This is a genomic window from Aliivibrio salmonicida LFI1238, assembly GCF_000196495.1.
Taxonomy (GTDB): Bacteria; Pseudomonadota; Gammaproteobacteria; order Enterobacterales; family Vibrionaceae; genus Aliivibrio; species Aliivibrio salmonicida.
This window is the reverse complement of sequence record NC_011313.1, coordinates 1,094,822-1,152,492: the sequence shown is the minus strand read 5'-3', so window position 1 is coordinate 1,152,492 and position 57,671 is coordinate 1,094,822. Positions and strand designations below refer to the sequence as shown.

The following is a 57,671-nucleotide window of genomic DNA, read 5'->3' as shown; positions in this document are numbered from 1 at the left end:
ACAGCGTGAATATAACGACAATATGGATACAGTTCTTTAATCTGGATTAAAATAATGGCATATCCATCAAGTGAAAAGTATATTGTTTGGTATTGACTCAACGATGAGTCACTGAATATATAAAAAGGATGAAGGTATGAGAATAAAGGCAGGGTTGTACTTATTATTGGCGATGATCTCTTTTACCAGTTGGGCATCAGAGCGTGGTGAATTAGCTTGGGATCTGGTAGAGCAGGGGGCGTTATTGATCGATGTTCGAACCCCTAGCGAATTTAATCAAGGACATTTAGAGGGGGCAGCAAACCTTCCTTTAGATACCATCAATACAGCCTTTTCTGATATCGACAAACAAACGCCAATTGTTGTTTATTGCCGTAGCGGAAATCGTTCAGGTCAAGCGATGAGTTATTTAAAAAAAGCAGGGTTTACTCAGGTGTATAACGGAGGAAGTTTGGACGAAATGGAAGTGTCGCAACCCACTCAATAATAAACGTTTACTCATTAAAGTGGTGGGTATACAGAGCACTTCTGCCATTAGCCGACGCAAAGGGTTAAAAATAATGATGAATAAGCGTATTTTGCTGTCCATTGCTGCAACATATGAGTAATCTTCGTTTCACTTTTAAGACGCGTTTAGACGTCATTATTATTTTAAAGGATTTGTTATGATTTTAGATTTATCGATGTGGATTTGGCTGCCACTTGCGTTGGCGATTGCATTGGCTTTTATTCAACAAACAAAAGTCAGTTTAGGGTTACTCGGATTAACCTTAGTTGGCGCACTTATAGAACAACGATTAACCGTATCTGGATTAGTCGGTATGCTTGTTGGTTTGTTTGTTGCCTACAGGGCCCCAAGCTTAGAGCATAAATGGCAGATTGGTGCGTATGCTTTTATCTTTGTTTGGTGTGTGGCTCTTTTTCTGCACTTAATCCCGGGGTTTACGAACGCAAAAGTTTTAGACGCGGTTGTTTCTGGGCCACTAAGCATTCCATTTACGATGTATTTGAACCTTGATAAGCCGTTTATCTTCTTTGGTTTGTTATTAGCTTATCCTGCAATATTGGGAAGCAAAGCAACGTTCAATAAAAAAGCGATTCTACTTACCGCTATCCCATTATTTAGTTTGTTACCAATGGCATGGGGATTAGGTGCATTAAAGCCTGAATTCAGCCTGCCAAGTTGGTGGTGGTTATTTGCGTTAAACAATTTATTACTCACCTGCGTTGCAGAAGAAGCCTTCTTCCGTGGTTTTGTACAACAATCATTAAGTAAGCGATTTGGTTGGATAGTTGGCATCGCCATCGCCAGTGTTTTGTTTGGTTTAGCTCACATTGGCGGCGGTTTACTCTTGGTTGCTTTTGCTACGCTAGCGGGTGTTGGTTACGGCTTAGCTTTCCATTACAGCTCACGCTTGTGGGTTGCCGTGTTATTCCACTTCTTGTTCAATTTCTTCCATCTGGTGTTTTTTACGTATCCGATGATGAAGTAGGTTTATTTATAATAAATGTGGTAAAGGTCTGTTTTATAAATAGCAATATAGGTAAAGTTATTAGGACATGAAATGTAAGGGAAAGTCAGTAAATATTACGATGTTTTACTTACTGACTTTTGTTTTAAATTGAGTTATTGCAGTGTTTTTTTAATCATTTAGTTTGAAGGCTTGTTTGTAATAGATCTTAGCCTTTTAATCATGAGGTCAGATAGAATAGGGATGAAGTATGTCTGTTGAATTTTATGTAGATAAATTCCGTAACCTTAATATGAACAGTAAAAATGGACATAGAAGTCCACATAAAGTTTGCATGTTGCTAGCTGTAATGGATTTGATTAGAGCTGGCTATATCCATGAAAATAGAATTGAATTGACTGTAATATTAAAAGAGCGTTTTAGTTATTTTTTTAATGAACGTAAACAAAGCCAAGATAAAGACACACCAGAAAATCCTTTCTTTCACCTTAAAAGTGAAGGCTTTTGGCATTTATCTTACAAGGCTGATATTGATGGTTCTTTGGTTAAACGATATTCAAGTAAAGCAATAGATTATGCTTATCTAGATGATGAATTATTTGATTATTTCAAGAGCCCAATTATTGCTAATGATTGCAAAGATGCATTAATCGAAAACTTGTCTGATTTATCTGATCTTTATGTTCAATGGCTTCTGGATGTAGGAAAGTCTGAGAAAACAGCTAAAAATTATTCTCAAGCAATTAAAGGGTCGATTTCTAATTGGATGATACAAGAAAGCCTTATTACAGAACCGTTAACTGAAGTTAAATCTTTTCGTGAGTTTTGCCGCCTTTCTCAAAGTGCCCGTTCATTAGAAAAATTCAAAGAATTTAATGAAAGGGGTAACAGTATGTATAGCGCAGCATTAAATTCATACCAACGTTTTCTTTCCGATTTATCGCATGTAGATATACAAGCGGATATACAAGGTATTGTTGTAGACAATAAACTTAATCAAACTGAAAAATCAATTATGATTAATGCTCGCATGGGGCAGGGAACATTCAGAAAACAATTAATTGAAATGTGGAAGGGTTGTTCGATCACTGGTTACAAGAATACGCAAATGTTAGTGGCTTCTCATATCAAACCATGGCGAGAGGCTAATAATGAAGAGCGCTTAGATAAATATAATGGTTTGTTGTTGCTTGCTAACTTAGATAAAGCTTTTGATCTTGGTTTTATTTCATTTAGAGAGTCGGGTGAATTATTGATTTCTAGTCAACTCGAAGCTCCGGAAGTTTTAGGGCTAAAAGAAGGAATGGCTTTCAGTGTGCATCATCACCATCACAAATATTTAGCTCATCATCGTGCGATATTGTTTAAAGGTTTATAAATCATTTATTTAACGAGTATGATATTTAACCATTTTTCATTTATTCTGTTTGCTCTAAGATCTTCGGTTATCCACGTTTTTTTTATTGAAATAGGGAGATTAACTAATAGATCATTAAGTATTGTTTCATTTAAATTAGTGAAATGACGACCATTGTGTTTCACTTCGTTATGACCATATTTAAATGAACAGTAAAAAATACCATCATCTTTTAGGTATTGAGCAAGGTGAAATAATGTCTCTTTTAATTGTTTCATAGGAACATGCAATAAAGATGCACATGCCCAGATGCCGTCTTGGCTTTTTGGGGTTATTGAAAAGTTTAGAAATGTTGAATGCTGAATGGGATGATTGCTTAAATCCATTGCTAGGTGTACTAACTGCTCACTAGCATCAAAGGAAGTGACAGAGTAACCATGATCTAAAAAATATTTAGTATCACGACCAGAGCCACATCCTGCATCTATAATATGGGCTTTTTCAGGTAAGAGAGAGAGGAAGTTATCATAAATAGAAGACATATTTATGCTTACTGTATTGTCAAAAAAATCTTGTGCATTTCTATTGTAATAAGTGTAAGTCATATCATTTATTCTATTCGGCCTATCATTCCCTAAATAGTACCAATAATTACTTTCATGGTAAGTGCTTATCTCTCATTTTCCCTTTCAAGTTATTTAGCATCATTGTTTTTATTGCTGAATTAGGCCTTTAATCACAAAACTAATTGTAGTTAATTATGTTATTAAGTTAATAGTAAAATGCAAAGTGTGATATGCATTGTAAATATTCAGCGTTACCACCATTCATTTTACGAATAAAATGCTACATAATGGACCCGTTAATAAATCAGTTTATCCACTGGTTTGCAATAAATAAGCTCAAATAATAAATAGGTACACAAAGTACCAATGAGCGCTAGGTGACACGGCTAAATAGATAAAGGGATTCATATGTTTGAAACTCAAAGCATTTTTATGGTGTTTATGGAATGTTTAATTATTGGATTAGCCATTGTGTTAATTCCTATGGCAATAAATACGTTCCGTACATTGAGAGAAAAAGAATAGTGTTCTTGTTTTATCGGGTCATTTATTGTTAATTTATTTTATTAACCGTAAATGGCTTCGTTCCTTTCAAAATGGATTCAAAATTGAGTGTGTTCATCAGCGAGGTCTTATACACTTAGCGCCTATACGATGTTGCTCTATTTAGGAAACCCATGTCTCATTACTCTCTTATTGATATTCCTTTTAACCTCAGACATGTCTGTTGGTTTTGTGGGGAGCCTTCATTCGATTTACTTTCTTTTCCAAAAGCGACGCATCAGATCCGTCAAATTACCCATCAAGGGATAGAGCTTCCTGCATGTAAAGAATGCTTATCACTGCCGGCGGCGGGTGTGTCTGAATCTATTTGGTCGTTTAGAGATAAGATAAAACATGATCTTATGAACAAATACGCGAAGCATTTAGGTATTGGCTTACAGTGGACAGAGGCAGAATTGGCGGAATCAGAATTTGATGGGGCAATTCTAGAAGGCTTTGGTAAAAGTGCATGGCCTATGTATGAAATTGCCAAAGCGCGAGTAGAGTACACTGGCTGGGATCTTACCATTGATAATGAAGCATTAGATGGCTATGACGAAAGCAGTGGTTATGAGTTTGATGGTATCCGCTATTTAAGCATTCAAACCTGTATTGAGCATCACGTAAAAGCATTGTCTTTGGATTTGGTGTTATTAGAGACGCTTGTTGAAATAGTGGGGTCTGATCGTTTTGGTTACGCATTAAAAATAGCGAAATTTAACCGAGAGATCTCAAGTCGAGATCGTAACACCATCATTAATGAAATTTTAACTCAAGAGCAAGATAAGCTTGATATTCAAGAGTTAGAGCAACTAAAACAAACCACACACACATTACCTCTAGTGCCTGTTTCTGTTGATGGATCAATTGCACAACCCGAGGCGATTGAATGGGCGATTAAAAATAACTGTGTCAGTTTGGCTCTATTGGTTGAGCAAGAAGATGAATTTTTTGATGAGTTTGAACATTTAGGTGGGCCAATGGCCTTTGCCTTGTTTGATGGTTTACAGCTTTATTTGAATGCGAGAGCGAATACTCAGTGGATTCAAGACAATGATCCAAATGCCGAGCTTTGGAATGAATACGTAAATCGTTAAAACAACATGGCCTCTGTTTTTAGCAGAGGCCATCTGTATTACTTAACCGATGAAACGTAAACTATGCCCAAAATATGGAGGCAAATGCCGTTAACACAACAATACAAACAAGGTTGAGATAAATACCCACACGCATCATTTCAGATTGTTTTATATGACCAGAGCCAAATACGATGGCATTGGGAGGAGTGGCAACGGGCAGCATAAAGGCACAAGACGCTGATATTGCAATCATCGCAGAAAGCACGACAGGTGAAATACCAAGGACTTCAGCGACGCCTGAAAACACGGGAATTAAGAGCGCAGCACTGGCCGTATTACTGGCAAATTCAGTTAAGAACACCACAAACGCGGCAACCGTTAAAATAGTAAAAAAGATACCCGCTTGAGATAAAATGTCACTTAAGCTATGAGCTAAGAAAGCACTGGTTCCTGTTGCTTTTAGGATGTTACTTAAACAAATACCACCTCCAAATAACAACAATACGCCCCAATCGGTTGTTTTCTCAATGTCTTTCCATTCTACAACGCGAGCAAAACCGACCAAGATTATCGCTAATAAAGCGACTAACGTATCGAACTTTGCAAAACCACCGAGCATGGCGTTGATTGGCTTACTAAATACCCAAAGGATAACGGTTAATGAGAAAATCATTAATGTCACTACTTTGCCTTTATCCCAAGCGATTGGCGCATGGTTTAGTTGGAACACTGTAAGCGTGCGGGGAACTACACCTTGTCTTTTACATTCCAAGGTAAAAGTGAATCGATATCTGGCGATCCAACACATAAACGATCTAGACAATACCTAATATAATCGTAAGGGATTAATCCGTTTGCCTTTGCTGTTTCTACAATGCTGTAAAGCATTGCACTTGAATCTGCACCAGCCGTTGAACCCGAAAATAACCAGTTTTTCCGGCCGATAACAAACGGTTTAACCGCTCGCTCTGCTCGATTGTTATCAATAGATAACAATCCATCATCAATATAACGAACTAATTTATCCCATTGATTTAATGTATAGCTAATCGCCTCACCTAATTTTGTTTTAGGTGATACTCGACTAACTGCGCTATCAAGCCAATCACGGAGCTCTTTAAGTAAATCGCGGGCTTCTGTCTGCCTAGCAACATACTTGGCTTCAGGGGAAGCCTCTTTTAATAACGATTCGATCCGGTATAGCTTTTGGATTTTACTCAATACCCAATCTGCACTCCCTGTTTTCCCTTTTACTTGAACACGTTGAGCCTCAATAAATCGTCGACGTGCGTGTGCCCAACAGCCAACTAAAATCGCTTCAGTTTGTTCATAACCTTGGTAACCATCGGTATGTAAATACCCGTTATAACCTTTTAAAAAGTTAACTGGATGGTAGCCATGCCTGCTAGATTGATAATCATAAAGTACAATTCCAGGCAAAACACCAGAGCCTGGAGAATCATAGCCAGAGCAGTAGACCCACATATAACATTTTGCTTTTTCAACATCCAACACATTTACCGTTGTTTCATCACAATGCAGAGTGGGTTGTTCAAGCAAAATACGATGTAACTCGTTATTAAGAGGGGTAAATAGTACCGAGCATTTTATTAACCAATCCGCCATCGTTCGCCGTCCAATAATGATACCCCATTGCTGAAATAACGTTTCTTGACGATAAAGTGGAAGACTGTATTGAAATTTAGCCGTAATAATTTGAGCAAGTAAACTTGCGGTCGCAATCCCTTTAGGGATTGGTGACGCTGGCATTGGGGCTTGTTTAATGTCTACTGAAGTATTGTTTTTTTCACAATTTCGGCAAGCATATTTAGGACGAACATGTTGAATAACTTCCACTTTAGCTGGTACAAATTCCAACTTTTCACTGATGTCTTTACCCATCGCATGCATCTCTAGACCGCAACACTTACAAGTTTTATCTTTTATGTCGTGGATAATAACAGTACGCGGTAAGTCTTCAGGTAAGCGTTGGCGTTTTGGCTTTTGACGAGTGTAGGTAATCGTTTGTGTGTCATCATTTTCAATGATGATTTCTTCTTCTGTTTCATTGAATAAATCAAATTGAGTCGAGTCAGATTCACTGCTTTTACCAAAGCGCTGATGTTGAGCCAGCCGAAATTGCTCTAGAAGACGGTTATATTTATTTTCAAGCTGAAGCACAAGTGCTTTCAGCTCGTCAATGGTATCAGGAAGTGGTTTTATTTTATCAGTCATGTAGATGACTATATAACGATAATACAGGTAATCAATCGGTTGCCTCCTATTCTTGACTGAGAATCAACTATTTAAAGGGTTGTTTGATAATGTACCGGTTGATGTCCTAAGATATCAAAACCTTGTAATAGCAGTGTCAGTTGCTGCTCTGATAATGCTAACGTATCGTTATTTATATTTCGTGGCCATTTGAAGCGGTCTTCATCTAATCGCTTGTACCATAAAGCGAATCCTGTTTTATCCCAATACAATATTTTGAGTTTATCACGAGGCTTATTGCAAAATATAAATAGAGCATCACTAAACGGTGATAGTTACATTTCTTGCTCAACAATCACGACAAGGCCATTAATGGCCTTGCGAAAATCGACAAAATCACGATGAAGATAAATGGTGGAAACATCAGTAAATACATTCATGATTGATACCCTTTTAATAAGAGTCCAAGGTAAGGAATTTGAATGTTGCTGAGTTAGCATTGGCCCGTCTAAAAAAGCCAATTTCACCATCGCTGTTTTTTTAAAAGGTATCGAAAATATAATTATCGGGGATTTTATAACTGTTTTAGCCCTATTTCATGAGTTTTAGATACACTTATCCTACAAACCTTATTATGCTGCCCTCAATTCTGACTGAACTATCGCATGGGTGACTAAATCATTGACCGAATTTCCGACTCGGAAATTCGTAAACACCAGACGACTTTCACATAAAATACATTCGTACGGATCTACTTTTACATATCCTTTTAACATTGCGGCATACCCTGGCATTTTCGGCTCAGCTTCTATTGTCATACCTAAAGCTGCATAAACTCTAGGCAGAGCTTCTCCACGACGACGCATTGATAAAAAACCGTAGTATCGGATCATCTTGAAATGTTTATCAGGATAGTGCTCTACTATCCGTCTTATCATCTCTTCTGGTGATAATGTTAGGCTGTCTGTTGTTCCTGTTCGATGGTCTAAATAATTAAACGTTATCATTCCGCCTTTGGCGTAATGACTTAAACGTGACGCTGAAATCGGGGGCCGTTTTAAATACCGACCAAGATAGTTCATCGTCGGTTTTACATTATTTGTCTTTTTAGCAAAATGAAGCTTCCAACGACGATTATATTGACTGCTTAAAAAGCGTGACCAATCCGTTTTATTACGGATATAGGGGCATTCTTCGCTTGATAAATCAAGCTCATAATAAGCCTTACCCAATAAACTGACGATAGCCGCTCTCCAACAAGGCTCTGTCGTTTTCATTTGGAAGTAAATGGGTTTCCATAAACCGGTACGTTCACAAATTCCCCCACGAGTGACCGATAAATGTAAGTGCGTATTCCAATTCAGTTTTCGACCGTAAGTATGAAGAGCACAAAAGATACCGACATCTATTCCTTTATCTTTTGCCCATCCCAGCAGAATGTTTGCAGCACATTTGAATAATTTATTTAACAGCCAACGGTTATGACGAAAGATAGGCCATAGCGTGTTTGGAAGGGTAAAGGTGATGTGTTGATATTCGCATTCAGGGAAGACATGTTGTTGCTTTTGTATCCATCGCTCTGTGGCTTTCATGCCACAGCTACTGCACGCTCGAGATTTACAGGTTTGGTGAATATATTTGATATGGGTACAGTCAGGGTTGCAACAATGATATTCGCGAGAGCCAAAAGCCGCTGTCCCACAGGACAGCATCTTTGTGACATTTTCAATCACGACCGCTCTTAGGTTAGCTTTGTTATTATGAAGAAATTTAAGCCAGTTATTTTGACTATTAAATAATTGTTTCAGGGGTTTATATGCGTGCATGGCGATAGGATAAACGATTTATTGGCAACAATGGAAGAGGTTGAGTCCTTTTGATTTGCGCCGTAGGCGCCTATTGTTCAGTTGCTTAATCGTTCAACGCGATCGTTTTCATTAACGCCTGCGGGAGAGGATATTTTAGATCAGGCACATAAACTTCTGAATACGCTAGGGGATGTGAAATCAATTGCTGATTCATATCATACCGATCTCAAAGGTCGCATCCGTATAACGGCTCCGTTACATATTGGTCAACAATACCTCCATCCTGTTATTAGTCAGTTTATGAAAGTGTATCCAGACGTTGAAATTGACCTTTTAATGGATGATAAGCGGACGGATATTATATCTGATCACTTTGATGTTGCTTTTCGATTAGGGCGTTTAGATGATTCAAATTTAATTGCGAAGAAACTTGCTGATATTCGTCCTGTTATCCTTGCTTCGGAGGACTTTATTAAGCAGTACGGAGAGCCGAAAAAACCTGAAGAGTTGGAGTGCTTACCTTCTGTCATTTACAGTAATGGTTCTTTGACTGTCGATACGATGAAACTGAGTGATAGCCCAGACTCCACTCAGTTTAAAAGTTATAAAATGAAAGGAAATTATAAAGTTAGTGATGTACGAACGCTGTTAGCAGCGGTGAAAGATGGTTTAGGCTATGCGATGGTATATTCTTCAAATCTTGAACGTTCAATAATTGAAATGAAGTTAAAGCCATTACTTACTCATTATTTACTTTGCGATCAAGGTGCAGCGTTGTATGCATTGTATCCACATAGAAAACAAACGGCGTTAGTGAGGGAGTTTATTACTGCTGTTGAAAAGCATATTGGCGATTCTCCGTGCTGGGAGAAGCACGTTCCTGAGTTTGATACGATGTACCAAAAGAAAAAATAGCTGATCTCAGCTGTGAAATAAGAAATAAAGCCCATGCCCATGAATTAAGTCAACAATTTGAAGCGGTCGCACTGGGTTATGCAAAAGTGGATGTGGTTTATTTAGGACAAAAGTTAATGGTAAAAACATTATAATAATCAGTTTAATAGCGTGGGTTTGACGAGTAAGATAAAAGCGTTATTTTGTAGTAGACTCTTTTTCTTTATGGTTATATGAATATAAAACGCAACATTTTTATGTGAATTTAATCTAATAACGTTGTTGCACAATAGTGTGATGTAGGTCTAATATAAAGGCGTACAAGGTGATGGGGTGCCACCTACTTAACCGCCAATTTGGCTGATGACTCCTACAGTAAAGAGAACAGGTGTATCTGTTTGAACGGTCTTAATAAACCGAACTCAACAATGACCTGATCAATTATAATTGGCGAGACAATGCCATGTTGCGTAGATAATTGTGCCTTGCATAATGTTTTCCGATGTAATTGATTAGCAAGTAGTTAAGTTCGAGTTGATCGCTCTTGGTCTGTAGGTTATCAATGCCCTCCTACACCTGTTTTCCTAATCATTGGGAAAATATTATGCAATACGCATCAGAAATTCAAACCATGTGCCCTATTCAAAGAGGCGATCTCCACCCATCAGCTCCTATCCCTGTTGAAGGTCGAATGATAAATCCAAAAGAAGTCATCGCGATTTCAGGATTAAGTCATGGTGTTGGTGCGTGTGCTCCTCAACAAGGTGCAGCAAAACTTACCCTTAACGTAAAAGACGGCATCGTCGAAGAAGTACTGATTGAGACGATCGGTTGTTCTGGTATGACGCATTCTGCTGCGATGGCTGCCGAAATTCTTACCGGAAAAACCATTTTAGAGGCAATGAATACCGATTTAGTGTGTGATGCAATTAACGTTGCGATGCGTGAAATCTTCCTTCAATTTGCTTACGGTCGTACTCAATCTGCATTCTCAGAAGGCGGCTTAGAGATCGGTGCTGCTTTAGAAGATTTAGGTAAAAACAAACGAAGCCAAGTAGGCACAAGCTATTCAACGAGCGCAAAAGGTGTTCGTTACATGGAGCTTGCTGAAGGGTATGTGACACGTTTAGGCCTTGATGAAAATAGCGAAGTGATTGGTTATGAATATTTGAATCTTGGAAAAATGATGGCTGATATTGGTAAGGGTGTATCTGCAGATGATGCATTAAAAGCGGCATCAGGTACTTATGGACGCTTCGCTGAAGCGGTAAAAACTGTCGACCCACGTCAAGAATAATTGAGGCCATCATTATGAATACGAATATCCAAACCCTACTTGAAGAAATGAATTTCTCTACATTAGATGATGCGTATAACTATTGTCTTGAAATGAATATTGATCCTAAAAAATTAGTCATTGATACCCAACCAATTGCTTTTGATAATGCATGCGATGCTTACACGTTGGGCTCGGCATTGGCGTTATATCGTAAGGCCGGCAGTGCAGCGACGGCAGCGAATATTATTGGTGAAGGTCTACAAGCATTTTGTAAAAAAGGCAGCGTGGCAGCGCAACGTCAAGTTGGCCTTGGTCACGGTGCTCTAGCGGCTCGTTTATTATCTGATGAGACTCAATGTTTTGCTTTTTTGGCAGGTCATGAATCTTTTGCTGCTGCTGAAGGCGCGATAAAAATCGCACTTAATGCAAACAAATCACGTAATACACCATTAAGGGTTGTGTTGAATGGTTTAGGTAAAGATGCAGCGTACCTTATCTCTCGTATCAATGGTTTTACTTACGTAAGAACGCAATTTAATTATCAAACCGGTGAGTTAGTTGAAATAAGCAGAAAACGTTTTTCACAAACACAACGCGGTGACATCCTTTGCTATGGTGCTGATGATGTGCGAGAAGGCACGGCAATTATGCATGCGGCAGGAGTTGATGTCAGTATTACGGGTAACTCAACCAATCCTACTCGTTTTCAACATCCTGTTGCTGGTATCTACAAACAAGAACGTTTAGCACAAGGTAAACCGTATTTCTCAGTGGCATCTGGTGGCGGTACGGGTCGTACATTACATCCAGATAACGTAGCCGCGGGTCCTGCCTCTTATGGTATGACAGATACGATGGGCAGAATGCATGCGGATGCACAATTTGCAGGGAGTTCATCTGTTCCTGCACACGTTGCAATGATGGGCTTTATTGGTATGGGGAACAACCCAATGGTTGGTGCATCAGTTGCGCTTGCGGTTGAAGTTGACCAACGTTTAAATCGATAAATAAAAAAGGTTGGAGATAGCTTCTATTTCTAACCTAATGATTCTTTGTGAAGGTATCGAGGGGGGTATTCTTCGCAGAGGATTATTAAATTTTTTAATGGTTTGTAATCCTACCTGATTATCTATAAATAACGACTATTCAGACACTTCCAATAAATAATCTTCTACTTGCTCTGATAACCAATCAATAATGACGCCACGAGGCATGGTTGCTTTTGTCATTTCAGCAAAAGATTGCCAATTCATCGCACGGTTATGTTTAAGCACTTTCAATGTCCCATCTCGTAAATGTTCATTGATTAAAAGCGAAGGAACTGAAGACCAACCTGTTTTATCTAATACTGCATCTCGTAAGTGTTCATAAAAAGTAAGTGCAATATACTTACTTGATTTTGGTTCAACGACCATTAGTCCATCTTCATCAATATAATTTACTATGATTTCGGTATTGCTTTCAAGATCGGTTAAGTTCACTTTTCTGAGTTGACTTAAAGGATGATCTTTATGGGCGACAGACATCATTCGTATTTGGCCTAATTCATTTTGCTGTACATGCAATAATTCATTATTTATAGGCAGTAAACCATAAGCAACATCAACAATGTTTTGCTCAACCATTTCTTCTAATTCAGGAGAAGGGGCGACATAAATTGAAATACTGGTGCTTGGGAATTTACGACTCATTTTACCTAATATTTGACGCCAAACCACTTCAGGTAATGCATCATCACGAACGACACGAATTGTAGAGGCGACCCCGTTATTGTATTGAAAGCACTTGTTTTCAATATCATTGCTGATCAGTGACATTCGTTGAAAATCATGAACAAGGGATTCGCCTATTTCTGTTGGAGTAATGCGGTTTCCTGTGCGAGTTAATAAGACGGTATTAAGCTCATCTTCTAATGCATTTAACGCGGCACTGACTGTAGTTCTGCTTTTTTGAAGTTTGCGGGCTGCTTCTGCAATTGACCCCATTTCAACAGTATATAAAAACATTTCAATTTGACTGGTTTTCATGATCTAAACTCTATAATGGCAGTGGTGATAAATATTAAAAGCATTAAGCGACGAATAACCTGACGCTGACTGATTATCCTATCACCAATTTTGGTTATATTATGAGTTACGTATATAAAAAAGACGAAAAATAAGTCGATGGAGTAAAATATGTCATATTTAATTAGAAAAGAGAGGCAGCTGTTACTTGTCTCAACATTTTCAGCACTACTGTTTGCCATTATAGGCATCGCATTAGGTACGTTGATTCATTCGTTAGTGATTATTTTTGATGGGGTGTATTCATTAGTAAGTTTAGGTCTAACATTAATCTCGTTAGCGGCCGTACTTTATATCAGACAAGAAGATATATCGAAAAATATTAAGCGCGTTAAGGTAATTGAGTCTTCAGTTATTTTACTTAAAGGGATCGCAATTACCTTAATGTGTGTACTGTCATTTATTGCTGCAATTCAAGCAATTATGCAAGGCGGTAGAGAAGTAAATACAGGCATAGCCCTCGCGTTTGGTGCCTTTAGTATGGTGGGTTGTTACACCAGCTATTGGGTAATGAAAACACAAGGTCGTGAAGTTAAGTCTGCTTTAGTTGATGCAGAAGCAAAACAATGGTTAATGGATACCGTAATCAGTGCCGCTGTATTTGTGGGCTTTATGGCTGCGAAAATATTATTGCTGACGTCATACGCTGAATACGCAAAATTAGCGGATCCAACAATGGTGGTTATTGCATCCGTTTATTTCATTATTGTACCAGTAAAAATGATATTGAATTCAACGAAGCAATTACACAAATTAAGTCGAAACTGCACGATAGCAAAGTGCTTACACGTCTAAGTTCGTTCGTCTTTAGGCGTGTCCATCACCACTAATGTTCCAATCGCGTTGACCTGAGAGATTTCTCCAAGCACATTTGAATGAAAGTGCTTATAAGACTGTAAACTCTCAGTCTCAACGCGAAGTAAATATTCATTGGAACCCGTAATATTGTGGCATTCAACCACTTCTTTAGAATCCATGATTTGGGCTTCAAATTCTTTTTGTGATTTCTTACTGTGATTCGATAGCCCAATCGTTACATAAGCAATAAATCCTATCCCACATTTATTTGGGTTTAATACCGCTCGATAACCTTGAATCGTATTGCTACGCTCTAATTCTTGCACTCTTCGTAGTGTCGCTGATGGCGATAATCCAATTCGCTCAGACAGCTCAACATTGGTCAATCGACCATTCAATTTCAACTCTTGCAATATTCTTTCGTCAAATCTATCCATAGCGACTAAACCTTGTGCAATTACTTTATTTTAAGCAAATATAGACAGAAAATTTACCTAGTCTCGCATTAAGATACAAGAAGAATTTAATCTTGATAAGATCGTCATTATGGAATACTCGCATCTACTTGCTTTAATCGCTTTTGCCTTTGTTGGCGCTTTCACCCCTGGCCCGAATAACATCATGCTAATGACCTCTGGTGCGAATGTTGGTTTTGTTCGTACTATTCCACATATGCTCGGTGTTATTTTGGGTTTTGCTTTTATGCTGGTGTTGGTTGGGTTGGGATTACTTCAGTTTTTTCAAACGTATCCACAATTAGAGAAAGTATTGCAGGTTGTTAGTGCAATTTATTTACTTTATCTCGCGTACAAAATAGCAACAAGCGAACCGGTTAATAGTATTAATGGGGACTACAAACCAATGTCGTTTTTAAGTGCGGCCAGCTTTCAATGGGTAAACCCAAAAGGGTGGTCGATGGCATTGTCGGTAATGAGTGTTTATGCTTCTAGCTCAGATATATTCAGTGTTTTTTTAATCGCATTTGTGTTCATTTGTATTAACGTTCCAACCGTTAGTTTTTGGACTGCGGCGGGAAAACAATTGCAGAAACGATTAACTAAACCAAGCCACCTTAAAGTCTTTAATTACAGCATGGCTGGTCTATTAGTAGGGTCAATGGTGATTGGTTTTTAATCATTTACGGTTTTGTTTTATAGTTTATTTGTGGGGTCCCCTTGTTAATACAATGTAATTTACGAGGATGTGTTATCTTTAAATATATCACGTTCTCGTAAATACACGATTAATAAGGTCATCCCTATGTATCGAAACATCTTTCTGCTCGTTATCACCCTTTTTACTTCCCTTTCATTACAAGCTGAAGAGCAACGATATTCTGAAAAAGAGTATGTTGATAGACCTTTAATGGAACGCTATATTCTTGATGAATTAAAAGCATTAAGAATGGATCAGCAAGATTTAGAACGAAGAATGACGATACAAATTACGGATCGTGAATTATCGGTTGCAGATAAGTCATTAAATTACTCAAATGTTACAGTGACTTATTTCTTTTACGTGATTGCCGCAATGGCGTCGTTGGTTGCTCTTATTGGGTGGCAGTCATTAAAAGAAATGAAGCAGAATACGAAAGAGATGGCGGATAAACAACTGACTAAAATAGCCCAAGATTATGAGAAAAAATTTGGTGCTTTAGAGTTGGATTTAAAGCGGAAAACCCGAATTATTTCAGATAATAATCGTGAAATTGAAATCATTAATGAAATACATAATCTGTGGTTGAGAGCTCAAAGTGTTCAAACAGCAGAGCAAAAAATGGACGTATATGATGAGATTTTAAAAATACGTCCAGGTGATTTAGAAGCATTGACTTATAAAGCGGATGCGGCGATGGAGATGCGGGAATTCCATTGGGCATTAAGCTTATGTAATCGAGTTTTAGAAGTTGATGATCAAAATGCGCACGCATTGTATCAGCGTGCATGTGGTTATTCTCAATTAGGTGCGGACGTACAAGCCATCGATGATTTACAGCGCTCTATTAGAGCCAGTGCGTCCATGCGTGACTTAGTTGGAGAAGAACCTGATTTTGACCCGCTTAGAGGTTTAGAGCGTTTTGAAGCGTTATTAGAAGAAGAAGAAAAATAATTAGTCACCAAGGTGCTCTGTAATAAAGTCTAAAAAGCAGCGCACCTTTCCTGACATGTTCTTTCTGCTTGGGTACACCATATACACATCAATTCTTAATTTAGGATAGTCCCCAAATAATTCGATTAATTTCCCTGTTTCTAGTTCATCCGTTAAGTGGAAGCGAGGGATTCGAGTGATCCCTTGCCCTGCTAAGCATAAAGACAATTCCATAAATGAATTATTAGTGATTACCTGACAGTGCAGTGGTACGGGTAATTCTTGATGATCTTTATCAATAAAATCCCACACGCTGCCCTGTTTTACATACGTATATCCAATGGTTTTATGTTGGGATAGTTCACTTGGATTTTGAGGGTAACCGTATTTCCTTAAATAATCAGGAGAAGCAATAACAACGCCTTCTGAGCTTAAAAATCGACGACTTATTAAGCTCGAATCTTCGAGTTGATGAGAGGCTCGAATGGCCATATCAAACCCTTCCGCTACAATATCAATTTTTCTATCATTCAGGTCTAATTCTAAAGTGATGTCTGGATATTGGTCTGAAAATAGCCCTAAGATAGGACGTAACCTAGAGAGTGCAAACCCAACAGGGCAACTCACTCTTAGCCGTCCTTTGGGTTTATCTTGTTGTCCTGAAATGGCATTTTCAGCGAATTGTGCATCTTAAATCAGTTGTTGGCATTGTTGAAAATACAACTCTCCTTCAGGTGTTAATCGCAATGTGCGTGTTGTGCGGTGAAGTAACCTTACGCCTAAACGTGCCTCTAATTTTCCTATTTCTTTGCTGATATAAGACGTTGAGTGCCCACTGATGTGTGCTGCCTTAGTAAAACTGCCGCTGTTAACGACTTCTGTAAAAATCACCATGCCATCAAATAAGGCTGAATTAAACGTCACTTCTGTTATCCCCACCAAGTATTGCAAGTCATATGGAAATAATCATTGCACATTTAGGCTATTAATCAATATCTGTAATTAAACTATAGTTAGTTCATAGGATAACGGCTCACAAAAAAGGAAATAAGAATGAAGCAAATAACACGAATAAATCATATTGGTCTTCGAGTTAGTCATTTTGAAACCTCTCGTGACTTTTATGCCAAATTAGGATTTGAATACGTTACAGGCCCAAGTGGACCAGAGCCTGTTGCGATTGTAGAGCATCCGTCGGGTATCAATATTAATTTTATTCTTAATGCCAATCAGAATAAAAAAGAGAATGTGTTGATGGATGTGGAATTGAAACACACAGGATATACCCATGTCGCCATTGAAGTCGATGACATGGAGAAAACGTTAGTCGAACTTGAAAAGCTTGATATATCGTTAAGTGGGAATGCAATGAAGCACCCAACTGGCGTATCTTGCTTTATCCGAGACCCAGATAATAATGTGATTGAGTTTATAGAATATGTTGGCCTCAACGCATTTCAGTAATAATGATAAGGAATAACCATGAAAGTATTAGCACTAGCAGCAAGTAATAGCTCAACCTCAATCAATAAGCAATTAGCAATTAGCCGTATACGCAGCGGGGCTTGTACCAAATGCTGAAGTAGAAGTTCTGGATCTGAATGATTTTGAAATGCCAATTTTCAGTGAAGATAAAGAAAAAGAATTAGGCCAACCAGAACTTGCTCAGCGCTTCTTTCAAAAATTAGGCGACGCAGACGTGATTGTTATTTCATACGCTGAACATAATGGTTCTTACTCAGCGGCGTTTAAAAACGTGTTTGATTGGACATCTCGTATTGATATGAAAGTATATCAAGGTAAGCCAGTTATTATGCTTGCTACTTCTCCTGGTCCTGGTGGTGCGAGTTCTGTATTAGCTGCAGCAACTGGTTCTGCTCCTTACTTTGCAGCAGAAGTGAAAGGTTCACTGTCTATTCCTAGTTTTTACGATAATTTTGACATGGAAAAAGGCGTGTTAAAAAATGAAGCGTTGGCTGAGAAATTAAAAGCAATTATTGCTGAGCTATAAATAGTGATAAAGCGATTCTAACTAATTATTAGTATGTGAAAGGGCGTATTTATTTTATATAGATACGCCCTTTTTATTGTTTTAAAAATGAATAGTAGCGATGCTAATTAACATTTCTCATTAGAACACAGAAAAGCTGAATTAAATTATATTAACGATATCAAACACACATCGAAACATAACGGAGTAAAGTGTCACTCAGTAAATTTATTTTTAAGTCACAAATTCTCAACAAGTGAACGTAATGTCATCATTTATCACTATTATTGATAAGAGTTATGCACGAGAATAGAGAGGCTTAGATTATTATATGGTCATGATTTATATAGGACGTTTTTTATGATTAAGAAATATGTAGCTTTGTTGCTATTGATGGTGAGCTTTATTGCACCAACGTACGCACAAAGCATTGATGAAATGAAAGTAACACAGCAAAACTTACAAGAACGCTTAGTACAATTATCTGCGGCTGATCCTGCTGATAAGCTCTTTTTTGAAGATGTACTTCGTCGAAAGAATGAAGAAATTAGAAACAATATTTCTGAAAAAATTCAAGATGAAACGAAAGCCCCTGCACTTGTTGAAACCGTGCGCTTAGAAATGAAATTAGTAAATCAACTATTGGCATACAGTCAGAAAGAGTTGATTCGTATTACTAAAGCATCAAGAAAAGCGAGCGGTGACGAGAAGGCTGACCTAGAATTTGCGGCTCAAAAGCGCTTAGGTATGATGGACCAATATTACGTTGAAGCTTTTGAAACGTTAGCTTGGGGTGAGTCGTTAAATATTGATTTTACAAATGAAGAACAAAACATTTTAAAAGATCTAGAAACTAGAGCTGACCTATTATTTAATGTTATTCATTATCTTGATTCACAACGAAATGATATTGCTCAACGTCTTAAATTTGCTTCTCCTGAGCAGAAAGTAACGCTAAAGCAAAATGCGGTGAACATGGCTGAGCGAATTTCATTGATGGTTGCAAGCTTAGAAGCAACGACGGCATTAATGGAAGAAAATAACGTTGATATTACAAAATATAAACAGCTTATCTTCTCAATTACTGGCGATATTAATAGTGATGTATTAGACGTCAGCGTTGCTTATGGATTAACTGAAGAGTGGGCTAACGGGTTTAAGGATTGGGCGATTGAGAATGCGCCATCGTTGGTTTTAAAAACGCTAATCTTTATTATTATTTTATGGGTAACTCGAGTTATTTCTCGTTTAGCTAGAAAAGCGATAAAGAAAAGCGTGTCTCATTCTAAAATGAAATTCAGTCATTTGATGCAAGATTTCTTTGTTTCAATGGGCACGAAGCTAGTAACGTTAATTGGTATTCTGATTGCGCTATCGCAAGTTGGTATCAATTTAGGACCACTATTAACAGGCTTTGGTGTTGCTGGTGTGGTTATTGGTTTTGCACTTAAAGATACATTATCTAACTTTGCATCAGGCATGATGATCTTAATTTATCGTCCATTTGATGTGAATGATTTAGTTGAGATTGCAGGTATTACGGGTAAAGTAAGCCACATGAACCTAGTGTCGACTACTGTTAAAACAATTGATAATCAACAGCTTGTTTTTCCGAACAATAAGATTTGGGGCGATGTTATTAAGAATGTAACGGCTGAGACTGTACGACGTGTCGACATGGTTTTTGGTATTGGTTATCAAGATGATATTGAGAAAGCGAAAGCCATCTTTAATGATATCTTAGCGAGTCATCCTGCCGTATTGAAATCACCAGAACATATGGTGAAATTGCATACTCTTAATGAATCATCAGTCGACTTTATTGTTCGCCCATGGGTGAAAACTGACGATTATTGGGATGTGTATTGGGAAGTGACCGAAACCGTTAAGAAACGCTTTGATGCTGAAGGCGTGAGCATTCCGTTCCCACAACGTGATGTGCATGTTTATAAGCATGATGCTTAATATCTGGGTATAAAATACAATAAATAAAAAAGGAGTGATTCTGAATCACTCCTTTTTTTGTCTTTATTTTAAGCGACTATTTATCTGAATCGATAGTAATATTAGATGGCTTTTTAAATTTCTTTATGATGAGAGAGGCAACAAAAAACACGACACCGACAATAAGAGCTGAACGTAAGATAGTGAATCCATCATGCTCTAATTGTTGTACATGAGGGCCTACAGAGGCAAATAAGCGTAAACTGAAGAAGGCCAACATGATAAATGGGATGATTTTGTTCATTCGTTTATGCTCCGTTAATGTAGGGTGTCGTTATGTAGTGTTAACAATCATAACGAAAGGTAAGCTAAATTGAATTGCCTTTATTGGTAATGTAAGTTTACTTTTTTATCAGACCTTGATGTGTTCAAAAGACTGGGTGATTTGTGGGGGATGACAAGATTGAATGTCTCCGCTAAAGAAAGGTAAGATCTACGTATTATGTTTGGCGACCTTCTGCCTTAATTTTCAGGTAAATGAAAATTATTTTAAAATAAATGAAGAAAAATCTTTACAATATTCGGCAGTAGGGTATTATCCATCTAGCTCTGTTGCTCAGAGTTGTTAATGAACATCAAGTAAAAGTAAGCCTTAGTATTTCTTCGTAATGTTGTTATTCTCAGTGTTTCCCTTAGCTTTGTAGTCACATTTAATAATTCAAGCTCTAAGCGCATCGCATTATGCGATTTTTTATGAATTTAAATATATAAGGGACATCACATGTCTAAAACAACTGGTATCGTTAAATGGTTTAACGAAGAGAAAGGTTTCGGTTTTATCACTCAAGATAACGGCGGCGCTGACGTATTCGTACATTTCCGTGCTATCGCTTCAGAGGGTTTCAAAACTCTTGCTGAAGGCCAAAAAGTTTCTTTTGAAGTTGAGCAAGGCCAAAAAGGCCCACAAGCTGCGAACGTTGTAGCTGCTTAATTTCAAATAAGTTGCGCAGATGGTATTTATACCATTTGCGCTACTTTTAAATGCTTTATTAACACTCGATTTAGTTCTACTCTGTAAGATATAAACATTTCAAACATCTGCTCCTGTTTTGTACTTGTCCTAACCTCTCTTATTTACTTCTACTATTTTAGTTTTAATCCAATCATTTTCTGTAACATCAATCTATGACATCATTTAAATTAATTTTTTAGCCTCATTCTATTTAAAAAATGCAGGTCAAAAATTAAGCATATTTCTTATTTATAAATCCAAAGGTACTAAATGAACGTAAGTTTTACTATTTTCAAAAATAATGTTTCATGGGACGCTCCAATTCACCAACTAAACAGTGATGTTTTATTGCGTAATGTCTTAATCAAAGGCAATTTGAATACGTTTGATATTCAATTTTCATATTGTGAAGAGACGGGTGAAGGAAGTATTACCAATAGCGATAATCACTCTATTGGCAACTTTTCAATTTCTTACTAATTAATCACGTTTTTAGATTTAACTGAACTTTTATTGACTCCCCCAAAATAGCACTGGCCAATTCTTTTTCTCTGAATAGCTTTTTAGTGGTTCACAAGGATTTACCAAGTACGTATGGTCCACGTACAAACACAATGGTAAATCGTTGATAGAATCGGTATAAAAGTGAATATCAGAATAGGTATTTTTTTCTCCACCTAGCCATTCCGTTAGTCGCGTTACTTTCCCTTCTCTATAGCTTGCTGTACCTAATATATGGCGAGTGTAATAACCATTTTTTTCTTTTAAATCAATACCAATAGCATGTTCAATGCCAATTTTTTTAGCGACCGCTTTAACTAAAAATGTGACGGATGCAGAGATGAGCACAATATCTATGTTATCGTTTTTTAATTCTTGAATTAGTGTTTTTGCTTCGGGAAACAATAAAGGCAAAATTCGCTCTTCGACACATTCTTCCGTAAGTTCTGTGATTTTTTCTTTTGCCACTGCTTTCAATGGGTACATTGAGAAGGCAAGATAATCTTCCATGTCCATCAAACCCCGCGAATACAGTGTCATTAAACGTTTATCTTCCGTTAAAAAGCTAGGATCCGTGACCATTCCTTTATCCACTAAGAACTCATTCCAAATCATGGCACAATCACCGTTGATCAACGTGTCATCCATATCAAATACGTACAATGGTTGCATCATATTAAGCTCTCACTGGTTGAATTTCGTTAAGATTAAAGAGTAAGTCTAATGTACTTCCTGCGGCTAACAGCCTTTCTGAAGAACGATTCAATAAATCGACGGTAAGATCGCAATTATTTACATCGACTTGGTAGCGAATAACATTACCAAGTAATTGGTGGCTCTTAATAATGCCTTGTTTTGGGGCTGAAATATGCTCGGCATAGTGCCGACCTTCTTCTTTTACATAAATCGATTCTGGACGAATGGCGACTTTCCACTCTGTTTCAATATCAAAGAGTTGTTTTGCTTTTGGTGCGTCAACTAAATTATAGTGCCCCATGAAACCAGCCACAAACTCATTTGCAGGTTGGGTATATATTTCTTCTGGTGATCCTTGTTGAACGATTTCGCCTTGGTTCATTAAAAAGATGCGATCGGACATTATCATCGCTTCCTCTTGATCGTGAGTGACAAAGATCGTCGTTAAGTTCAGCTCTTTTTGAATATCACGGATTTGTTGGCGAAGGCGTTTTCTGATCTTTGCATCTAATGCCGATAATGGCTCATCCAGTAATAATATTCTAGGTTTTACAACTAACGCACGAGCCAATGCTACTCGTTGACGTTGTCCGCCAGAAAGTTGATGTGGATAGTGATCTTCTTTGCCATTCAAATCAACCAATTCAATGACTTTATTTACCTCTTTTTCGACCGTATTTGCATCGATTTTTTTCATTTTCAAACCAAATGCGATGTTTTCTTTTACGGTCATATTAGGAAATAAGGCATAAGATTGAAACACCATCCCAATGCCACGTTGTTGTGGTGTTTGATTTGTGATGTTTTCGCCATTTACCCAAATTTCGCCGTTATTGATGGGATCTAAGCCCGTCAAGCTACGAAGTAGTGTTGATTTACCACAACCACTTGGGCCTAATAACGTGATGAATTCCCCTTTTTCGATATTGAAACTCACATCTTCAAATACGGTATTATCACCAAAACGTTTCGTTAATTTATTTACGCTTACATAGCTCATGATTTGATCCCTTGGCTAAAACGACTTGCTAGCCAAGTCAGTAAAAAGATGAATAAGAAATAGGTCATTACTAATGCAGACGTAAAGTGTCCGCTCGTTTGTCGCATGTTATAGAGGTAGATTTGCAGAGTTTCATAACGCGTGCCGACTAAGATGTTGGCAAACACAAATTCACCCAGTAAAAATGAAAAGGATAAGAAGAGTGATGCCATTAATCCTTTCCTTAAATTCGGAAGAATGATCAAGAGAAACGCTTTGGTTGTACTTGCTCCTAGTAAATGAGCTGCATCCATTAGATCGTGTAAATTGATGGCTTCAAAACTATTTGCGACAGCGCGGTACATAAATGGTAATGCAATAGTGAAATAGGTTCCGATGAGTATCCAGGGTGTTCCAACTAAAGGGATACTACTGTCAGCATAGATTTGCAATAACCCAACGGATGACACGACAGGTGGAACCGCAAAGGGTAATAGAATGAGAATGTTCATCACTTTATCGAGTTTTGGGAAGTAATAAAATACGACAAAAATAGCGGGAATAATCAGTACAACACTCAACGTTAATGAGGCGAGACCAATAAATAATGAACGCCCAAATGCAGCGATGAAACGCTCGTCTGTTAATAGTTGTCCATACCAGTTCAAAGTGAATCCATCTGGAAGGATTTTCGCCCCCCAGCGTGAAGACATCGAGTACACAAACGTCGCAATAATTGGGATCATCATGATACCGACAATAGAATAAACGACTGATTTGTGAAAGGTGGCGTTAACGTTTTGCATGATAACTCCTAGCAATAAGCCACTGATTAATTAGGGTAATGAAGGCCAGTATTGCCATTAATATGACAGAAATAGCGGCGGCTAAATTTGGCTCTAAGAATAAATCTCCAGAAACAAGACTCGCAATACGAACGGTAATGACGTTGTAGTTACCATTGGTGAGAGCATACACACTGGCGTAAGCACCAATGGCATTAGCGATTAAAATGATGAAGGTGCCAAGTAACGCGGGTGATAACACAGGTAAGGCGATTTTTATCCAGTATTGCCATGTTTTTGCACCAAGTAGCGCTGAAGCGGCCTGCCAATCATCGCTTAATGCATCAAACGCGGGATAAAGTAATAAAACACCCAAAGGGATTTGGAAGTAAATATAAAGCGTGAGTAAGCCCCATTGGCCATATAAATTAAAATCATCAATGAGGCCATATTGCTTGAGTAGCAAAGTGAATGCGCCATTAACGCCTAGAATAATAATGAAGGCAAAAGAGAGTGGTACGCCTGAGAAGTTACTGCTCATATTGGTAAAGGCAATAACGCCATCACGAATTTTGCTGTCAATTCTTCGTAATGATGAAACCAATAAAGTAGCAATTGCGAGCCCAATAAAACTTGACCAAATAGCCAGCCATAAACTGTTACTAAACCCTTGTAGCATAAAGCTTGAATCGAATATTTCTTGATAGTTTTCAAAAGAGTATTCATCTTCATAAATAAAACTATTGATGAACACCCAAATCATCGGAGCTAATTGAAATAAATAGAAAAATAATGCCAATGGAGCGAGCCAAATCGCAGGTTTTATTTTATGTAACCACAATGGTAATCGCTTACTTGGGCTATTTTTAGAATGAGTGACTACAGAACTACTCATAATGTTAATGATCCCTGAGGGTAGGGTTTATCATGGTCGAGTGCCAATAACTGGCATACCATGCCACAAAGTTCGGTTTGTTTAATTACCGCTTCTTGGTGAGTAAATGAATCACCTATGACAAACAAAGGAACCTCTCGTTCTTCTGGTAAGATCCCACCGTGTGATAAGTCGTTATTCATGCCGTGATCACTGGTAATGAGGATCTGATAACCATCGCGAACCCAATCATCAATATAATTAGACAGAATGATATCGGCCATGCGTGCGCTGTTTCTGTATTGGCGAGAATCTAAGCCAAATTTATGTCCAATATCATCAATGTTCATTGGGTGAATTAATAAGAAATTGGGTTGGTGAGTATGACGAAGGTGCTCTGCATCTAGAAATAATGCTTCATCTGGATAGTGATCCCAATGATAAAAACAACCATGTTGAATATTCAGATTTTCATCATCAGTAAAGCGATCACGTACTGCATGATAAGGGGCGATATTATAAAGTTCGCTGACCCAATGATAAGCGGCAGCCGCTGTTTTTAGCCCTTGTTTTCTGGCTAAGCTGAATACCGATTCATGATGAGATAAACGCACTATATTGTTGTTTACAATGCCACTTTCGACTGGAGACACACCGGTGAGTAGGCACTCATAGAGTGGGCGAGACATCGACGGCAATTCAGATTGAATTTTATATAGCGTTGTTCTTTGGTGCTCAATTAACCCATTTAAGTAGCCCATACAATCGCGGGCTACTTGGTAATTAAGTCCATCAAGAACAACAAGGATAACCTTATTGTTCATAGCAACCTCTACTGTTGATTGATAAGGACGTTTTCTTGCCATTGACGTGGCAATTTACGCGCGGATTTTTCCCATGCTTTGAAGTTACTAACAGGATGAACGTTAGTGTATTGGTCGCTTGGAATTAATTTGTCTTGGATGGCTTTAGGTAATACTACGTCGCTACGAATTGGACGAGCGTAGCCTTCAGCCAAGTTGATTTGCCCTTGGTCACTGAAAATATATTCACGAGCTAGTTTTGCTGAGTTCGGGTTTTTAGCGAATTTATTGATGATGGTGGTGTAGCCTGAAATAACCGAGCCATCTTGAGGGATATTTACGCTGAAACGTGCCTGCCCTGATTCATTATGACCGAGCTTGTCGCGATAATTTAACGCGTTGAAATCCCATAAGATAGCGACTTCAACTTCGCCTTTTTCTAAGTTGGCTAAGCCAGGATCGGTATAAGATAAACGACCCTGTTTTGCTAATTTAGCAAAGAATTTAATGGCTGGTTTTAAGTTGCTTTCATCGCCACCATTAGCAAATGCCGCCGCTAAAACGGCGTTGTTTGCTTGAGCTGCAACCCCAACATCTCCTACGCTGACTTTGTATGTACCTTTTAATAAATCGCTCCACGATGTTGGTGGATTTTTTACTAATTGGTTGTTTGATATGAATGAAATAGTGCCCGTGTAAGCTAGAGCCCAATGCCCTTCTTTGTCTTTTGCCCAATCAGGAATGGAATCCCAAGTCGTTGGTTTATACGCTTGAGTGACGCCTCTTTTAACCGCGACTCGTGCAAAGGCAAAGCCGACATCACCAATATCAGCCGTTGCATTTTTCTTTTCTGCAGAAAATTTTGCGATTTCTTGAGCTGAGCTCATGTCGGTATCTTGATGTTTTAATCCGTAGATTTTTCCTAGGTCATTCCATGTATCTTTCCAGTTTGCCCAGCTTCCGGGCATACCAACACTGTAAATGTGGCCTTCTTGTTTCACCGCATTCACAAGAGATTGAATATCTGCTTCTTTAGCAAATAGCGGTGTAGATAGGGTTGTCGCAATTAATGTTGCACTGGTTAGTAATGTTTTCATTCGTCTCTATCCTTTTGGACTACATCAATAATTTGATTGTCATCCTAGAGAGGTTCTGTGACGCTTTTGAGGCGGATTTCTGACAGTTTTAGTGGATTTTGATGTCATTAATGTTTCAGTGTGAGGTGAAAAAAGAGGGCATAACGTTATTTCTTTCATCCAATAAAGGATTAACAAATAGTGCTTGAGTCCTTATTTTTATGATGATAGTTTGTAAGCATGATTATGAATACTCAAGCTACATACCTCTCAATTTGTTGGTGGCGTTCTATTTTATAGAGCGGCGCTGAATCACATCTATTCAAAGCCGTCGGAAGACTGCTTATGAATACCCATAATATGCGTCTCCGATGGTCTATTAGGAGCAATATTATGAAAAATCACACTCAAACAACGACACATCAATCCGTTAAAAAAGAAAAAGTATTAACTGGCGACAGAGCTACGGGACAATTGCATTTAGGGCATTTTATTGGTTCTTTGCAACAGCGAGTTGAGCTGCAACATCAGTATGAGCAAACCATTTTAGTTGCTGATTTACAAGGGCTGACGGACAACGGACATAACCCTCATAAAGTGTCTTCTAATATTTTAAATGTGGTGGCTGACTACCTTGCTGTCGGAATTGATCCTTTAAAAACAACTATCTGCTTACAATCAGCTATTCCTGCGTTATCAGAACTTACTATGTATTATTCAAATCTTGTGTCGGTTGCCCGTCTACAAAGAAATCCAACCGTAAAAAATGAAATTGCGAATAAATCCTTTGGTTCTTCGATTCCTACTGGGTTTTTGACCTACCCAATTAGTCAAGCAGCGGACATTACGGCGTTTAAAGCAACCTTAATTCCGGTGGGGGACGACCAATTACCGATGATAGAGCAGACAAACGAAATAGTAAGGAAGTTAAATCATATCGCTCAAGAAGAAGTGCTTGTTGAGTGCCGTCCATTGTTAAGTAAAATGCCGCGTTTACCTAGCGTTGATGGCAAAAGTAAAATGTCGAAATCGATGGGAAACTGCATACTATTAAGCTCAAGCGTAAAAGATATCTCTAAAGCGGTTAAAGCGATGTATACCGATCCTACTCATTTGAGAGTTGAAGACTCAGGTCAAGTAGAAGGCAATGTGGTGTTTACCTATTTAGATGCTTTTCATTCTGATGCGGCTTATATCAACGAGCTAAAAAGCCAATATCAACAAGGTGGTTTGGGGGATGGTACGACAAAGAAAATTTTAGAAGAGTGCCTACAAGAGATAGTAAGACCAATTCGAGAGCGCAGAGAAATGTACATTTCAGATAAATCGCAGCTTATTGATATTCTGAAACAAGGCAGCCAAAAATCTCAAGAAGAATCAAACCAAGTCTTACATAATGTGAAAAAAGCATTTGGTTTGACGTTGTTTTAAATGGTTTTTCTATTATGGATTAAGATGATGAAGACTTTGCTTGTTGGTCTATTTTAGTTCGTAACCAGCGAGTAAATGCTTGATATTTAGGGCGTAATTCTTGTCCTTTTGGGCAAATTAAGTTATAGCTTAAATTGGATGGGATCGCTTCGAAAGGAGTCACTAATTCCCCATTGTTAAGGTAAGTATCGACTAGGCGTGTTCTTGCTATACCAATTCCCATTCCATTTCTAACGGCGGATATCGCCATTTCAGAATGATTAAAGACATAGTTATTTGATTGAACTGGTGTTGGGTTATTTGTCATAGATAACCAATATGTCCATTCAAAATCAGTGCGAATAGACTCTAACGATTCAGTACAATGAATTAAACAAACGGCATCAATATTGAATACGTCTTTTGGTAGTTTATTTACATATTCTGGGGTGCAAATTGGTGTTAAATATTCGTCAAATAACTTTTCACAATGTAAATCTGGATGAAGCCCATTACTGTAATAAATAGCGAGATCGACCGGTTCATGTTTAAAATCGAGCGGGCTTGCTTTTACTCGGATTTTTAAATCAAGGTTTGGGTATAGAGCTTGAAACTCAGGCAATCTGGGCATTAACCATGATTGAGCGAAGGTGGGAGCAACTCCGATATAAAGCTCTCCGCTGAGTTCATTAAATTGAATATCTTCTATTTCGGAGAAGATGGCTTCAAGAGATGTATCAAGCACATCCCACAAACGTTTCCCTTCTTCTGTAAGCTCTAATTTACGAGTGAGACGAATAAATAAATTAAAACCTAATTGCTCTTCAAGTTGTTTGATTCTCTGGCTTACCGCTCCTTGGGTTAAAAAAAGTTGCTCACTGGCTAAAGTGAAGCTCAAACTTTTTGCCGCTATATTGAAGGTATACAAGTTGGTTAAGAGTGATTGTTTATTATTCATGATGTTCTCACTGTTGGCCTATGGATTAGCCTACCTAATCTATAGATATTCTTATATGGTTTGTTCAACGAGTCAACTTCCCGTTTAATTAATGCAACTAATCTGTAATGAGGACGCAATAATGAAAACATCTTTAAAAATCGCTGTTATTGGTGGTGGTTCAAGTTATACGCCAGAGTTAATTGAAGGGTTATTAAAACGTAAACATGAATTACCATTGGGTGAATTGTGGTTGGTAGATATTGAAGATGGTAAAGAAAAAGTAAACATTATTGCTGGATTGGCTCGCCGCATGATTAAGCGTGAAAATTTAGAGATTACAGTGAAAGTAACTTTAAACCGTCGAGAAGCTTTAGAGGGGGCAGATTTTATTTGTTCTCAATTTAGAGCCGGTTGCCTTGAAGGCCGAATTCGTGATGAGCGTATTTCTTTAAAATATGGAATGATCGGCCAAGAAACGAATGGTCTTGGTGGTTTTGCAAATGCTTGTCGAACCATACCTATAACGCTTAATATTTGTAAAGACATTGAAGAATTGTGCCCTGATGCGTGGCTACTTAATTTTACTAATCCTTCAGGAATGGTGACGGAAGCGGTATTAAAACACACGAATGTAAAAACTGTTGGGCTATGTAATGTTCCCGTGATTATGCAAAAAGGGATTGCAGAAATACTGAAAGCAAAAGAAGAAGACATTATCATGCAAGTTGCAGGGTTAAATCACTTTATTTGGGCTCGTCAAATTTTGCATGAAGGTCAAGACAAGCTACCACAAATCGTTAACGAAATTTTATCTGGTAATGATAAATTAGTACCTAAAAATATCCCTCCTTTTGCATGGTCAAAAGAGCTACTTTCTAATATGGGGATGATCCCATGTGCATACTTACGTTATTACTACATGAGTGATGACATTATGCAGCAAGAAATCAAAGAAGCGGATGGTGAAGGGACGCGTGGTGAAGTCGTTAAGGAGATGGAAGATCGTTTGTTTGATATTTATCGTAACCCTGAGCTAAATGAAAAACCAAAAGAGTTAGAAAAACGTGGTGGTCAATATTATTCAGAAGCGGCTTGTGAGTTAATGAGTTCTATCTATAACGACAAGCGTACAATAATGCATGTAAATACTCGCAATAATGGCACGATTGCAGGTTTACCTGATGATTGTACTGTAGAGGTGAGTGCAATGATTACGAAGTATGGTCCATTGCCATTAAATGTAGCGCCATTTCCAACCGATACATTACGTTTAATCCAACTAATGAAAGAGTTTGAAACGTTAACCGTAGAAGCCGCAATTACTGGGGATTTAAATTTAGCTAAACGCGCGCTGATCTTAAATCCATTGGTTAATACGGGAACTATTTTAGACAAAGCATTAGAAGAGACCGTGAGAGAGAATATGGATTTCATGCCTCAATTTCGTCATTTAGTAGAGTAATTTCAAATAGTTGTTTCTTTCCTTTGTCATAAAACCCTAAGTGGCAGTTTAGTGAGTAGGGGCTCTAAACTGTTACCTAGATCATAAAATAGAAGTAAAAACACGGAGTACTTTTAAATATTCGTGATCTTGATCCTCGCAAACAGATCAGCTCTACTATAGATTGGGTAGGTCATTAAGAATTATGACAGCAGCTCAAAGACGAGCGAGAGATAAAGGAAGTATCTATGAAAAAAACAAGAAGAGCCCAATTGCAACGTGCGCGAATTCAATACTGGAAAGACACTGCAAAAGATACGGCTAAAAAATGGTAAAAAACAAAACTCCTGATTGTCAGGAGTTTTTTGGTTTTAGGGCATCGTAATTAGTAACATTATGTAAATAACTAATTACAGCTATGTATATCGTAATTTAAAGGACTTCATTATTGAGGTCCTTTGTTGTTTTCTGGTCAAAGAAAGTTAGGTAATGACTTTTGGACTTATCCCGCTTACATTCTGAAAAATTTTGTTGGAGTATAAAAATGGAATGCCCAAATTGCGAAGAGCATATTGGCTGGGAGTGGGTAGACGATGAGGAGATTGAACCAAATGAAATCTTTGAGTGTCCTGAGTGCGAAGCACCATTACGTTACTTTATTGATGAAGGAACGTATTTAGGTCCCCAGCATAAAACAATAGAAGTGGTGAGTTAACCCACCACTTCTATTTTTAGTACTTGTATTTATGAAAGCTTAAAGGTTGCCACTTTCTTGCTTAAATCAACGGCTTGTTCTTTAAGGTCATGGGATTGAGTTAAACTGTCTTCTGAATCAATAACCAGTTGATCCGTGACGTCTTTAATCGACGTGATGTTTTGTGTTATTTCCCCTGTTACATGGGTTTGTTCTTCCGCAGCGGTAGCGATTTGAGTCGCCATATCACTAATTAGCGTGACTGATGCGCTAATGTCTTCTAATGCGAGTGCGGCACGATCGGCATCTTCAACTGAGTTATTCGCAAGTTCAGAGCTGCTTTTCATTAGATTAACGGCACGAGCTGTGGTTTGTTGTAAAATGTCGATAGTCGATTTTATTTCTTCTGTTGATGTGTGTGTACGTTGTGATAACACTCGAACTTCGTCAGCTACTACGGCAAAACCGCGGCCTTGCTCTCCTGCTCGTGCTGCTTCAATTGCGGCATTTAATGCAAGTAAGTTCGTTTGTTCAGCAATACCTTGAATCGTCGCAAGTACCGTATTTATTTCTTGTGAATGTTGTTGTAGTTCACTGATCACATTGCTTGCTTCACTTACTTCATTCGCAAGACTGTTGATGGATGCTTTAGTATCAACCACTAAAGAATGTCCTTTTTGAGTGCTGCTTGATGAGTTTTGTGCGGCTTGAGCTGTTTGCTCTGCATGAGAGGCGATTTCGCGAGTCGCAGATGCCATTTCGGTTACGGCAGTGGCTACCATGGTGATTTCTTGTTGTTGAAGGTTGAGTTCTTTTACTGAGTTATTAGCACGAGTTGTACTTTGCTCTGAACCATCGGTTAACTGTTGTGATTGTTGGCGGATATGTTGAATTAACAACTGTAAACTTTCAACAAAGGTATTGAAATTATTCGCCAGTTCTCCCACTTCATCTCTGTTCTCTACATGAATTCGTTGGGTTAAATCACCGCTGCCATTGGCAATCTGAGCAAGTGCTTGAGAGACATTGTTGAGTGGACGGAACAGAATGCCACATAATAAATTAAATAATAAAGTACAGATAATAACAACGATGGCAGTAACGATAATTTGTCCTGAAACCGCATCAAATAGAGGTGCAACTAACGAATCGTAATTAATTACATTGACTGTAATTAGACTGGTTCCCTCTATTTTCTGAGCATACATAATGTATTTTTCACCATCGAGCTCGATTGTGATATCAGAATTACTATTTGTTGCTTGCTGAATCGTTGAGAAATCGAGGCCCAATGCAGACACGGGCTTATTCAATAATGCGGTATTGGGGTGGGTGAAAATATTGCCTTTATTATTAGCAATAAACATAAATCCTTCGCCTGGAATGATTACTTTTTCCATGCTATTTAATATATCGGTGATTTCAACATCAGTACCAACAACCACTTGCTGGCCATGTAGGTTTAATGCTTTCCCTAAAGAGACGACATTTGCTCCTGTTGCTGCGGCAACCGTTGGGTTGTCCATGAATACCTTTGATGGTGCAGCAACGGCATTTGTGTACCAACCCCATTGTCTAGGATCATCATTACCAGGAGGCAGGATCACGCCGTTGGCATTCGCTTGGGAGCCATCAGGGTAAGCGAGGAACACGTTATCAAATTTCGCTGAATCACGAACTTGTTTTAAGTGAACAACAATGGCGTCTTTGTTGGCTTCTTTAGGCAAAGAGGTCAGTGCGCGCTCTTTTGATAGGATCCAATCAGTTACATATTGGTTGTATGAAGCCGTTGTGCTTTCTAATCGTTGCTCTACTTCATTATCTAGTCGATCTAATGAGGCGTTAAATGATAGAGCTTCAACTAATACTCCCCCGAGTATAATTGCGGCACCAGCGGAAATCGCGAGCTTATTTTTAAGGGATAAATTTTTAAGCATAATAATTTTTCATCTTATAATGGTTTAATTAATAATAATTTTTTGAATAGTGTTTATTTAACTTTGTCGTCGTATTTTTCAATGTTGAAATAAGTAATGCCATTGCTATTACATTGAGCCTATTAATAGAAATGACGATAATTATCGGGTACATAGATTTGTTAAGCATGGTTCGTGCCGTTTTTTCTTACGTATTCAATATATTGTTTATTAAAGATGATAAAGTGCGCTCGTCGCTTTTAATATTTTTACGATTAGGGAAAATGAGTGAATACATCATATAAATATACGATAGCGGGTTGCTCCGCTATTTTATTATGGAGTTTGATTGTTGGGTTGATCCGTAATGTGACTGAACAGCTTGGTCCCATTGGTGGCGCAGCCATGATATATAGCGTCAGTTCTATTTTTTTAGTGCTTGTTATTGGTGCTCCTCGATTAACGCTATTTTCTCCTAAATATCTCTTAATTGGTGGAGGGATGTTTGTTAGTTATGAAATGTGTTTATCATTGGCTTTAGGCATGGCACACAGTAGAACCCAAGCTGTTGAAATGAGTATCATCAACTATTTGTGGCCCTCGCTAACCGTATTATTTGCAGTTGTCACCAGTCGAAAGCCCGTGAATAAAATATTATATCCCGCTATCGCATTGTCATTTTTTGGTGTGGCATGGACATTAAGTGGCGATGGTGGGCTTTCAATTTCCCAGTTATTGGCAAATGCGGCAACAAACCCTGTGAGCTATACCTTGGCTTTTGTCGGTGCATTTATTTGGGCTGCATATTGTAATGTCACTAAAAAATTAGCGAATGGAAAGAATGCCATTACGTGGTTTTTTATTGCAACCGCACTCTCTCTTTGGATTAAATACCTGTTCAGCGATGAAGGAAGCCTTGTTTTTACTGGTGGTGTAATGATTGATTTGTTATTAGCCGGAATTGTTATGGGAAGTGGTTATGCACTGTGGAATATCGGGATCATTGGTGGGAATATGGTACTACTTGCAACGTTCTCTTATTTCACTCCTGTATTATCTACGTTCTTCTCTGCGTGGATTTTAGACATAGAATTAACAGTTCAATTCTGGCAAGGCGTTACAATGGTGACCATCGCCTCATTATTGTGTTGGTGGTTTACTCGAGAGAAAAGTAAATAAAACGGTAACTTACCGATAAATAAGAGTATTGATTTGAACTATAGTGATATTCATAACGTAAATGTGGTTATCGTAAATTTAAAATTTCAATGTTGTAGTATATATATGAAAATTAATAACTTACTTTTTAATGTGACAAGGAATGTTTATGAAACTCAGCAATAATTTCTCGAATCAAGCAATTGATGCCTTTATCAAAATAAGTGCACTTTCTGTTTTGGTTTTATGGTGTTTCTCTATTCTAAAACCGTTTCTCTTACTTGTTGTGTGGGGGGGTATTATTGCGACGGCGCTGTATCCTATTGTCGCTTTTATTAGTAAAAGAACATCAGTGAGTGAAAGTAAAGTTAGCATTGGCTTAACCATTATTGGCGTATTGTTTATTCCTTTAATCGCTGTATCTACAGGGATTTATACGAGTGGGTCAGAGCTGTTTTTAGGTTATCAAGATGGCTCAATTGCGATCCCTAAACCGAATGTCGCGATGCAGGAATGGCCTTTAATTGGGCATAAAGCGTATGCTTTTATGTTACAGGCTTCTTCAAATCTTGAGAGTCTCTTATTTAAATACAGCAGCGAAATTAAAGTGGTGGCTGGTAAAGCGGCGTCTTTGGCGGGTTCTCTTGGTTTTGGGTTTATTCAGTTCATCGTATCAACGATTATCTCGGGTGTTTTCATGGCGAATGCCGCTAAGTGTGAGCGAGCATTTATTCTTGTGACTGACCGTTTAACTGGCGAACATGGTAAAGCATTGACGGCATTATCGAGAACAACGGTAAGAAGTGTCGTCCAAGGGGTTATTGGTGTTGCGGTTATTCAAGCAATAATGGCGGGATTAGGGATGGCCTTAGTCGGTGTGCCTGCTCTTGGTCTTTGGGTTTTATTAGTTCTGTTGGTCGCGATTATTCAATTGCCTCCTATTTTGGCGCTTTTACCTGTGATTTTTTATGTATTCAGCGTCGATACAACCACAACTGCGGTGATCTTTTTAATTTGGTGTCTATTAATCGGCAGCAGTGATGCGATATTAAAACCAATTTTATTAAGCAGAGGTTCTGATATCCCAATGATCGTTATTTTACTTGGCGCATTAGGTGGGATGGCAATGTCAGGCATTGTGGGATTATTTGTTGGAGCGGTGGTTCTCAGTTTAACGTATCGATTATTTATGGTGTGGTTAGAGAATGAAGATAAAGAAAACAAAGCATAATCGCTCTGTAAATACATCGTATTGGTGTACTTTTGATAAATACGTTTGTGTATTAGTTTGATGCAAAAACGCTGAAAGCGTGATGGATGAAAAGGGAGGAAAGAATGGCGAACATAGTCATATTGCATGGTCTGTACATGCATGGCGTAGTTATGAAACCAATGGCCTCTCGGTTAAAAAAGAAAGGTCATACCGTACAAATTATTAGTTATAACTCATTGCGAATTAATGAAACGCTATTGTTTAAACGCATTCATCGTTGCTTATCGTTATCTAAAAAGAATGTATTGGTCGGACATAGCTTGGGCGGGATCTTAGCCATTAATTTTGTAAACTTGCATCAGGATTTGAATACGCCGATTGATTGTATTGTCACGATAGGATCACCTCTTAAGGGCGCGTCTATTGCGAAAAAAATTCAAAATAAAAAATTAGGATTTATTTTAGGTAATGCAAAAGAGCAAGGTTTAGTCAATGTCACCAAATTAACGACGGATTGCCCGATTGGTTCTATTGCTGGAACGATGCCGATTGGAATTCGTACTCCGATAATGAGAGATAAACAGCCTTCAGATGGAACGGTGACTGTCGAAGAAACATTATTGCCAGATTTGCGCGATCATCTGTGCTTAAAATATTCTCACACGAGTTTGATTTATGCGACAGCTACAGTGAACCAAGTAGATTACTTTATTGCGAATCATGAGTTTGAAAGATGATAGTTGAACGTCATTGATCGAAAGTAAGCGTGCGGGGAACTACACCTAACAAATAGAACAATAGGCGCCTACGGCGCAAATCAAAAGGACTCAACCTCTTCCATTGTTGCCAATAAATCGTTTATCCTATCGCCATGCACGCATATAAACCCCTGAAACAATTATTTAATAGTCAAAATAACTGGCTTAAATGTAAGCGTGCGGGGAACTACACCTTGTCTTTTACATTCCAAGGTAAAAGTGAATCGATATCTGGCGATCCAACACATAAACGATCTAGACAATACCTAATATAATCGTAAGGGATTAATCCGTTTGCCTTTGCTGTTTCTACAATGCTGTAAAGCATTGCACTTGAATCTGCACCAGCCGTTGAACCCGAAAATAACCAGTTTTTCCGGCCGATAACAAACGGTTTAACCGCTCGCTCTGCTCGATTGTTATCAATAGATAACAATCCATCATCAATATAACGAACTAATTTATCCCATTGATTTAATGTATAGCTAATCGCCTCACCTAATTTTGTTTTAGGTGATACTCGACTAACTGCGCTATCAAGCCAATCACGGAGCTCTTTAAGTAAATCGCGGGCTTCTGTCTGCCTAGCAACATACTTGGCTTCAGGGGAAGCCTCTTTTAATAACGATTCGATCCGGTATAGCTTTTGGATTTTACTCAATACCCAATCTGCACTCCCTGTTTTCCCTTTTACTTGAACACGTTGAGCCTCAATAAATCGTCGACGTGCGTGTGCCCAACAGCCAACTAAAATCGCTTCAGTTTGTTCATAACCTTGGTAACCATCGGTATGTAAATACCCGTTATAACCTTTTAAAAAGTTAACTGGATGGTAGCCATGCCTGCTAGATTGATAATCATAAAGTACAATTCCAGGCAAAACACCAGAGCCTGGAGAATCATAGCCAGAGCAGTAGACCCACATATAACATTTTGCTTTTTCAACATCCAACACATTTACCGTTGTTTCATCACAATGCAGAGTGGGTTGTTCAAGCAAAATACGATGTAACTCGTTATTAAGAGGGGTAAATAGTACCGAGCATTTTATTAACCAATCCGCCATCGTTCGCCGTCCAATAATGATACCCCATTGCTGAAATAACGTTTCTTGACGATAAAGTGGAAGACTGTATTGAAATTTAGCCGTAATAATTTGAGCAAGTAAACTTGCGGTCGCAATCCCTTTAGGGATTGGTGACGCTGGCATTGGGGCTTGTTTAATGTCTACTGAAGTATTGTTTTTTTCACAATTTCGGCAAGCATATTTAGGACGAACATGTTGAATAACTTCCACTTTAGCTGGTACAAATTCCAACTTTTCACTGATGTCTTTACCCATCGCATGCATCTCTAGACCGCAACACTTACAAGTTTTATCTTTTATGTCGTGGATAATAACAGTACGCGGTAAGTCTTCAGGTAAGCGTTGGCGTTTTGGCTTTTGACGAGTGTAGGTAATCGTTTGTGTGTCATCATTTTCAATGATGATTTCTTCTTCTGTTTCATTGAATAAATCAAATTGAGTCGAGTCAGATTCACTGCTTTTACCAAAGCGCTGATGTTGAGCCAGCCGAAATTGCTCTAGAAGACGGTTATATTTATTTTCAAGCTGAAGCACAAGTGCTTTCAGCTCGTCAATGGTATCAGGAAGTGGTTTTATTTTATCAGTCATGTAGATGACTATATAACGATAATACAGGTAATCAATCGGTTGCCTCCTATTCTTGACTGAGAATCAACTATTTAAAGGGTTGTTTGATAATGTACCGGTTGATGTCCTAAGATATCAAAACCTTGTAATAGCAGTGTCAGTTGCTGCTCTGATAATGCTAACGTATCGTTATTTATATTTCGTGGCCATTTGAAGCGGTCTTCATCTAATCGCTTGTACCATAAAGCGAATCCTGTTTTATCCCAATACAATATTTTGAGTTTATCACGAGGCTTATTGCAAAATATAAATAGAGCATCACTAAACGGTGATAGTTGCATTTCTTGCTCAACAATCACGACAAGGCCATTAATGGCCTTGCGAAAATCGACAAAATCACGATGAAGATAAATGGTGGAAACATCAGTAAATACATTCATGATTGATACCCTTTTAATAAGAGTCCTATCCAGTGAGGTTCAGTATTAGCTGGCAATGTTAATCGCAATTTTCCGATAGAAAGTTGAATATCTGGTAATTGTGGAGTGGCGATGATAGTTGATGTTAACGCTTCTACTTTCAAGAAAGTAGAAGCGTTAATCTTTTGTTTCCATCGTGCTTTACGTGCACTAAATGTCTTTGGCAGAATATTATGGTTACGACAAAATTCAGCGGCACTAAGCTTGCTAGATTGCTGAGATTCAAATAGAGCGTGCCATTGCTCTGGTGTTCTCTTTTTATCTTTTTGCATAATTACGTTCTCGTTAAATGAAAGATCGTAAGATACGCATAATGAATTTTATTTGTTAGGTGTAGTTCCCCGCACGCTTACATTGGTTTAATGCTTTTTCTGCAGCGTAAACATGCTGTTGTTGAGTGGCAATTAAAGCATCCCATTGATGTGATTTTTGATGTAACTTTTCTAAGGTATCAGCAAAAACACTATAAAATCCATAGTTATGATTTGAGTTTACTTGTGATTGTATCTTGTGACATAACGCCAATGCTTTTTCGTTTTGATTGATACTTTCAAGGTATTTAGCAAAGAAAATATTATTTTCTAAGCGATTATGTTTGTCGTGAATATGGATGAAAATTAGCTCAGATTGCTCAAAATAACTCATGGTTTTATCTTGATCTGCGTGTTTTTGTTTTGCCATCATTTGGGCTAAGTAGCCATAAGACAATGCTAAAATACGTTTGTTTTTTTGTATTTTGGCAATTTTTTTTGCTTGATGAATAAAGCCAATAGCATCATCAAAATGTTGTAAATGCCCATAAGCATAACCGAGATTAAGTAGACAAATAGCCAAATTGAGCTGATGATTCGCATTTTTAGACGCTAAAATACCCTGTTTCGCATAATTGACGGCTTGTGTGTATTGCTCTAAACAAAGGTACATGTCGCTGATATTGCAATACACCAATGAGCGAATGTTATCGTCAAGTAGGTGTATATTTTCAACTACTTCTTTATAGAGATCGTACGCAGATGCGTATTGTTCCGAATCAATATAAAGAGAGGCTAACATGGCATTAACGTAAACTCTAAGTAATATTTCATCGTCAGTTAATTCGGCCAAACACTCAATGTAAGCGTAAATCGCTTTGTCTATCTCATCATGTCTATCATATGTATATGCCTCTAAGAAAGAGGTAATACTGGGCGGGCACGGTGAAGCGAGATCTAAGCAAATAAGCTTAATTTTTTGTTTGGCTTTTTCTAAGCCGCTGACACCAGGATAATGCTGTATTCTGGTGACTATTCCCATGATTTGAGAATAAACATGATCACACATATTGTGGCCCCGTTGCTATTGAGTCATTACTTTACGGTACTCAGTGTTCTACAGCAAGTAATAATGGGTCAATAGAACAGGATTAACACGATGTAGAGATTGATTGGTGAGTGTTTAAGCAATTAAAAGCTGGAGCCAGGTTCTGAAAGAAACTCAATTTCTTCTGCGGTACTTTTTCTACTTAATATTGTGTTTCGGTGAGGGTAACGACCAAAGCGATCAATGATTTTTTTGTGTTTTAACTCAAACTCATAATTGCCTTCTCGATGTAGTGATTTAAAAAGAATGACGGCTTCATCATGAATGACTTTTGATTCACTGTGCATGTAAGGCATATAAAGAAAGCTGCGTTGTTCTTCTGATAACATCTTGTCTGCGCCAATCGAAATCGCTTCTTGTGCAAGAGCTAAAGCAAGCGGATCTTGAGAGAAAGCTTGGGGCGTGTTGCGATAAATATTACGAGAGAATTGGTCAAGAACGATAATTTCAGCGAGACGTCCTAAAGGGGCTGCTCGCCAAGAGAACAGTTCGGAGTGAGAGGCTTTTTTTAGTAATGGTAAAAAGCGCTGCTGTATTTGTTTATCGAGTTGTTCGTTACCGACAAACCAATCTTTAGGTTCCAGTTCTTCAAACCAAAATGTAATGATTTCTTGATACATAATACCTTCTTTGCCTGTTGGGTGTGTGTGTAAAGTATAACTTGGAATATTACTGTCTTTCATTTTCATTATGTATAACTGGTTTTATGTCTAGTAAATGAAAAAAACAGAATAAATACATCCTTATAATTACCTTCTTACTCTATTTTTATCTAAGCTTAGAATAAGAAAATAAAATAGTATCAAGGCAATAAAAAGGATGTGGCATGAAGGGAATTATATTTTCAGAATTTTTAGAGTTAGTAGAAGACACGTTTGGTTTAGAAATCTGCCAAGAAATGCTGGATCAAAATAATGATGAAGGGGCTTACACTTCGGTTGGAACGTATGATCATAAAGACTTAGTTAAATTGATTATTTCATTGAGTAAATTGACGGGCATTAGCATTGAAGATTTACAAGAAGTGTATGGTAAGTCGGTATTCTTAACCTTGTTCGACAGTATGCCGGGTTTAAAAGGCAAATCGTCATCGACGTTTGAATTTATTAAACAAGTAGAAAATTACATTCATATAGAAGTTAAGAAACTTTACTCTGATGCAAACCCCCCTCAATTTACCTTTATCTCTAGTACTGAATCTGAAATGGTGATGGACTACATTTCTGCTCGCTGCTTCTCTCATGTTTGTTTTGGTTTAATTCAAGGGTGTGCAGATTTTTTCAATGAAAAAATTGATATACAAATGGTACCAATTCAAGAAGACGGATCTCAAGTTCGTTTTACCTTAAAAAAGCAGTAATGTTTAAGAGGTAATTATGGATAACGATAAAATGATTGAATTATTAAATCGGAAAATCCAACGAGAAAAAGCTTCTCGTAAGGCTGCGGAAGGCTTGCTTGAACAAAAGAGTCATGAGCTTTTTATTGCGAAACAGTTAGTTGAAGAAACGCTGTTAATTGTACAAGAAAAGGCAGAAAAAGACGTGGCTTTGCTTCAATTCAAAGGATACCTCGATGCGATTCTTCTTGATTACAATCAAGCGTTTTTACAAGAAGCGCCATCGAGCACGTTACTGCAACGTTTATTGGATGATTTAGTTAGCATTGAGGGGATTGCTTCTTTGCGATTAACGGTCGCACCAACGTTAAGTGACAATGTTCAATCCATTTTAAATGCCGGAGAGGTAGGTGAGTATCACGATCTTCCACACTCAACTTCCGAGTTTAATTGGAGTGAAGATACGGTTCATATATTAGTTTATTTACACCAAAATGATGAACGTTGTGGGGCGTTGCAATTTACGTTTAACACTCCGCCAAGCGAAACGTGGCATCAAACTATTGAAAAGCAGTTTTGTTTATTTTCAGAGATGTTAAGTGCCGCTTTTGTGCGTCAGCAGTTACTTGAAAACACAATAAAAGAAAAGCAGAGAGCAGAGAACTCAGAGCAAGCGACCCGTGATTTTGTTGCGATGATAAATCATGAGTTAAGAACTCCGCTTAATGGTCTGCTAGGTTCGGCTGAGTTGATGGAAGACACGAATATTACTCAGTATCAACAAACACTTTTAATGACGATTCATCAAGCGGGTGAAATGCTTAGAGTGATCATTAATGATTTACTCGACTTCAGTAAAATGAATGCAGGTATGCTTCAATTAAGCATTACCCAGTTTTCACCCCAAATATTGATTCAGACGATTGAACAAATGTTTTTACATCAAATTGAAGAAACAAGATTAGAGTTTGTGGTTGGTATAGAGAATACTTTACCGGATGGATTATCTGGAGACATTGACCGTATCCAACAAATATTGGTAAACCTTATTGGGAACGCAATTAAGTTTACAAAAGAAGGCGAGATCCGATTTTCAGCTTCTTGGAAAGATAATGTCTTATGTTTTACAGTGTCTGACAGTGGTTGCGGTATTCCATTAGATAAACAATCCACGTTATTTGATCCCTTTACTCAAGTCGATAATTCCAGTCAACGACAGTTTGAAGGAACAGGACTTGGATTGTCTATTTGTAAATCCTTAATTGATAAGATGGAAGGGACATTAACGCTTGAAAGTGAATTAGGGAAAGGCTCAGTTTTTTCTGTTGAGATCCCATTAATTCCTACGTATGAAACGAAAGTCAAAGAGCAGGAAACGTTTGATATCAGCCATTCTATTGGAGGCTTGTCGGTACTTGCGGTTGAAGACATTAAGATGAATCAAGTGATCTTAAGTATGATGCTGACTAAGCTAGATATACATCCTTACTTTGCGAACGATGGGCAACAAGCCTTAGCTTTTTTAGAGAGTGAAGTGGTTGATGTAATTTTAATGGATTGTCGAATGCCAGTGATGGACGGGTTTGAAACGACAAGACGATTACGCGAACAAGGCTACACAAAGCCAATTATTGCTCTGACAGCAGGAACAACGTCAACTGAAATGGCAAGTTGTATAGAGGCCGGAATGGACGATATTTTGCATAAGCCCTATAAAGCAAAAGAGCTAGAAAAGATGTTAAAAGTTTGGAGTGTTCGACTTGTCTCGTCTTAATTTTTGACTGTTTATTAGAATAAAAAAGCCCTATCGCCGTGATGACGATAGGGCTTTGTTTTGTTTTAATGGCTACGCATTAGATTCTGATAATGCCGCTTCTGCTTGTTTGCTGCTTTCAAGCATTTTACGAATGATGAATGAAGCAATAAAGGCAACGGCGACCATAACAACCGCAAGAATTGTCAGTAGTTGGAAGTAATTACCGTAGACAGTTTGGATAAACTCTTGAGTGATCACTTGCCCTTTTTCTTGAGCGATAGACGTTGAGAATACCGCACCAACAATACCACTTAGCGCAATCGCTACTGAAAACAAACTTACTGAGAAGTTTTCAATGTGTTTTGGCGCAACAGATAAGATAAACGCAACTACTAAGCTACCCACGATAACTTCTGCAAACGCTTGGAAGAAGTGAATGACTAAGAAAATTTCTGGACGGATAATCGCATCTTCACCCACGCCCATTACTGCCATGGTTAAAATACCAAACGCAATGGCGGTGAGAATAAAGGCAAAACCAATCTTGGTTGCGGTTGAAAAATGAATGTTACGTTTCTCAAGTGAAGAAAAAAGCATTGCAATCACAGGGCCGGCAACAATACACCACAGTGGATTCATTGCCATTGACGCTTCTGGTGCAATTGGGATTAAGTTGAATAGGTCACCACGCATGGCATTGATCGTTACCATGGTCATTGATGTCATCATTTGACCGTAGTACACAAAGAAAGCCGTTGTTAATACGGTCATGATCAAAATTGTGCCCATTTTTAATGCGTCTGATTTTTCAGATTTCATCATTAATGCAATGAAATAACCAATGGCCGCTAAACCAATGGCATAAACGATATTCTGGCCAATATCCATGTTTGAGAACATGAAGAAAACCAAGGCAATCATTGCTGTCGAAGTGACTAGAAAGGCAATCCAGTTTTTTGTGCTTACTGGTTTTTGATCAATCTCAGCGCCAACGGTTAATAATGATTTACGGAAAATCACTAAGGTTGCTAGGGCAAAGAAAGCCAAAATTGCAGATAACAAGAAGCTTCCATGGAACCCAAGAACTAAAACAAACATTGGGAATAGATATTGCCCTAATAGTGCGCCAACGTTGTTTACTGAATAGTTTACTGGGTAACAGTTTTCAAAGTGCTCTTGAGTATCAAAAGTACGTCGGTAAAGACTAGGATATGATGGTGACATGAGTCCACGAGCGTAGCTGGCAAGCGCGATGCCGCATAATGCCATTGGTACATTCGTAGTGTACGATCCAAGAACAAGCAAAAGGTAGCCAACAGAAAAGCCAAGGTAACTGATCGTTAATGAACGGTAAGCCCCTAAAAATTTATCAGCAATAAAGCCACCAGCAATAGCAAACAATGGACCGATAGAAGAAAACGCGCCCACAACCATCATGGTATCGGCTTCACTGTAATTTAACTCTTCAAGAAAGAAGCGCGTTAAAATGACCATTACGCCATAAAATGATAAGCCAAACATCATTTGGCAAAACATCATGGATTTATTTAGTTTATTCCACATAAGTATTCTCTTTAAGATGATTCCTCTTTTTATTTTACCATTAAAATTATGTAACAAAGTACGCTGTTCTTAAAAATACAGTGCGGAAACTCTTGTAAACTGGGTTTTGTTTGGGGTTATATTTTGCAAAGTGGGTTATGTGTTTATTTTATGTTGCAAGCGTGCAAAGTACGCACAATAAAAGAAGGGGTAATAGATGAATCCTTCAAAAGTTGAATTTTGAGAAGGACTCATTATTTTTATTAATGTTAGAACGAAATTATTATCGTAAGGCTAATAAATAGTCTAAACCACCAACAATCGCGGCGACTTGAGCATCATTGCATTCTTGGTCTGTTACTTTATCGCTGTCTGGGTACACTTCGGTTGTTGATACAAAGTCAGCATTTGTTAAGCCTGCGCATAACCCCAATTTCTTGGTTGGGTAATTAATCACACCGTTTTGAACGACATCTGATCCGATGATTTGGTTATTTTCATCAGGTGGGGCAATGTGCGTTACGGTGCGTACTGAGTCAATGATCGCTTTTTGAAACTCAGGAGACGGTTTGTCGGTATCACCTACGGTGTAAAAGCCATCAGGAATGGATCCTTCAATATACTCTAAACCATCACGAGCCGATAACGCTGGGCGAAACTCGGTTTCATCACTGTCTGTGGTTTCGTGAAGATCAATGTGAGCAAAAATATCGCCACCCATACGTTGAACGAGCGCCATGACGGCTGCCGATTCTTCCGCTGGGCTGTTGTCATAAAATGAACGGTTTGGGTCCGTTGCGGTTGGGTTCCAACGGTTAATCACTTCATAACCCCATGGGCTAACACAAGGGGCCACTAATACATTAAACCAGTGAGAATAGTGCTCCGCTTTGGTATCGACAAATTGCAATGCACCATGCACCATGCACCCCTGATGTTTCATAACCGTGTACACCACCTGTAATTAGGATGGTTGGTTTTGATCTATCCCATTGGCGGGTTTTAATGCAAAGAAGTGGGAAGCGTGCTTCATCATAAGATAATGCTCCGTATTGAGAGACGTCAAAACGGTCAGAAAGCGCGTTAATTTTTGTTGCCACTTCTTCTTGATAAGAACGCTTTACTGTCATGCTCGCAAGCCACTCGGCTTTTTCTGCGTCATTCCAAGCGGTACCGGGTGTTCCAATTGGGTAAGTGGATTCGTTCTTCATGATCATTCCTTCATTATTATGTGGTGTTTATGCCGTTAAACAAACATACGTATAGTAGCACTTAATTAAGTTGTTCACGGCTCCATATAATACGATCACTTCCTCGGTAAATACCAAAATGAATAAGTGCTTTGATGGTGCTTTCAAAAGAATCGTTTTGATCGGCATCTTGCTGCAACCAAGGTAGGGTCAATAGCGACAAGGTCGGTATTATTTGTCCTTGATTGCCATTACCAGGGGCAGAAAAGGTCATGCTTGTGACTCCATTAGTGACATCTGTATCACTCAAACTTGCCGAGGTCGTGCCTTTTCCTACTGGTAATGCTGCAGGGTTAGTGCCGACATCAAAAGTGAAGTTAGATAAATCAAGCACGGTACAGGTGTCTGTATTTTGTTCAAATCGTCCTCCCACATAAGACTCAGTTCTGATCCTTGATTCAAGCGGGGTGAGATCTGAACCATAAGAATCTTCCATGGTAATGCGCCCCCATTCTTGGCGGTGAGATGAGGTTGCTGGGAACGTGTAATCTAGGCAATTTCCTGCGGCATTCAGTTTATAGCAGATATTGTCTAAGTCTTTTAGATCCTCAGCGGTTAACGCTAATGTAATGCTGTCTAACGTTGGTGAATGCGGTGCAAACGGTTTGTTATAGCGCAATTCTGCCTCTTGTAGCTGCATTTTATTTTGCTTATAAAGCTTAACTATTTTTCCGGGTTTGGCCATACCGGCTTGAATACCAAGAATAGAAGGGCTATCGCTATCAATCACTTCAATGCCTGATGGTGCTGCGACATAAGTTCGTAAATCCCAGTTATTGTGGTATCGCCACCATGTGTCAATGCTGTAGTTCTGTAGTTGACCGCCAGTTTGAGATAACGGCGTTAACTCAAGCGTAGGGAGATCATCAAACATAAAAGTTTGCCCCATGTAGGTATAGGTTTTACAGGTATCCGTAATGCTAGGTTGTTCGGCAAACAGTGAAAAATAGGCTGGCGTAAATCGACCAATTGACCCTGTTGAGGCGGGTTTTATTGTAAAAGCGTTACTGCCAAGGTAACCCTCTGGTGGCGTGACGGTAATATCAAACACCCCCACTTCACTGATGCTTTCTTTAATGCGATTAATACTGCCGTTTGAGGCAACATGATCATAAACATTCGTGAGCAGATTCCCGAGATTTCCACCAGAAGGTGCTGAAGGAGCAATTAAGGTGTGATCCAATAACAACATACTCTGAGCATAATTTGGGGTGCTTAGATTATTTGACATGTTGGTGTCATTATCCGATTCCCATGCGCGAGCAGTCACGTTTAAGTTAAATTCTTCCGCCGCATGAGCGAACACGCGACAAGTAATATTTTCAGACAAACAGGTACTGTTGGCGGTTGAGTTGTTGGCATTCGAAACGTACGCACTCAATCCAACGGGGAAACTTACAAAAGCATCGCTGCCTTTGATGGTTTGTTGTTGAGGTAAGGTGTGCTTTACGTTTAATTGCAATTGTCCTGCATCCGAATAATTCAAAGGCAAACGAGCTTCATTGTTAATGAAATTTAAGGTCACTGCCGTTGCTGAGGATTCTGTGGTACTGATGGCTTTCCATGCATTATTCGCGACGACAGACACCTTTGGTGAGCCAATAATATGAGCCGCTGTTGGATTGATGTAATCAGACCATACTTGGAGGTTTTTGGCGCCATAGAAGCTGCTACCACAACCCTTGATTGTCGCTATTACGGGCTTGTTCGCTTGCTTATCTGGCACGATCACCGTTAGTCCTTCAGGTTTGAATGACAACGAACAATTGTTTTCATTGAGTGATTGACCATTAATGCTGCATAGGGTTTGACTGAATGGTTTGGTTGATGGATCAGAGCTCACCACACCAAGGGTTACATTACCTTGGGTTTGTTTTCCTATGGATAAATTAGCAACCCCGTTACGCATGGTGATGTTATTGCCATTTAACCAGTAACCGTCACCCCCTAAATTTGAAGTGTTTAACGTGACGTCTACCTCGTCGGTAAATAAAGTCGAACATGAGGCGTCAGCGCACGCTCGTAAAGTGACATCTGACACATCGCAGGTTGAGCCTTGACCGGGGTGGTTAAATTCAAAGTGATCAATTTGTTGTCCCATTGGTTTGGAATATAAGGCACAGACTTTAAAATTATCGATCTCATGCGTATTGTATAACTGACCTGTCGAGCCAGTCAGTGACATGATGAAGTTTTCAGGAATTGCGGCCTGATTATATTGATTACTTAATACGTTAATTGGACCAATGATGGTGCCAAACCGAGGATTATCGCCTTTCCTTTGAACACTTCGTTCTACGGTGACATTGGCCGTATTATTATTTCTTGAATCGATAGTAATACGGTAACGGTGTGTTTGACTGTTGCCATTATTATTGTCAATGTCTGGAGTGACTCGATTGTAAGCGTGCGGGGAACTACACCTTGTCTTTTACATTCCAAGGTAAAAGTGAATCGATATCTGGCGATCCAACACATAAACGATCTAGACAATACCTAATATAATCGTAAGGGATTAATCCGTTTGCCTTTGCTGTTTCTACAATGCTGTAAAGCATTGCACTTGAATCTGCACCAGCCGTTGAACCCGAAAATAACCAGTTTTTCCGGCCGATAACAAACGGTTTAACCGCTCGCTCTGCTCGATTGTTATCAATAGATAACAATCCATCATCAATATAACGAACTAATTTATCCCATTGATTTAATGTATAGCTAATCGCCTCACCTAATTTTGTTTTAGGTGATACTCGACTAACTGCGCTATCAAGCCAATCACGGAGCTCTTTAAGTAAATCGCGGGCTTCTGTCTGCCTAGCAACATACTTGGCTTCAGGGGAAGCCTCTTTTAATAACGATTCGATCCGGTATAGCTTTTGGATTTTACTCAATACCCAATCTGCACTCCCTGTTTTCCCTTTTACTTGAACACGTTGAGCCTCAATAAATCGTCGACGTGCGTGTGCCCAACAGCCAACTAAAATCGCTTCAGTTTGTTCATAACCTTGGTAACCATCGGTATGTAAATACCCGTTATAACCTTTTAAAAAGTTAACTGGATGGTAGCCATGCCTGCTAGATTGATAATCATAAAGTACAATTCCAGGCAAAACACCAGAGCCTGGAGAATCATAGCCAGAGCAGTAGACCCACATATAACATTTTGCTTTTTCAACATCCAACACATTTACCGTTGTTTCATCACAATGCAGAGTGGGTTGTTCAAGCAAAATACGATGTAACTCGTTATTAAGAGGGGTAAATAGTACCGAGCATTTTATTAACCAATCCGCCATCGTTCGCCGTCCAATAATGATACCCCATTGCTGAAATAACGTTTCTTGACGATAAAGTGGAAGACTGTATTGAAATTTAGCCGTAATAATTTGAGCAAGTAAACTTGCGGTCGCAATCCCTTTAGGGATTGGTGACGCTGGCATTGGGGCTTGTTTAATGTCTACTGAAGTATTGTTTTTTTCACAATTTCGGCAAGCATATTTAGGACGAACATGTTGAATAACTTCCACTTTAGCTGGTACAAATTCCAACTTTTCACTGATGTCTTTACCCATCGCATGCATCTCTAGACCGCAACACTTACAAGTTTTATCTTTTATGTCGTGGATAATAACAGTACGCGGTAAGTCTTCAGGTAAGCGTTGGCGTTTTGGCTTTTGACGAGTGTAGGTAATCGTTTGTGTGTCATCATTTTCAATGATGATTTCTTCTTCTGTTTCATTGAATAAATCAAATTGAGTCGAGTCAGATTCACTGCTTTTACCAAAGCGCTGATGTTGAGCCAGCCGAAATTGCTCTAGAAGACGGTTATATTTATTTTCAAGCTGAAGCACAAGTGCTTTCAGCTCGTCAATGGTATCAGGAAGTGGTTTTATTTTATCAGTCATGTAGATGACTATATAACGATAATACAGGTAATCAATCGGTTGCCTCCTATTCTTGACTGAGAATCAACTATTTAAAGGGTTGTTTGATAATGTACCGGTTGATGTCCTAAGATATCAAAACCTTGTAATAGCAGTGTCAGTTGCTGCTCTGATAATGCTAACGTATCGTTATTTATATTTCGTGGCCATTTGAAGCGGTCTTCATCTAATCGCTTGTACCATAAAGCGAATCCTGTTTTATCCCAATACAATATTTTGAGTTTATCACGAGGCTTATTGCAAAATATAAATAGAGCATCACTAAACGGTGATAGTTGCATTTCTTGCTCAACAATCACGACAAGGCCATTAATGGCCTTGCGAAAATCGACAAAATCACGATGAAGATAAATGGTGGAAACATCAGTAAATACATTCATGATTGATACCCTTTTAATAAGAGTCCTATCCAGTGAGGTTCAGTATTAGCTGGCAATGTTAATCTTTTGTTTCCATCGTGCTTTACGTGCACTAAATGTCTTTGGCAGAATATTATGGTTACGACAAAATTCAGCGGCACTAAGCTTGCTAGATTGCTGAGATTCAAATAGAGCGTGCCATTGCTCTGGTGTTCTCTTTTTATCTTTTTGCATAATTACGTTCTCGTTAAATGAAAGATCGTAAGATACGCATAATGAATTTTATTTGTTAGGTGTAGTTCCCCGCACGCTTACGTTTGACCTTGGGTTTCCCCTAAGTTTCCTTTTGCTAAGGCAAGTGAGAGTTTTGCTGCTGTTTCTGCCATCGCCTGAATAGGGTAGTGAATTGTAGTCAGTTTTGGATGAAGGTATTTCGCGATTAAGCCATTATCAAATCCCATTAAAGAGATGTCATTGGGTACAGAAATATGCTGTTTCTCTAAGGTAGATAATGCTCCTGCTGCCATGTAATCGTTATAACAAACCACCGCAGTTATTGGCAGGTTACGTGTTAACAGCTCGGCCATAGCTTGTTCTCCCCCTTCATCACTTGGCTGAGCGTGATGTTACGTGTGTTTAATGCTTGTAAATACCCTGCTTTTCGGTGATGTGAATCGTCAATGTCGTGTTCTGAATTGATGTATGCGATATGTTCATGACCTTGAGACAATAAATATTCTGTGGCTACGAATGAGCCATGTTGATTATCAAGGGCAATACATCGGTTTGTAATTTCAGGGATATGGCGATTAATGATCACCAAACCTGGGACTTCTTCTGCAAACTGAATCAGCTCTTGGTTGCTTAATCCTTTGGAATGAATAACAAGAGACTCACAGCGGTTATTAATAAGCAGTTCAAGGGCTTCTTTTTCTGTGGTGGCATCGTGGTAGCCATTACCAATTAATAAATGTTTTTGATGGGCTTGAGCTACATTATCTATCGCTTTGATCATGGAACCAAAAAATGGATCAGATACGTCCCCGACCATAACACCAATGGTATTGGTACTTTTACTGACTAAGGCGCGGGCATTCACGTTTGGGCGATAGCCGAGTTTTTTCATTGCTAAACTGACTGATGCAATGGCGGCTTTGCTTGCTTTTGGTGATTTATTTACGACTCGAGAGACGGTGGCAACTGACACACCGGCTTCCTTTGCGACATCTTTAATGGTTGCCATAATCGTTATTTATACCTGTAGTTTGATCAAGTTAAAGTTTTAGTAAATATTTAATGTTGTTTTCTTGCTCAATTGATTATTACTGATTAATGTAAACGTTACCACTCAGTTAAGCTAAGGATAAAGTAAAATGGAAACAATTGCATACGGTGATTTCGCAAAACTGGATATTCGTGTCGGTAAAATTACAGACGTAAAGCGTCATGATAACGCGGATAAACTTTATATTGTTCAAATTGATGTCGGAGAACAGAGTTTACAAACCGTCACTAGCCTCGTTCCTTATTATACAGAAGAAGAATTAATGGGTAAGCAAGTGGTTGTATTGTGTAACTTGGCAAAGGCGAAAATGCGTGGAGAAACTTCAGAATGCATGTTGTTGTGTGCAGAAACAGAAGATGAATCAGAAAGCGTGTTATTAACGCCAGAACGTTTGATGCCTGCGGGCGTAAAAATCGTTTAATTGAATAGGCCTAGAAATAACACACTTCTAGGCTTTTCTCTTCGTAAGCTCTATTTTTAGTAATTAACCTGCCTAATATTGACTAAATATCATCCAAACCCTGTTTTGGTAGTGTAAATAATCACCAATTCATATCTTCTTAGTTTTATCTATTCGTTTAGTTTATCTTTTTCGTTATTTAGTGCTTTAATTCACATTTTTGTGTCTAAGACTCTTTTCTTGTTAACTTATTGTTACGCATTAGGGTATGGTTTGGTTAAATATTAAACCATATTCATAAACTGAAAAGGATTTTATATGCAAGGTATCGTTGATTTTCTTAATAGCATCATCTGGAGCCCGGTCTTGATTTACCTGTGTTTGGGGTCTGGTTTGTTTTATTCTATTCAAACTCGATTCGTTCAAGTTCGACATTTTAAAGAGATGTGTCGTTTGTTGGTATCGAACAAAGAATCAAGTAAAGGGATCAGTTCATTCCAAGCATTAGCCGTTTCATTATCTGGCCGTGTTGGTACGGGGAATATCGCAGGGGTTGCTGCGGCGATCGGTTTTGGTGGCCCAGGTGCTATATTCTGGATGTGGGTAGTGGCTTTCTTAGGCGCGGCAACCGCGTATGTAGAATCAACCCTTGCTCAAATTTATAAAGAAGAAGATGAAGGCCAGTTCCGTGGTGGTCCAGCTTACTATATTGAAAAAGCGATGGGTCAAAAATGGTACGCGTGGATATTTGCTATCGCGACGATTTTTGCGTGTGGTGTGTTACTTCCGGGTGTGCAATCAAACAGTATCGGTAATGCGGTTGAAACTGCATTTGGTACGGGTGGTATGATTGACACGGGTATTGGCGTGTTCAGTTTTGCGAAAATTTTCACTGGTGCGGTTATCTCAGTGATTCTTGGTTTCATCATTTTTGGTGGCGTTAAGCGTATCGCGCATTTCACTCAAATTGTCGTGCCATTCATGGCATTGGCTTATATTATTTTAGCGTTTGTTATCATCCTTCTTAATATCAGCGAAGTGCCAGCCATTTTCAGTATGATTATTGGTGATGCATTTACCCCAATGGCAGGCTTTGGTGCCGCAATTGGTTGGGGTGTTAAGCGTGGTGTTTATTCTAACGAAGCCGGTCAGGGTACAGGTCCTCATGCGGCAGCCGCTGCAAGTGTTGAACATCCTGCTCAGCAAGGGCTAGTGCAATCGTTTTCAATCTACATTGATACATTGTTAGTGTGTTCTGCAACAGCATTTATGATTCTAATTACGGGAACTTATAATGTTCAGGGCAGTGGCGAAGGTGTTTTCTTAGTACAGAATATTTCTGAGACGATTGGGGCAAATGGCCCTATGTTTACCCAACTCGCGATTGAAAGTACGTTACCGGGTATTGGTAAAATCTTCATTGCATTTGCGTTGTTCTTCTTTGCTTTTACAACGATTCTTGCTTATTACTACATTGCAGAAACCAACATCGCTTACATTCGTCGTACCGTTAAGGTTGATGGCATGATGTTTATCCTGAAATTGGTGATTATGTCTGCGGTCTTCTATGGCACGATTAAAACTGCCAATATGGCGTGGGCAATGGGGGATATTGGCGTAGGTTTAATGGCATGGCTGAATATCATTGGTATTTTGATTATCTTCTTTATGTCTAAACCTGCACTAAAAGCGTTGAAAGATTATGAAGATCAGCAACGACGAGGGGTGACGACCTACACGTTTAACCCTGTTAAATTAGGGATTAAAGGCGCAACGTATTGGGAAGGGAAGTGGAAAAGAGACCAAGCAAAAAAGAAATAATTAAGTAATTAAATAAATATTAAAACGCCAAGTAGAAATGATCTACTTGGCGTTTTTTATTTAAGGAATAGAAAGAAACATTAACGTTCTAAATATTCATTTATAGAATGGCGTTGACTGTATTATCAACAATGTCTACTGATGTTTTAATCTCATTTCCTAGTGCTGAAGGGTACCAAACTTCTACCCAGATTTTATCTACGTGGTTTGGTAGCATCACATTCGTCGTGAATTCTGTTGTATCATTCATCGGAGTCAGAATAATCTGAGAGGTGTGGTCTACAATGCCTTCGTTAAATTCCGTATAAATAGACATGAATCCTCTATCACTTTGAGAGCTAGCAACAGAGAGGTTAAAACTGACTTCTCGTTCCGTTGAGAAAGAAAAACCTTCAGGAGCCGACAATTCACTAGTACTTACCCCAACTTGTGTTTCAGGTGTTGCACTTATGTTTGAGGGAGTAGAATCTGGTGTTGAACTACCGCTACTACTGCCTCCGCCACCTCCGCTATCACAAGCAGAAAGAAACGTAAGAGTGGCAATACTTAGTAATAAATTGATATTTTTCATAAATCCTCCTTGTTAGTCAGCCGTTGACCAAGTTTTGTTAGATTCTGGGTTAAGGTACCAAGTTGGTTTAGAGACACCTCCTGAAGTTACCCATTCGGCGAAGTCTGGATACGCATGACTAATATCAATGTATTCTGAAGGATGATTCCAAGGTGATGCAATTACGATCCCCCATGGTATATTTTCAGTCGTACGGTAGTATTTAGTACTTGCTGCATCTGAATCGTCTTGAGCGATACCGTAGAACCCTTCAACCAAAGTACCTCTGGTCGTTGGTGGGAAATCTGCGGTATGGATCTCTAGCTCTTTGCCCGGAGGACTAGAAAAACTATTACCATGGTACAAGCCTTGGCCTGCTCCAAAAATGAATGGGTCTGCAGCACCAAGTGGGATTAATGAGACTACGCTTGGTTCAGAACCACTATTAAAAGGAAGAGAGATACTGAACGTCATTTGTTCTTACTCTAACGATGCACTGCATGATGGATTGGTACGATGGAACTTACATTCCTCATTAATGATAATATCATCGCGTAGGTTCAAAGAAGCGACAACTATAAGGTCTCCTGAAGGAGAAGGGGTAGCCTTGTCTTCACCAGTGAATGGCGAAATGTTTGGTCGAGTAACGCCGTTTTTTTCTACTCTAGATAGTGAAAGGTTTATATCTGATTCAGCGAAACCATCCAATTTCCAACCTAATCCATTACCATAAGATGCACCATAGGCAGTAATGCTACCGGTGAGATCAAATCGTAATACGTCCCCATCTTTACTTATGATGGTTGTACGATAGTAAGTGACGACATCGTTGAGATCGAAATCCCCAACTTCTGGCCAGTTATCTTCGAAAGCGGCAGTGTAGTAGCCAGAATGTTGAATCGTTGTGCCGGGATCGGTAACATTAAAGACATAGTCTTCGACCTCACCATCACCCACGTATCCAGAGTTCGGTATATTGGGATTGCTCGATAAACGGAATCGAGTTTGGACTGAGCCAATAACCGCGTTGTCACCGACACGTATTGGGATCACTTGTTGTCCATTAACCACCGGACTGTTTGTTATTATTTGTTCACTGTCCTCAAAGCTGCCATTCATATCCCAGTCGGCCCAACCTTGCAGATAACCACTGCCGGTAACGTTAATATTAAGCAAAGAATCAAGACCTCTTTCTAAGCTTGTTAATACCGTAATACCGTCGTCATCGTTACCACTAATATCGAGATCGTCACCATTTGAGGCAATGCTTGGTTGTCCATCGGTATCTGCATCAATAGTAGAACCTAGATAAAGCGTAGGTGAGATGGCATGTTCGGCACCATTGCTTGCTTGCAATGTACCGTAGCTATCAGGTGCATCACCGAAATCAGATTCGTCAGAGCTTTCTATTGGGGTTGTAAAACCACTTAAATCCCAGTTACCGTCAAACGCAGAGAAAATGGGGTTTGGTAAAGGACTGTTCGCTGCGGTAACGGTTTCAAATTGGAGTGTCACAATAGAGGTGTTTTTGTATGTAAATTTAACGGCGCCTGAGGTGTCCGTTTCACTGTAATTGGTTCCTGGGCCGGTGAATAACACGGATAGGCCGTCAGAGCTTTCTTCTGCGGTTAGGCTTGCTCCCGCTGAGCCGGTTTGATAGCTGTAAAAGCCTTCATTTTTGAACACACGAACTTGCTCTGATTGTACCGGCTCGCCATCAATATCGTAACCGATCATATCGAACTCAGGGACCGTATAGGGAATAGAGAAGGTGCCTGATAAACCGTCAGTTCCATCATAAAACTCAAAGGTATAAATAAGACCAGCAGGCCCAGGAGAGTTGGTTTGATAAAGAAAACCTATATCACCAGAGGGCTGTCCAGCACCGTTATCTTTGTAATTTGGAGTGTGGTATCGAAACGTCGCGTCCCCAATTATTCGGCTGCTAATCTTAGCATCAATGATCTTTCCATCATGAGTACCCACATTGAGAAAGTGCATAACTGGGCCCAAAGCTGTTACTTAAATTAGTGGCCTCAATATGATTAGAGAAATCCAAGTCTACAGAGGTTGCGTAAACCGGGGCAGTTGTCATTGTGAGAGCAACGAGAGCTAAAAGTTGTTTATATTTCATAATAAGCCTCTACTTTTACTTTAATGAGGGATAAGCCTCAGCATAATTAATAGATTCATAAACTTGAAATTACGTGTAAATAAAAACAATGAGGTTTTTTTAATCAACGAAACCGCCATAACTCTGTGGAAATCATTATTAATGAATAGGGTCAGTTAATTTATTTAAAGCACCGTTTTATTCAAGTAATGAGAGTAATGCAATACATATACCAGCCATTGTTCCATTAATGTTTTATCGAAGGGGAAGATAAGGCTGATCTTATGTGTATTAAGGTCTGAAACCATGTAAATAAAAATGAAGGTATGGTTTATGTGTGATATCTAGAAAGGCGTAATCGGATTTTTTTCAAAATAAGAATCAATTTGCTAGATAAAATCGCACCTTATTTATCATGAAACATGTCGCTGAATCAACTCAATCGCATGTTGGGTTTCTATTGGTAGGTAATATAATTATGTCGATTTATGTGCCGACATCGAGTTTTTATTCTCGTGATTATTGAGGTGTAAACAGACAACTAATTACAATAATCGCTTATAGCTTGTAACAGTAGAGTATTAATTGAGCATTTTATAATTAGTCTTTACAATCTGTGGTGTTTCCTTTATTTTAAGGATAATTATTTTTCATAGAGTGTGTAAGTTATGTCTACAGACATTAAAAAACATCAAGCAGGGTCCATAACTGCTTCTAAGCACAATGCTTATGCGCTTGTCTCTGTCGTCGTTGTCATTAACTGATACTGACGATTTTTTATTCGTCAGTTAGGCTGGCGGATAAGAACCTTTCTTTATAATCTTCTAGCCAAATTGACACCACGCTTCATTTTAAAAGGTATGTCGTTTGAACAGAAGAGATCTTGCCGCTATCGGCTTTATGACATTTGCACTATTTCTAGGTGCAGGTAACTTAATTTATCCACCCTTGATGGCACAACAAGCAGGCGACAATTGGCTTATGGCTATTGCTGGCTTTCTATTAACTGCCGTTGGTTTACCTGCCATCACTTTGGTCGTATTAGGCCGTTTATCTTCTGCGGATAAACTGACGTCATCATTACCTAAATGGATGGACCGTTCATTCTGGTTCTTGGTGTTAACGACGTTAGGTCCTGCATTTGTATTGCCTCGTGCGGTAACTGTTGCTTATGAGATGGGCATTAAACCGTTCTATTCTGGTAATGGATTGATGGTGTTCTCGGCGTTGTTCTGTGCACTGACGTTATGGTTGGCATTAAAACCGGGTAAGTTGGTTGATTACATTGGCAAGGTAATGACACCTGCATTGATTGCCATGTTGGCATTATTGGTGGCCGCTGCACTGCTTAATCCTTTGGGTTCTCCAACTCAAGCGATTGATATTTATGAGCAAGCACCGGCGGTTAATGGCTTGATTCAAGGTTACATGACATTAGATGCAATCGCAGCGGTAGCGTTTGGTTG

49 protein-coding genes, 8 pseudogenes and 1 riboswitch (1 of these 58 cut by a window edge) are annotated in these 57,671 nt (G+C 38.7%); of the genes and pseudogenes, 26 read left to right on the top strand and 31 right to left on the bottom strand.

Annotated elements, in window-relative coordinates:
• Window positions 1-136: 136 nt before the first annotated feature.
• The 3 genes from VSAL_RS21475 (at window position 137) to VSAL_RS21465 (ending at window position 2,850) form a co-directional block, all read left to right on the top strand.
• Window positions 137-487 (top strand): rhodanese-like domain-containing protein, encoded by a 351-nt coding sequence (locus VSAL_RS21475; RefSeq protein WP_012552278.1) that lies wholly within the window; start codon window positions 137-139, stop codon window positions 485-487.
• A 178-nt stretch (window positions 488-665) separates the two neighbouring features.
• Window positions 666-1,493 (top strand): CPBP family intramembrane glutamic endopeptidase, encoded by an 828-nt coding sequence (locus tag VSAL_RS21470; protein WP_012552277.1) that lies wholly within the window; start codon window positions 666-668, stop codon window positions 1,491-1,493.
• Window positions 1,494-1,722: 229 nt separating this feature from the next.
• A complete protein-coding gene (locus tag VSAL_RS21465; RefSeq protein ID WP_012552276.1) occupies window positions 1,723-2,850 on the top strand; it encodes an HNH endonuclease in 1,128 nt (375 codons plus the stop codon).
• Window positions 2,851-2,855: 5 nt separating this feature from the next.
• On the opposite strand, the gene VSAL_RS21460 is transcribed toward VSAL_RS21465, so the two are convergent.
• Window positions 2,856-3,434 (bottom strand): class I SAM-dependent methyltransferase, encoded by a 579-nt coding sequence (locus tag VSAL_RS21460; protein WP_012552275.1) that lies wholly within the window; start codon window positions 3,432-3,434, stop codon window positions 2,856-2,858.
• Window positions 3,435-4,072: 638 nt separating this feature from the next.
• On the opposite strand from VSAL_RS21460, the gene VSAL_RS21455 reads away from it, so the two are divergent.
• A complete protein-coding gene (locus VSAL_RS21455; RefSeq protein WP_012552274.1) occupies window positions 4,073-5,035 on the top strand; it encodes a hypothetical protein in 963 nt (320 codons plus the stop codon).
• Between the two features lie 61 nt (window positions 5,036-5,096).
• On the opposite strand, the pseudogene VSAL_RS21450 reads toward VSAL_RS21455, so the two are convergent.
• From VSAL_RS21450 to VSAL_RS21435, 4 genes and pseudogenes are all read right to left on the bottom strand, one after another.
• A pseudogene (locus tag VSAL_RS21450) lies at window positions 5,097-5,744 on the bottom strand (SLC13 family permease); the annotation flags it as partial.
• A 20-nt stretch (window positions 5,745-5,764) separates the two neighbouring features.
• Window positions 5,765-7,252 carry an IS66-like element ISVsa2 family transposase gene (locus VSAL_RS21445; protein WP_012549008.1) on the bottom strand — a complete coding sequence of 496 codons (1,488 nt, stop codon included), beginning with the start codon at window positions 7,250-7,252 and terminating at the stop codon, window positions 5,765-5,767.
• Between the two features lie 71 nt (window positions 7,253-7,323).
• Window positions 7,324-7,551: pseudogene (gene tnpB / locus VSAL_RS23480) on the bottom strand (IS66 family insertion sequence element accessory protein TnpB); the annotation flags it as partial.
• 312 nt (window positions 7,552-7,863) lie between these two features.
• Window positions 7,864-9,057 (bottom strand): IS91-like element ISVsa9 family transposase, encoded by a 1,194-nt coding sequence (locus VSAL_RS21435; protein WP_012548955.1) that lies wholly within the window; start codon window positions 9,055-9,057, stop codon window positions 7,864-7,866.
• A gap of 75 nt (window positions 9,058-9,132) precedes the next feature.
• Here VSAL_RS21435 and VSAL_RS21430 point away from each other — a divergent pair.
• From VSAL_RS21430 to VSAL_RS21420, 3 genes and pseudogenes are all read left to right on the top strand, one after another.
• Window positions 9,133-9,954: pseudogene (locus tag VSAL_RS21430) on the top strand (LysR substrate-binding domain-containing protein); the annotation flags it as partial.
• A 294-nt stretch (window positions 9,955-10,248) separates the two neighbouring features.
• Window positions 10,249-10,313: riboswitch (Fluoride riboswitch) on the top strand.
• A 224-nt stretch (window positions 10,314-10,537) separates the two neighbouring features.
• The gene (locus VSAL_RS21425; RefSeq protein WP_012552273.1) at window positions 10,538-11,230 is read left to right on the top strand and encodes an iron-sulfur cluster assembly scaffold protein; all 693 of its coding nucleotides are present in this window, start codon (window positions 10,538-10,540) and stop codon (window positions 11,228-11,230) included.
• Between the two features lie 14 nt (window positions 11,231-11,244).
• Window positions 11,245-12,219, top strand: coding sequence for a GGGtGRT protein (locus VSAL_RS21420; protein ID WP_012552272.1), 975 nt, complete (start codon window positions 11,245-11,247; stop codon window positions 12,217-12,219).
• A 135-nt stretch (window positions 12,220-12,354) separates the two neighbouring features.
• On the opposite strand, the gene VSAL_RS21415 is transcribed toward VSAL_RS21420, so the two are convergent.
• Complete coding sequence (locus tag VSAL_RS21415; protein ID WP_012552271.1) at window positions 12,355-13,239, bottom strand: LysR family transcriptional regulator; 885 nt, start codon at window positions 13,237-13,239, stop codon at window positions 12,355-12,357.
• Between the two features lie 150 nt (window positions 13,240-13,389).
• Here VSAL_RS21415 and VSAL_RS21410 point away from each other — a divergent pair, with 150 nt between their 5' ends.
• Window positions 13,390-14,073: a cation transporter gene (locus VSAL_RS21410; RefSeq protein ID WP_012552270.1), complete on the top strand. Its 684-nt coding sequence runs from the start codon at window positions 13,390-13,392 to the stop codon at window positions 14,071-14,073.
• Here the strand turns inward: VSAL_RS21410 and VSAL_RS21405 are convergent.
• Window positions 14,070-14,513 carry an Lrp/AsnC family transcriptional regulator gene (locus VSAL_RS21405; protein ID WP_012552269.1) on the bottom strand — a complete coding sequence of 148 codons (444 nt, stop codon included), beginning with the start codon at window positions 14,511-14,513 and terminating at the stop codon, window positions 14,070-14,072. The genes VSAL_RS21410 and VSAL_RS21405 overlap by 4 nt on opposite strands.
• Before the next feature lie 109 nt (window positions 14,514-14,622).
• On the opposite strand from VSAL_RS21405, the gene VSAL_RS21400 reads away from it, so the two are divergent.
• On the top strand, window positions 14,623-15,210 hold the full coding sequence (locus VSAL_RS21400; protein ID WP_012552268.1) for a LysE family translocator: 588 nt from the start codon (window positions 14,623-14,625) through the stop codon (window positions 15,208-15,210).
• A gap of 126 nt (window positions 15,211-15,336) precedes the next feature.
• Entirely contained in the window at window positions 15,337-16,185 is an 849-nt protein-coding gene (locus VSAL_RS21395) for a TPR end-of-group domain-containing protein (protein WP_012552267.1), read from the top strand.
• Here VSAL_RS21395 and VSAL_RS21390 read toward each other — a convergent pair.
• Window positions 16,186-17,088: pseudogene (locus tag VSAL_RS21390) on the bottom strand (LysR family transcriptional regulator).
• Between the two features lie 129 nt (window positions 17,089-17,217).
• On the opposite strand from VSAL_RS21390, the gene VSAL_RS21385 reads away from it, so the two are divergent.
• The 3 genes and pseudogenes from VSAL_RS21385 (at window position 17,218) to VSAL_RS21375 (ending at window position 20,119) form a co-directional block, all read left to right on the top strand.
• Window positions 17,218-17,628 carry a VOC family protein gene (locus tag VSAL_RS21385; RefSeq protein WP_012552266.1) on the top strand — a complete coding sequence of 137 codons (411 nt, stop codon included), beginning with the start codon at window positions 17,218-17,220 and terminating at the stop codon, window positions 17,626-17,628.
• A gap of 18 nt (window positions 17,629-17,646) precedes the next feature.
• A pseudogene (locus VSAL_RS21380) lies at window positions 17,647-18,175 on the top strand (NADPH-dependent FMN reductase).
• Between the two features lie 339 nt (window positions 18,176-18,514).
• Window positions 18,515-20,119, top strand: a complete 1,605-nt coding sequence (locus tag VSAL_RS21375; RefSeq protein WP_012552264.1) for a mechanosensitive ion channel family protein — start codon at window positions 18,515-18,517, stop codon at window positions 20,117-20,119.
• 76 nt (window positions 20,120-20,195) lie between these two features.
• Here the strand turns inward: VSAL_RS21375 and VSAL_RS21370 are convergent, their stop codons facing one another.
• Window positions 20,196-20,402: a hypothetical protein gene (locus tag VSAL_RS21370; protein ID WP_012552263.1), complete on the bottom strand. Its 207-nt coding sequence runs from the start codon at window positions 20,400-20,402 to the stop codon at window positions 20,196-20,198.
• A gap of 477 nt (window positions 20,403-20,879) precedes the next feature.
• Between VSAL_RS21370 and cspE the strand changes: the two genes are divergently transcribed.
• A complete protein-coding gene (cspE, locus tag VSAL_RS21365) occupies window positions 20,880-21,089 on the top strand; it encodes a transcription antiterminator/RNA stability regulator CspE (protein WP_012552262.1) in 210 nt (69 codons plus the stop codon).
• A 291-nt stretch (window positions 21,090-21,380) separates the two neighbouring features.
• On the top strand, window positions 21,381-21,590 hold the full coding sequence (locus VSAL_RS21360; RefSeq protein ID WP_012552261.1) for a hypothetical protein: 210 nt from the start codon (window positions 21,381-21,383) through the stop codon (window positions 21,588-21,590).
• A 30-nt stretch (window positions 21,591-21,620) separates the two neighbouring features.
• Here the strand turns inward: VSAL_RS21360 and VSAL_RS21355 are convergent, their stop codons facing one another.
• From VSAL_RS21355 to VSAL_RS21330, 6 genes are read right to left on the bottom strand one after another with little or no spacing between them, the layout of a single operon-like run.
• Entirely contained in the window at window positions 21,621-22,286 is a 666-nt protein-coding gene (locus VSAL_RS21355) for an HAD family hydrolase (protein ID WP_012552260.1), read from the bottom strand.
• A 1-nt stretch (window position 22,287) separates the two neighbouring features.
• Window positions 22,288-23,307: an ABC transporter ATP-binding protein gene (locus tag VSAL_RS21350; protein WP_012552259.1), complete on the bottom strand. Its 1,020-nt coding sequence runs from the start codon at window positions 23,305-23,307 to the stop codon at window positions 22,288-22,290.
• Complete coding sequence (locus VSAL_RS21345; RefSeq protein ID WP_012552258.1) at window positions 23,304-24,092, bottom strand: ABC transporter permease; 789 nt, start codon at window positions 24,090-24,092, stop codon at window positions 23,304-23,306. The genes VSAL_RS21350 and VSAL_RS21345 overlap by 4 nt, the downstream gene beginning before the upstream one ends.
• Window positions 24,079-24,966: an ABC transporter permease gene (locus tag VSAL_RS21340; protein ID WP_012552257.1), complete on the bottom strand. Its 888-nt coding sequence runs from the start codon at window positions 24,964-24,966 to the stop codon at window positions 24,079-24,081. The genes VSAL_RS21345 and VSAL_RS21340 overlap by 14 nt, the downstream gene beginning before the upstream one ends.
• Window positions 24,963-25,769, bottom strand: coding sequence for an alkaline phosphatase family protein (locus VSAL_RS21335; RefSeq protein ID WP_012552256.1), 807 nt, complete (start codon window positions 25,767-25,769; stop codon window positions 24,963-24,965). Before VSAL_RS21335 ends, VSAL_RS21340 begins: the two co-directional genes overlap by 4 nt.
• 8 nt (window positions 25,770-25,777) lie before the next feature.
• A complete protein-coding gene (locus tag VSAL_RS21330) occupies window positions 25,778-26,845 on the bottom strand; it encodes an ABC transporter substrate-binding protein (protein WP_012552255.1) in 1,068 nt (355 codons plus the stop codon).
• A 372-nt stretch (window positions 26,846-27,217) separates the two neighbouring features.
• On the opposite strand from VSAL_RS21330, the gene trpS reads away from it, so the two are divergent.
• The gene (trpS, locus tag VSAL_RS21325; protein WP_012552254.1) at window positions 27,218-28,255 is read left to right on the top strand and encodes a tryptophan--tRNA ligase; all 1,038 of its coding nucleotides are present in this window, start codon (window positions 27,218-27,220) and stop codon (window positions 28,253-28,255) included.
• A 19-nt stretch (window positions 28,256-28,274) separates the two neighbouring features.
• Here trpS and VSAL_RS21320 read toward each other — a convergent pair whose 3' ends face one another.
• Window positions 28,275-29,192, bottom strand: a complete 918-nt coding sequence (locus VSAL_RS21320) for a LysR substrate-binding domain-containing protein (RefSeq protein ID WP_012552253.1) — start codon at window positions 29,190-29,192, stop codon at window positions 28,275-28,277.
• Window positions 29,193-29,313: 121 nt separating this feature from the next.
• On the opposite strand from VSAL_RS21320, the gene VSAL_RS21315 reads away from it, so the two are divergent.
• Both VSAL_RS21315 and VSAL_RS23700 read left to right on the top strand, forming a co-directional pair.
• The gene (locus VSAL_RS21315) at window positions 29,314-30,636 is read left to right on the top strand and encodes a 6-phospho-beta-glucosidase (RefSeq protein ID WP_012552252.1); all 1,323 of its coding nucleotides are present in this window, start codon (window positions 29,314-29,316) and stop codon (window positions 30,634-30,636) included.
• 523 nt (window positions 30,637-31,159) lie between these two features.
• Complete coding sequence (locus tag VSAL_RS23700) at window positions 31,160-31,330, top strand: hypothetical protein (RefSeq protein WP_012552251.1); 171 nt, start codon at window positions 31,160-31,162, stop codon at window positions 31,328-31,330.
• 29 nt (window positions 31,331-31,359) lie between these two features.
• Here the strand turns inward: VSAL_RS23700 and VSAL_RS21310 are convergent, their stop codons facing one another.
• The gene (locus VSAL_RS21310) at window positions 31,360-33,246 is read right to left on the bottom strand and encodes a methyl-accepting chemotaxis protein (protein ID WP_012552250.1); all 1,887 of its coding nucleotides are present in this window, start codon (window positions 33,244-33,246) and stop codon (window positions 31,360-31,362) included.
• A gap of 267 nt (window positions 33,247-33,513) precedes the next feature.
• Here VSAL_RS21310 and yddG point away from each other — a divergent pair, with 267 nt between their 5' ends.
• The 3 genes from yddG to VSAL_RS21295 all read left to right on the top strand — a co-directional run bounded on the left by yddG (window position 33,514) and on the right by VSAL_RS21295 (window position 36,333).
• Window positions 33,514-34,404, top strand: coding sequence for an aromatic amino acid DMT transporter YddG (gene yddG / locus VSAL_RS21305; protein ID WP_044583612.1), 891 nt, complete (start codon window positions 33,514-33,516; stop codon window positions 34,402-34,404).
• 148 nt (window positions 34,405-34,552) lie between these two features.
• Entirely contained in the window at window positions 34,553-35,614 is a 1,062-nt protein-coding gene (locus VSAL_RS21300; protein WP_044583611.1) for an AI-2E family transporter, read from the top strand.
• 104 nt (window positions 35,615-35,718) lie between these two features.
• On the top strand, window positions 35,719-36,333 hold the full coding sequence (locus VSAL_RS21295; RefSeq protein ID WP_012552247.1) for a lipase family alpha/beta hydrolase: 615 nt from the start codon (window positions 35,719-35,721) through the stop codon (window positions 36,331-36,333).
• Between the two features lie 208 nt (window positions 36,334-36,541).
• Here VSAL_RS21295 and VSAL_RS21290 read toward each other — a convergent pair whose 3' ends face one another.
• From VSAL_RS21290 to VSAL_RS21270, 5 genes are all read right to left on the bottom strand, one after another.
• A complete protein-coding gene (locus VSAL_RS21290) occupies window positions 36,542-38,029 on the bottom strand; it encodes an IS66-like element ISVsa2 family transposase (RefSeq protein ID WP_012549008.1) in 1,488 nt (495 codons plus the stop codon).
• A 71-nt stretch (window positions 38,030-38,100) separates the two neighbouring features.
• Window positions 38,101-38,448: an IS66 family insertion sequence element accessory protein TnpB gene (gene tnpB / locus VSAL_RS21285; protein ID WP_012548924.1), complete on the bottom strand. Its 348-nt coding sequence runs from the start codon at window positions 38,446-38,448 to the stop codon at window positions 38,101-38,103.
• A complete protein-coding gene (gene tnpA, locus VSAL_RS21280; RefSeq protein ID WP_012548925.1) occupies window positions 38,445-38,759 on the bottom strand; it encodes an IS66 family insertion sequence element accessory protein TnpA in 315 nt (104 codons plus the stop codon). Before tnpA (VSAL_RS21280) ends, tnpB (VSAL_RS21285) begins: the two co-directional genes overlap by 4 nt.
• A gap of 55 nt (window positions 38,760-38,814) precedes the next feature.
• A complete protein-coding gene (locus VSAL_RS21275; protein WP_049940472.1) occupies window positions 38,815-39,807 on the bottom strand; it encodes a tetratricopeptide repeat protein in 993 nt (330 codons plus the stop codon).
• Between the two features lie 122 nt (window positions 39,808-39,929).
• Window positions 39,930-40,466: a DUF924 family protein gene (locus VSAL_RS21270; protein WP_012552246.1), complete on the bottom strand. Its 537-nt coding sequence runs from the start codon at window positions 40,464-40,466 to the stop codon at window positions 39,930-39,932.
• Window positions 40,467-40,672: 206 nt separating this feature from the next.
• Between VSAL_RS21270 and VSAL_RS21265 the strand changes: the two genes are divergently transcribed.
• On the top strand, window positions 40,673-41,206 hold the full coding sequence (locus VSAL_RS21265; protein WP_012552245.1) for a heme NO-binding domain-containing protein: 534 nt from the start codon (window positions 40,673-40,675) through the stop codon (window positions 41,204-41,206).
• A gap of 16 nt (window positions 41,207-41,222) precedes the next feature.
• Window positions 41,223-42,959, top strand: coding sequence for an ATP-binding protein (locus tag VSAL_RS21260; protein WP_012552244.1), 1,737 nt, complete (start codon window positions 41,223-41,225; stop codon window positions 42,957-42,959).
• A gap of 72 nt (window positions 42,960-43,031) precedes the next feature.
• On the opposite strand, the gene VSAL_RS21255 is transcribed toward VSAL_RS21260, so the two are convergent.
• From VSAL_RS21255 to VSAL_RS21230, 7 genes and pseudogenes are all read right to left on the bottom strand, one after another.
• A complete protein-coding gene (locus VSAL_RS21255; protein ID WP_012552243.1) occupies window positions 43,032-44,504 on the bottom strand; it encodes a peptide MFS transporter in 1,473 nt (490 codons plus the stop codon).
• A 262-nt stretch (window positions 44,505-44,766) separates the two neighbouring features.
• Window positions 44,767-45,694: pseudogene (locus VSAL_RS21250) on the bottom strand (M14 family metallopeptidase).
• Window positions 45,695-45,755: 61 nt separating this feature from the next.
• Window positions 45,756-47,918 carry a DUF6701 domain-containing protein gene (locus tag VSAL_RS21245; protein ID WP_197535576.1) on the bottom strand — a complete coding sequence of 721 codons (2,163 nt, stop codon included), beginning with the start codon at window positions 47,916-47,918 and terminating at the stop codon, window positions 45,756-45,758.
• A gap of 232 nt (window positions 47,919-48,150) precedes the next feature.
• On the bottom strand, window positions 48,151-49,638 hold the full coding sequence (locus VSAL_RS21240) for an IS66-like element ISVsa2 family transposase (RefSeq protein ID WP_012549008.1): 1,488 nt from the start codon (window positions 49,636-49,638) through the stop codon (window positions 48,151-48,153).
• Window positions 49,639-49,709: 71 nt separating this feature from the next.
• Window positions 49,710-50,057: an IS66 family insertion sequence element accessory protein TnpB gene (gene tnpB, locus VSAL_RS21235; protein ID WP_012548924.1), complete on the bottom strand. Its 348-nt coding sequence runs from the start codon at window positions 50,055-50,057 to the stop codon at window positions 49,710-49,712.
• Between the two features lie 45 nt (window positions 50,058-50,102).
• Window positions 50,103-50,270: an IS66 family insertion sequence element accessory protein TnpA gene (gene tnpA, locus VSAL_RS23090; RefSeq protein WP_231850883.1), complete on the bottom strand. Its 168-nt coding sequence runs from the start codon at window positions 50,268-50,270 to the stop codon at window positions 50,103-50,105.
• Window positions 50,271-50,347: 77 nt separating this feature from the next.
• Window positions 50,348-51,279: pseudogene (locus tag VSAL_RS21230) on the bottom strand (substrate-binding domain-containing protein).
• Window positions 51,280-51,409: 130 nt separating this feature from the next.
• Between VSAL_RS21230 and VSAL_RS21225 the strand changes: the two are divergent.
• Both VSAL_RS21225 and VSAL_RS21220 read left to right on the top strand, forming a co-directional pair.
• The gene (locus tag VSAL_RS21225) at window positions 51,410-51,742 is read left to right on the top strand and encodes a tRNA-binding protein (protein ID WP_012552240.1); all 333 of its coding nucleotides are present in this window, start codon (window positions 51,410-51,412) and stop codon (window positions 51,740-51,742) included.
• Between the two features lie 297 nt (window positions 51,743-52,039).
• Complete coding sequence (locus tag VSAL_RS21220) at window positions 52,040-53,542, top strand: alanine/glycine:cation symporter family protein (RefSeq protein ID WP_012552239.1); 1,503 nt, start codon at window positions 52,040-52,042, stop codon at window positions 53,540-53,542.
• Window positions 53,543-53,642: 100 nt separating this feature from the next.
• On the opposite strand, the gene VSAL_RS21215 is transcribed toward VSAL_RS21220, so the two are convergent.
• Both VSAL_RS21215 and VSAL_RS21210 read right to left on the bottom strand, forming a co-directional pair.
• A complete protein-coding gene (locus tag VSAL_RS21215) occupies window positions 53,643-54,113 on the bottom strand; it encodes a hypothetical protein (RefSeq protein WP_012552238.1) in 471 nt (156 codons plus the stop codon).
• Window positions 54,114-54,125: 12 nt separating this feature from the next.
• Window positions 54,126-56,226: pseudogene (locus tag VSAL_RS21210) on the bottom strand (LruC domain-containing protein).
• An 846-nt stretch (window positions 56,227-57,072) separates the two neighbouring features.
• Between VSAL_RS21210 and brnQ the strand changes: the two are divergent.
• Window positions 57,073-57,671 carry the 5' end (the start) of a branched-chain amino acid transport system II carrier protein gene (brnQ, locus tag VSAL_RS21205; protein ID WP_012552237.1) on the top strand. The gene runs 718 nt beyond the window's last position, so only the first 599 of its 1,317 coding nucleotides appear in the window; its start codon is at window positions 57,073-57,075; its stop codon lies off the right edge, out of view.

Bases quoted from the DNA above. Each gene is read 5' to 3' on its own strand.
- VSAL_RS21335 (WP_012552256.1), bottom strand. From the start codon at position 25,769: ATGAACAATAAGGTTATCCTTGTTGTTCTTGATGGACTTAATTACCAA.
- VSAL_RS21275 (WP_049940472.1), bottom strand. From the start codon at position 39,807: ATGTGTGATCATGTTTATTCTCAAATCATGGGAATAGTCACCAGAATA.
- VSAL_RS21315 (WP_012552252.1), top strand. From the start codon at position 29,314: ATGAAAACATCTTTAAAAATCGCTGTTATTGGTGGTGGTTCAAGTTAT.
- VSAL_RS21460 (WP_012552275.1), bottom strand. From the start codon at position 3,434: ATGACTTACACTTATTACAATAGAAATGCACAAGATTTTTTTGACAAT.
- VSAL_RS21465 (WP_012552276.1), top strand. From the start codon at position 1,723: ATGTCTGTTGAATTTTATGTAGATAAATTCCGTAACCTTAATATGAAC.
- VSAL_RS21310 (WP_012552250.1), bottom strand. From the start codon at position 33,246: ATGCTTAAAAATTTATCCCTTAAAAATAAGCTCGCGATTTCCGCTGGT.
- VSAL_RS21270 (WP_012552246.1), bottom strand. From the start codon at position 40,466: ATGTATCAAGAAATCATTACATTTTGGTTTGAAGAACTGGAACCTAAA.
- VSAL_RS21240 (WP_012549008.1), bottom strand. From the start codon at position 49,638: ATGACTGATAAAATAAAACCACTTCCTGATACCATTGACGAGCTGAAA.
- tnpA (WP_231850883.1), bottom strand. From the start codon at position 50,270: ATGCAAAAAGATAAAAAGAGAACACCAGAGCAATGGCACGCTCTATTT.
- trpS (WP_012552254.1), top strand. From the start codon at position 27,218: ATGAAAAATCACACTCAAACAACGACACATCAATCCGTTAAAAAAGAA.
- VSAL_RS21350 (WP_012552259.1), bottom strand. From the start codon at position 23,307: ATGAGCTATGTAAGCGTAAATAAATTAACGAAACGTTTTGGTGATAAT.
- VSAL_RS21355 (WP_012552260.1), bottom strand. From the start codon at position 22,286: ATGATGCAACCATTGTACGTATTTGATATGGATGACACGTTGATCAAC.
- VSAL_RS21415 (WP_012552271.1), bottom strand. From the start codon at position 13,239: ATGAAAACCAGTCAAATTGAAATGTTTTTATATACTGTTGAAATGGGG.
- VSAL_RS21290 (WP_012549008.1), bottom strand. From the start codon at position 38,029: ATGACTGATAAAATAAAACCACTTCCTGATACCATTGACGAGCTGAAA.
- VSAL_RS21255 (WP_012552243.1), bottom strand. From the start codon at position 44,504: ATGTGGAATAAACTAAATAAATCCATGATGTTTTGCCAAATGATGTTT.
- VSAL_RS21425 (WP_012552273.1), top strand. From the start codon at position 10,538: ATGCAATACGCATCAGAAATTCAAACCATGTGCCCTATTCAAAGAGGC.
- VSAL_RS21475 (WP_012552278.1), top strand. From the start codon at position 137: ATGAGAATAAAGGCAGGGTTGTACTTATTATTGGCGATGATCTCTTTT.
- VSAL_RS21295 (WP_012552247.1), top strand. From the start codon at position 35,719: ATGGCGAACATAGTCATATTGCATGGTCTGTACATGCATGGCGTAGTT.
- VSAL_RS21455 (WP_012552274.1), top strand. From the start codon at position 4,073: ATGTCTCATTACTCTCTTATTGATATTCCTTTTAACCTCAGACATGTC.
- VSAL_RS21220 (WP_012552239.1), top strand. From the start codon at position 52,040: ATGCAAGGTATCGTTGATTTTCTTAATAGCATCATCTGGAGCCCGGTC.
- VSAL_RS21260 (WP_012552244.1), top strand. From the start codon at position 41,223: ATGGATAACGATAAAATGATTGAATTATTAAATCGGAAAATCCAACGA.
- VSAL_RS21375 (WP_012552264.1), top strand. From the start codon at position 18,515: ATGATTAAGAAATATGTAGCTTTGTTGCTATTGATGGTGAGCTTTATT.
- VSAL_RS21420 (WP_012552272.1), top strand. From the start codon at position 11,245: ATGAATACGAATATCCAAACCCTACTTGAAGAAATGAATTTCTCTACA.
- VSAL_RS23700 (WP_012552251.1), top strand. From the start codon at position 31,160: ATGGAATGCCCAAATTGCGAAGAGCATATTGGCTGGGAGTGGGTAGAC.
- VSAL_RS21410 (WP_012552270.1), top strand. From the start codon at position 13,390: ATGTCATATTTAATTAGAAAAGAGAGGCAGCTGTTACTTGTCTCAACA.
- VSAL_RS21320 (WP_012552253.1), bottom strand. From the start codon at position 29,192: ATGAATAATAAACAATCACTCTTAACCAACTTGTATACCTTCAATATA.
- VSAL_RS21470 (WP_012552277.1), top strand. From the start codon at position 666: ATGATTTTAGATTTATCGATGTGGATTTGGCTGCCACTTGCGTTGGCG.
- VSAL_RS21330 (WP_012552255.1), bottom strand. From the start codon at position 26,845: ATGAAAACATTACTAACCAGTGCAACATTAATTGCGACAACCCTATCT.
- tnpB (WP_012548924.1), bottom strand. From the start codon at position 50,057: ATGAATGTATTTACTGATGTTTCCACCATTTATCTTCATCGTGATTTT.
- VSAL_RS21215 (WP_012552238.1), bottom strand. From the start codon at position 54,113: ATGAAAAATATCAATTTATTACTAAGTATTGCCACTCTTACGTTTCTT.
- VSAL_RS21400 (WP_012552268.1), top strand. From the start codon at position 14,623: ATGGAATACTCGCATCTACTTGCTTTAATCGCTTTTGCCTTTGTTGGC.
- VSAL_RS21265 (WP_012552245.1), top strand. From the start codon at position 40,673: ATGAAGGGAATTATATTTTCAGAATTTTTAGAGTTAGTAGAAGACACG.
- VSAL_RS21370 (WP_012552263.1), bottom strand. From the start codon at position 20,402: ATGAACAAAATCATCCCATTTATCATGTTGGCCTTCTTCAGTTTACGC.
- tnpA (WP_012548925.1), bottom strand. From the start codon at position 38,759: ATGCAAAAAGATAAAAAGAGAACACCAGAGCAATGGCACGCTCTATTT.
- VSAL_RS21245 (WP_197535576.1), bottom strand. From the start codon at position 47,918: ATGTCACTGACTGGCTCGACAGGTCAGTTATACAATACGCATGAGATC.
- VSAL_RS21445 (WP_012549008.1), bottom strand. From the start codon at position 7,252: ATGACTGATAAAATAAAACCACTTCCTGATACCATTGACGAGCTGAAA.
- VSAL_RS21225 (WP_012552240.1), top strand. From the start codon at position 51,410: ATGGAAACAATTGCATACGGTGATTTCGCAAAACTGGATATTCGTGTC.
- VSAL_RS21300 (WP_044583611.1), top strand. From the start codon at position 34,553: ATGAAACTCAGCAATAATTTCTCGAATCAAGCAATTGATGCCTTTATC.
- cspE (WP_012552262.1), top strand. From the start codon at position 20,880: ATGTCTAAAACAACTGGTATCGTTAAATGGTTTAACGAAGAGAAAGGT.
- VSAL_RS21395 (WP_012552267.1), top strand. From the start codon at position 15,337: ATGTATCGAAACATCTTTCTGCTCGTTATCACCCTTTTTACTTCCCTT.
- VSAL_RS21405 (WP_012552269.1), bottom strand. From the start codon at position 14,513: ATGGATAGATTTGACGAAAGAATATTGCAAGAGTTGAAATTGAATGGT.
- VSAL_RS21340 (WP_012552257.1), bottom strand. From the start codon at position 24,966: ATGAGTAGTTCTGTAGTCACTCATTCTAAAAATAGCCCAAGTAAGCGA.
- VSAL_RS21435 (WP_012548955.1), bottom strand. From the start codon at position 9,057: ATGCACGCATATAAACCCCTGAAACAATTATTTAATAGTCAAAATAAC.
- VSAL_RS21345 (WP_012552258.1), bottom strand. From the start codon at position 24,092: ATGCAAAACGTTAACGCCACCTTTCACAAATCAGTCGTTTATTCTATT.
- VSAL_RS21385 (WP_012552266.1), top strand. From the start codon at position 17,218: ATGAAGCAAATAACACGAATAAATCATATTGGTCTTCGAGTTAGTCAT.
- VSAL_RS21360 (WP_012552261.1), top strand. From the start codon at position 21,381: ATGAACGTAAGTTTTACTATTTTCAAAAATAATGTTTCATGGGACGCT.
- tnpB (WP_012548924.1), bottom strand. From the start codon at position 38,448: ATGAATGTATTTACTGATGTTTCCACCATTTATCTTCATCGTGATTTT.